General features: G+C 60.1%; 56 protein-coding genes (1 of these 56 cut by a window edge). 28 read left to right on the forward strand and 28 right to left on the reverse strand.

What is annotated here, in order from left to right; genetic code table 11:
- Positions 1-136: 136 nt before the first annotated feature.
- Entirely contained in the window at positions 137-730 is a 594-nt protein-coding gene (locus PspCFBP13508_RS26530; RefSeq protein ID WP_137216218.1) for a nitroreductase family protein, read from the reverse strand.
- A 164-nt stretch (positions 731-894) separates the two neighbouring features.
- Here PspCFBP13508_RS26530 and PspCFBP13508_RS26535 point away from each other — a divergent pair, with 164 nt between their 5' ends.
- Positions 895-1,344 (forward strand): YcgN family cysteine cluster protein, encoded by a 450-nt coding sequence (locus tag PspCFBP13508_RS26535; RefSeq protein WP_016771232.1) that lies wholly within the window; start codon positions 895-897, stop codon positions 1,342-1,344.
- Between the two features lie 121 nt (positions 1,345-1,465).
- Here PspCFBP13508_RS26535 and PspCFBP13508_RS26540 read toward each other — a convergent pair whose 3' ends face one another.
- The 4 genes from PspCFBP13508_RS26540 to PspCFBP13508_RS26555 all read right to left on the reverse strand — a co-directional run bounded on the left by PspCFBP13508_RS26540 (position 1,466) and on the right by PspCFBP13508_RS26555 (position 3,685).
- Positions 1,466-1,843, reverse strand: coding sequence for a DUF2892 domain-containing protein (locus PspCFBP13508_RS26540; RefSeq protein WP_110645006.1), 378 nt, complete (start codon positions 1,841-1,843; stop codon positions 1,466-1,468).
- Between the two features lie 81 nt (positions 1,844-1,924).
- Positions 1,925-2,395 (reverse strand): RNA methyltransferase, encoded by a 471-nt coding sequence (locus tag PspCFBP13508_RS26545; protein ID WP_007911337.1) that lies wholly within the window; start codon positions 2,393-2,395, stop codon positions 1,925-1,927.
- 182 nt (positions 2,396-2,577) lie between these two features.
- Positions 2,578-2,949 (reverse strand): YajD family HNH nuclease, encoded by a 372-nt coding sequence (locus tag PspCFBP13508_RS26550; protein ID WP_003222612.1) that lies wholly within the window; start codon positions 2,947-2,949, stop codon positions 2,578-2,580.
- Positions 2,950-2,998: 49 nt separating this feature from the next.
- A complete protein-coding gene (locus PspCFBP13508_RS26555; protein WP_016771229.1) occupies positions 2,999-3,685 on the reverse strand; it encodes an MnmC family methyltransferase in 687 nt (228 codons plus the stop codon).
- Between the two features lie 79 nt (positions 3,686-3,764).
- Here PspCFBP13508_RS26555 and PspCFBP13508_RS26560 point away from each other — a divergent pair, with 79 nt between their 5' ends.
- Positions 3,765-4,049, forward strand: a complete 285-nt coding sequence (locus tag PspCFBP13508_RS26560) for a hypothetical protein (RefSeq protein ID WP_137216219.1) — start codon at positions 3,765-3,767, stop codon at positions 4,047-4,049.
- Here the strand turns inward: PspCFBP13508_RS26560 and PspCFBP13508_RS26565 are convergent.
- On the reverse strand, positions 4,046-4,519 hold the full coding sequence (locus PspCFBP13508_RS26565; RefSeq protein WP_016771227.1) for a cyclic nucleotide-binding domain-containing protein: 474 nt from the start codon (positions 4,517-4,519) through the stop codon (positions 4,046-4,048). The two genes, PspCFBP13508_RS26560 and PspCFBP13508_RS26565, sit on opposite strands and share 4 nt — an antisense overlap.
- Before the next feature lie 195 nt (positions 4,520-4,714).
- On the reverse strand, positions 4,715-6,769 hold the full coding sequence (locus tag PspCFBP13508_RS26570; RefSeq protein WP_137216220.1) for a S9 family peptidase: 2,055 nt from the start codon (positions 6,767-6,769) through the stop codon (positions 4,715-4,717).
- A gap of 236 nt (positions 6,770-7,005) precedes the next feature.
- Here PspCFBP13508_RS26570 and PspCFBP13508_RS26575 point away from each other — a divergent pair, with 236 nt between their 5' ends.
- From PspCFBP13508_RS26575 to PspCFBP13508_RS26585, 3 genes are read left to right on the forward strand one after another with little or no spacing between them, the layout of a single operon-like run.
- On the forward strand, positions 7,006-7,503 hold the full coding sequence (locus PspCFBP13508_RS26575; protein ID WP_016771225.1) for a hypothetical protein: 498 nt from the start codon (positions 7,006-7,008) through the stop codon (positions 7,501-7,503).
- Positions 7,504-7,518: 15 nt separating this feature from the next.
- Positions 7,519-8,295, forward strand: coding sequence for a class II glutamine amidotransferase (locus PspCFBP13508_RS26580; RefSeq protein ID WP_024012022.1), 777 nt, complete (start codon positions 7,519-7,521; stop codon positions 8,293-8,295).
- 12 nt (positions 8,296-8,307) lie between these two features.
- Positions 8,308-8,850: a DUF2937 family protein gene (locus PspCFBP13508_RS26585; RefSeq protein WP_016771223.1), complete on the forward strand. Its 543-nt coding sequence runs from the start codon at positions 8,308-8,310 to the stop codon at positions 8,848-8,850.
- 90 nt (positions 8,851-8,940) lie between these two features.
- On the opposite strand, the gene PspCFBP13508_RS26590 is transcribed toward PspCFBP13508_RS26585, so the two are convergent.
- Complete coding sequence (locus tag PspCFBP13508_RS26590) at positions 8,941-9,855, reverse strand: LysR family transcriptional regulator (RefSeq protein ID WP_137216221.1); 915 nt, start codon at positions 9,853-9,855, stop codon at positions 8,941-8,943.
- A 159-nt stretch (positions 9,856-10,014) separates the two neighbouring features.
- Between PspCFBP13508_RS26590 and PspCFBP13508_RS26595 the strand changes: the two genes are divergently transcribed.
- The 4 genes from PspCFBP13508_RS26595 to PspCFBP13508_RS26610 all read left to right on the forward strand — a co-directional run bounded on the left by PspCFBP13508_RS26595 (position 10,015) and on the right by PspCFBP13508_RS26610 (position 13,737).
- Positions 10,015-11,301 carry an MFS transporter gene (locus PspCFBP13508_RS26595; RefSeq protein WP_137216222.1) on the forward strand — a complete coding sequence of 429 codons (1,287 nt, stop codon included), beginning with the start codon at positions 10,015-10,017 and terminating at the stop codon, positions 11,299-11,301.
- Positions 11,302-11,363: 62 nt separating this feature from the next.
- Positions 11,364-12,116 carry a 5-oxoprolinase subunit PxpA gene (locus PspCFBP13508_RS26600; RefSeq protein ID WP_137216223.1) on the forward strand — a complete coding sequence of 251 codons (753 nt, stop codon included), beginning with the start codon at positions 11,364-11,366 and terminating at the stop codon, positions 12,114-12,116.
- A complete protein-coding gene (pxpB, locus tag PspCFBP13508_RS26605; protein ID WP_137216224.1) occupies positions 12,113-12,817 on the forward strand; it encodes a 5-oxoprolinase subunit PxpB in 705 nt (234 codons plus the stop codon). Before PspCFBP13508_RS26600 ends, pxpB begins: the two co-directional genes overlap by 4 nt.
- Positions 12,814-13,737, forward strand: a complete 924-nt coding sequence (locus PspCFBP13508_RS26610; protein ID WP_137216225.1) for a biotin-dependent carboxyltransferase family protein — start codon at positions 12,814-12,816, stop codon at positions 13,735-13,737. The genes pxpB and PspCFBP13508_RS26610 overlap by 4 nt, the downstream gene beginning before the upstream one ends.
- An 88-nt stretch (positions 13,738-13,825) precedes the next feature.
- Here PspCFBP13508_RS26610 and PspCFBP13508_RS26615 read toward each other — a convergent pair whose 3' ends face one another.
- The 3 genes from PspCFBP13508_RS26615 to PspCFBP13508_RS26625 all read right to left on the reverse strand — a co-directional run bounded on the left by PspCFBP13508_RS26615 (position 13,826) and on the right by PspCFBP13508_RS26625 (position 17,122).
- Positions 13,826-15,004 carry a VWA domain-containing protein gene (locus PspCFBP13508_RS26615; RefSeq protein WP_137216226.1) on the reverse strand — a complete coding sequence of 393 codons (1,179 nt, stop codon included), beginning with the start codon at positions 15,002-15,004 and terminating at the stop codon, positions 13,826-13,828.
- A 12-nt stretch (positions 15,005-15,016) separates the two neighbouring features.
- Positions 15,017-15,862 (reverse strand): MoxR family ATPase, encoded by an 846-nt coding sequence (locus tag PspCFBP13508_RS26620; RefSeq protein WP_007911294.1) that lies wholly within the window; start codon positions 15,860-15,862, stop codon positions 15,017-15,019.
- A 183-nt stretch (positions 15,863-16,045) separates the two neighbouring features.
- On the reverse strand, positions 16,046-17,122 hold the full coding sequence (locus PspCFBP13508_RS26625; protein ID WP_056783605.1) for a DUF748 domain-containing protein: 1,077 nt from the start codon (positions 17,120-17,122) through the stop codon (positions 16,046-16,048).
- A gap of 141 nt (positions 17,123-17,263) precedes the next feature.
- Here PspCFBP13508_RS26625 and cysK point away from each other — a divergent pair, with 141 nt between their 5' ends.
- Together cysK and PspCFBP13508_RS26635 are read left to right on the forward strand one after the other, a co-directional pair.
- Positions 17,264-18,238, forward strand: a complete 975-nt coding sequence (cysK, locus tag PspCFBP13508_RS26630) for a cysteine synthase A (protein ID WP_122505872.1) — start codon at positions 17,264-17,266, stop codon at positions 18,236-18,238.
- 184 nt (positions 18,239-18,422) lie between these two features.
- Positions 18,423-19,361: an aspartyl/asparaginyl beta-hydroxylase domain-containing protein gene (locus PspCFBP13508_RS26635; RefSeq protein WP_110645014.1), complete on the forward strand. Its 939-nt coding sequence runs from the start codon at positions 18,423-18,425 to the stop codon at positions 19,359-19,361.
- A gap of 55 nt (positions 19,362-19,416) precedes the next feature.
- On the opposite strand, the gene PspCFBP13508_RS27490 is transcribed toward PspCFBP13508_RS26635, so the two are convergent.
- Positions 19,417-19,578 (reverse strand): hypothetical protein, encoded by a 162-nt coding sequence (locus PspCFBP13508_RS27490; protein ID WP_016771212.1) that lies wholly within the window; start codon positions 19,576-19,578, stop codon positions 19,417-19,419.
- Positions 19,579-19,613: 35 nt separating this feature from the next.
- Complete coding sequence (locus PspCFBP13508_RS26640; protein ID WP_319636907.1) at positions 19,614-20,036, reverse strand: hypothetical protein; 423 nt, start codon at positions 20,034-20,036, stop codon at positions 19,614-19,616.
- Positions 20,037-20,586: 550 nt separating this feature from the next.
- Here PspCFBP13508_RS26640 and PspCFBP13508_RS26645 point away from each other — a divergent pair.
- Positions 20,587-21,450 (forward strand): DMT family transporter, encoded by an 864-nt coding sequence (locus PspCFBP13508_RS26645; protein ID WP_137216227.1) that lies wholly within the window; start codon positions 20,587-20,589, stop codon positions 21,448-21,450.
- A 113-nt stretch (positions 21,451-21,563) separates the two neighbouring features.
- Here the strand turns inward: PspCFBP13508_RS26645 and PspCFBP13508_RS26650 are convergent, their stop codons facing one another.
- Positions 21,564-22,472: a DMT family transporter gene (locus PspCFBP13508_RS26650; protein WP_137216228.1), complete on the reverse strand. Its 909-nt coding sequence runs from the start codon at positions 22,470-22,472 to the stop codon at positions 21,564-21,566.
- 213 nt (positions 22,473-22,685) lie between these two features.
- Between PspCFBP13508_RS26650 and aceK the strand changes: the two genes are divergently transcribed.
- From aceK to PspCFBP13508_RS26675, 5 genes are all read left to right on the forward strand, one after another.
- The gene (gene aceK, locus PspCFBP13508_RS26655; protein ID WP_137216229.1) at positions 22,686-24,407 is read left to right on the forward strand and encodes a bifunctional isocitrate dehydrogenase kinase/phosphatase; all 1,722 of its coding nucleotides are present in this window, start codon (positions 22,686-22,688) and stop codon (positions 24,405-24,407) included.
- A 139-nt stretch (positions 24,408-24,546) separates the two neighbouring features.
- Positions 24,547-28,458, forward strand: coding sequence for an ATP-dependent RNA helicase HrpA (gene hrpA / locus PspCFBP13508_RS26660; RefSeq protein WP_137216230.1), 3,912 nt, complete (start codon positions 24,547-24,549; stop codon positions 28,456-28,458).
- A 400-nt stretch (positions 28,459-28,858) separates the two neighbouring features.
- Positions 28,859-29,980, forward strand: coding sequence for a beta-ketoacyl-ACP synthase III (locus PspCFBP13508_RS26665; protein WP_076566474.1), 1,122 nt, complete (start codon positions 28,859-28,861; stop codon positions 29,978-29,980).
- Between the two features lie 135 nt (positions 29,981-30,115).
- Positions 30,116-30,727, forward strand: a complete 612-nt coding sequence (locus PspCFBP13508_RS26670; protein ID WP_041478829.1) for a sigma-70 family RNA polymerase sigma factor — start codon at positions 30,116-30,118, stop codon at positions 30,725-30,727.
- Positions 30,721-30,960 carry a zf-HC2 domain-containing protein gene (locus PspCFBP13508_RS26675; protein ID WP_130909986.1) on the forward strand — a complete coding sequence of 80 codons (240 nt, stop codon included), beginning with the start codon at positions 30,721-30,723 and terminating at the stop codon, positions 30,958-30,960. The genes PspCFBP13508_RS26670 and PspCFBP13508_RS26675 overlap by 7 nt, the downstream gene beginning before the upstream one ends.
- Positions 30,961-31,137: 177 nt before the next feature.
- Here PspCFBP13508_RS26675 and PspCFBP13508_RS26680 read toward each other — a convergent pair whose 3' ends face one another.
- Positions 31,138-32,460, reverse strand: coding sequence for a putative porin (locus PspCFBP13508_RS26680; RefSeq protein ID WP_125917795.1), 1,323 nt, complete (start codon positions 32,458-32,460; stop codon positions 31,138-31,140).
- A 281-nt stretch (positions 32,461-32,741) separates the two neighbouring features.
- Here PspCFBP13508_RS26680 and PspCFBP13508_RS26685 point away from each other — a divergent pair, with 281 nt between their 5' ends.
- Complete coding sequence (locus tag PspCFBP13508_RS26685; RefSeq protein WP_137216231.1) at positions 32,742-33,866, forward strand: GNAT family N-acetyltransferase; 1,125 nt, start codon at positions 32,742-32,744, stop codon at positions 33,864-33,866.
- Positions 33,867-33,991: 125 nt separating this feature from the next.
- On the opposite strand, the gene PspCFBP13508_RS26690 is transcribed toward PspCFBP13508_RS26685, so the two are convergent.
- From PspCFBP13508_RS26690 to PspCFBP13508_RS26705, 4 genes are all read right to left on the reverse strand, one after another.
- Positions 33,992-35,824 (reverse strand): ABC transporter ATP-binding protein, encoded by a 1,833-nt coding sequence (locus PspCFBP13508_RS26690; protein ID WP_071174707.1) that lies wholly within the window; start codon positions 35,822-35,824, stop codon positions 33,992-33,994.
- Positions 35,825-35,912: 88 nt separating this feature from the next.
- Positions 35,913-36,476 (reverse strand): peptidylprolyl isomerase, encoded by a 564-nt coding sequence (locus PspCFBP13508_RS26695; RefSeq protein ID WP_016771201.1) that lies wholly within the window; start codon positions 36,474-36,476, stop codon positions 35,913-35,915.
- Positions 36,477-36,479: 3 nt separating this feature from the next.
- Positions 36,480-37,283 (reverse strand): alpha/beta hydrolase, encoded by an 804-nt coding sequence (locus PspCFBP13508_RS26700; RefSeq protein ID WP_137216232.1) that lies wholly within the window; start codon positions 37,281-37,283, stop codon positions 36,480-36,482.
- Positions 37,284-37,297: 14 nt separating this feature from the next.
- Positions 37,298-38,221, reverse strand: coding sequence for a LysR family transcriptional regulator (locus tag PspCFBP13508_RS26705; RefSeq protein ID WP_016771199.1), 924 nt, complete (start codon positions 38,219-38,221; stop codon positions 37,298-37,300).
- A gap of 49 nt (positions 38,222-38,270) precedes the next feature.
- Between PspCFBP13508_RS26705 and PspCFBP13508_RS26710 the strand changes: the two genes are divergently transcribed.
- From PspCFBP13508_RS26710 to PspCFBP13508_RS26720, 3 genes are all read left to right on the forward strand, one after another.
- Entirely contained in the window at positions 38,271-38,585 is a 315-nt protein-coding gene (locus PspCFBP13508_RS26710; protein WP_137216233.1) for a 3-phosphoglycerate kinase, read from the forward strand.
- A gap of 232 nt (positions 38,586-38,817) precedes the next feature.
- Entirely contained in the window at positions 38,818-39,417 is a 600-nt protein-coding gene (locus PspCFBP13508_RS26715) for an FMN-dependent NADH-azoreductase (protein ID WP_137216234.1), read from the forward strand.
- Positions 39,418-39,761: 344 nt separating this feature from the next.
- Positions 39,762-40,619 (forward strand): carboxylate/amino acid/amine transporter, encoded by an 858-nt coding sequence (locus PspCFBP13508_RS26720; RefSeq protein WP_137216235.1) that lies wholly within the window; start codon positions 39,762-39,764, stop codon positions 40,617-40,619.
- Positions 40,620-40,723: 104 nt separating this feature from the next.
- Here PspCFBP13508_RS26720 and PspCFBP13508_RS26725 read toward each other — a convergent pair whose 3' ends face one another.
- A complete protein-coding gene (locus tag PspCFBP13508_RS26725; protein ID WP_056783642.1) occupies positions 40,724-42,022 on the reverse strand; it encodes a mechanosensitive ion channel family protein in 1,299 nt (432 codons plus the stop codon).
- Positions 42,023-42,213: 191 nt separating this feature from the next.
- On the opposite strand from PspCFBP13508_RS26725, the gene PspCFBP13508_RS26730 reads away from it, so the two are divergent.
- On the forward strand, positions 42,214-43,554 hold the full coding sequence (locus PspCFBP13508_RS26730) for a DEAD/DEAH box helicase (RefSeq protein WP_024012040.1): 1,341 nt from the start codon (positions 42,214-42,216) through the stop codon (positions 43,552-43,554).
- 51 nt (positions 43,555-43,605) lie between these two features.
- Here PspCFBP13508_RS26730 and PspCFBP13508_RS26735 read toward each other — a convergent pair whose 3' ends face one another.
- Positions 43,606-43,881 (reverse strand): hypothetical protein, encoded by a 276-nt coding sequence (locus PspCFBP13508_RS26735; protein ID WP_130912745.1) that lies wholly within the window; start codon positions 43,879-43,881, stop codon positions 43,606-43,608.
- An 89-nt stretch (positions 43,882-43,970) separates the two neighbouring features.
- A complete protein-coding gene (locus tag PspCFBP13508_RS26740; RefSeq protein ID WP_137216236.1) occupies positions 43,971-44,705 on the reverse strand; it encodes a thioredoxin family protein in 735 nt (244 codons plus the stop codon).
- Positions 44,706-44,877: 172 nt separating this feature from the next.
- Between PspCFBP13508_RS26740 and PspCFBP13508_RS26745 the strand changes: the two genes are divergently transcribed.
- Complete coding sequence (locus PspCFBP13508_RS26745; protein ID WP_056783658.1) at positions 44,878-45,270, forward strand: hypothetical protein; 393 nt, start codon at positions 44,878-44,880, stop codon at positions 45,268-45,270.
- Positions 45,271-45,390: 120 nt separating this feature from the next.
- Here PspCFBP13508_RS26745 and PspCFBP13508_RS26750 read toward each other — a convergent pair whose 3' ends face one another.
- The 3 genes from PspCFBP13508_RS26750 to PspCFBP13508_RS26760 form a co-directional block, all read right to left on the reverse strand.
- Entirely contained in the window at positions 45,391-46,260 is an 870-nt protein-coding gene (locus tag PspCFBP13508_RS26750; protein ID WP_133335321.1) for a DUF6279 family lipoprotein, read from the reverse strand.
- Positions 46,261-46,337: 77 nt separating this feature from the next.
- A complete protein-coding gene (locus PspCFBP13508_RS26755; RefSeq protein WP_130912742.1) occupies positions 46,338-47,054 on the reverse strand; it encodes a TorF family putative porin in 717 nt (238 codons plus the stop codon).
- A 203-nt stretch (positions 47,055-47,257) separates the two neighbouring features.
- Complete coding sequence (locus tag PspCFBP13508_RS26760; protein ID WP_016985943.1) at positions 47,258-47,446, reverse strand: hypothetical protein; 189 nt, start codon at positions 47,444-47,446, stop codon at positions 47,258-47,260.
- A gap of 338 nt (positions 47,447-47,784) precedes the next feature.
- Here PspCFBP13508_RS26760 and PspCFBP13508_RS26765 point away from each other — a divergent pair, with 338 nt between their 5' ends.
- The 3 genes from PspCFBP13508_RS26765 (at position 47,785) to PspCFBP13508_RS26775 (ending at position 50,314) form a co-directional block, all read left to right on the forward strand.
- The gene (locus tag PspCFBP13508_RS26765) at positions 47,785-48,621 is read left to right on the forward strand and encodes a S1-like domain-containing RNA-binding protein (RefSeq protein WP_016771157.1); all 837 of its coding nucleotides are present in this window, start codon (positions 47,785-47,787) and stop codon (positions 48,619-48,621) included.
- Positions 48,622-48,738: 117 nt separating this feature from the next.
- Entirely contained in the window at positions 48,739-49,131 is a 393-nt protein-coding gene (locus PspCFBP13508_RS26770; protein ID WP_137216237.1) for a DUF2177 family protein, read from the forward strand.
- A 253-nt stretch (positions 49,132-49,384) separates the two neighbouring features.
- A complete protein-coding gene (locus PspCFBP13508_RS26775; RefSeq protein ID WP_130912059.1) occupies positions 49,385-50,314 on the forward strand; it encodes a DMT family transporter in 930 nt (309 codons plus the stop codon).
- On the opposite strand, the gene PspCFBP13508_RS26780 is transcribed toward PspCFBP13508_RS26775, so the two are convergent.
- Positions 50,262-51,443, reverse strand: a complete 1,182-nt coding sequence (locus PspCFBP13508_RS26780) for an MFS transporter (RefSeq protein WP_137216238.1) — start codon at positions 51,441-51,443, stop codon at positions 50,262-50,264. The two genes, PspCFBP13508_RS26775 and PspCFBP13508_RS26780, sit on opposite strands and share 53 nt — an antisense overlap.
- Before the next feature lie 103 nt (positions 51,444-51,546).
- Between PspCFBP13508_RS26780 and PspCFBP13508_RS26785 the strand changes: the two genes are divergently transcribed.
- Entirely contained in the window at positions 51,547-52,440 is an 894-nt protein-coding gene (locus tag PspCFBP13508_RS26785) for a LysR family transcriptional regulator (RefSeq protein WP_076566500.1), read from the forward strand.
- A 142-nt stretch (positions 52,441-52,582) separates the two neighbouring features.
- The gene (locus PspCFBP13508_RS27780; protein WP_003184145.1) at positions 52,583-52,711 is read left to right on the forward strand and encodes a PA1414 family protein; all 129 of its coding nucleotides are present in this window, start codon (positions 52,583-52,585) and stop codon (positions 52,709-52,711) included.
- A gap of 161 nt (positions 52,712-52,872) precedes the next feature.
- Here the strand turns inward: PspCFBP13508_RS27780 and PspCFBP13508_RS26790 are convergent, their stop codons facing one another.
- Both PspCFBP13508_RS26790 and PspCFBP13508_RS26795 read right to left on the reverse strand, forming a co-directional pair.
- Positions 52,873-54,252 carry a sodium:solute symporter gene (locus PspCFBP13508_RS26790; protein ID WP_137216239.1) on the reverse strand — a complete coding sequence of 460 codons (1,380 nt, stop codon included), beginning with the start codon at positions 54,250-54,252 and terminating at the stop codon, positions 52,873-52,875.
- Between the two features lie 163 nt (positions 54,253-54,415).
- Positions 54,416-54,826 carry the 3' end of a cytosine permease gene (locus tag PspCFBP13508_RS26795; protein WP_076566505.1) on the reverse strand. The gene runs 1,092 nt beyond the window's last position, so only the last 411 of its 1,503 coding nucleotides appear in the window; its start codon lies off the right edge, out of view — the gene reads right to left on this strand; the stop codon is at positions 54,416-54,418.

The raw sequence follows: 54,826 nt of genomic DNA on the forward strand, positions 1-54,826 counted from the left end.
ACTTCGTTTACGGAGTGCTCAAGTCAGGACTGCCATATGACCCGAAACTTGCGCTTGCCCGGTGAGGCTCAAGACGGTATCTACATTTGGAATGCAGTCCCATGTAGGAGCTGCCGAAGGCTGCGATCTTTTGCTTTCAAAGGGTGAAATCGCCCTCAGCCACCAGCTCGCTCAGCGGGCGACGCGGGCTCGGCGTTTCGCGGGCTTGCAGGTACTCGGCCAGGGTGGCCTTGTCACCGAGTTTGCCCACCGCCACTGCCGCGTGCAGGGCGTATTCCTCAGGAATGTTCAGTTCCTTGCGGGTCAACTCCTGATCGAAGCCGGCCATGCCGTGGGTGTGCCAGCCGCTGAGGCTCGCTTGCAGCGCCAGATGGCCCCACGCCGAACCGGTATCGAAGGTATGCCACAGGGCAGGGGATTCTTCCGTCGCACCCGGTGCAGTGAACGTGGTCTTGGAAATAACGATCACCAGCGCCGAAGCGTGCTGTGCCCAGCTGCGGTTGAATTCGTTGAGCAGGCCCAGATAACGCTCCCAGTTCGGTGTATCGCGACGTGCATAGAGGAAGCGCCACGGTTGCGAGTTGTACGCCGACGGCGCCCAGCGCGCGGCTTCGAAAAAGCTCAGCAGGGTTTCTTCAGCAATCGCTTCGCCGGTGAAGGCGCGGGGCGACCAGCGCTCGGTGAACTGCGGGTGAATGGCGTAATCGGCAACGCGAGGGTTGGCACTCATGCAGGATTCCTTGCAACGGAGGGGGAAGAAGTTCGCTGCAAAACCCTACTGGGCGGCGCTGGGGCTGACAAGCGGATTTACCGACAGTCGCCAGCGCTTGGCCCTTGCGCTCGCTGGCACTAGACTGGCGGCCTTTTCACCACCTTGATGTTGATGCTTGAGCCATGGCCGCGATAGTCGAACCGTTCTGGAAACGCAAAACCCTCGATCAACTCGATCATGAGGAATGGGAATCGCTGTGCGACGGCTGCGGTCTGTGCTGCCTGCAAAAGCTCGAGGACGAAGAAGACAACAGCGTCTATTACACGCGCATCGCCTGCAAACTGCTGGATCTGAAGACCTGCCAGTGCAGCGATTATCCGAACCGGATCAAGTTTGTCCCCGACTGCATTCAGCTAACGCCAGGGCAGGCGGAAGAATTCAAATGGCTGCCGCCAACCTGTGGTTATCGTCTGGTCAGCGAAGGCAAGGATCTGCCGTTATGGCATCACCTGGTGTGTGGCGACCGCGATGCGGTGCACCATGAGCGGATTTCCCAGTCCGGGCGCATGCTCGCCGAAGGCAGCGTGCCGGAGGATGACTGGGAAGATCATCTGATTTTTCGCGCGGGCTGATGAAGTGGTGGGTTCTTGAACCCGTAAAGATCAAAAGATCGCAGCCTTCGGCAGCTCCTACCATGGAAAACGTGATTCCGTGTAGGAGCTGCCGGAGGCTGCGATCTTTTGCTTTAAAACCTCAAACCCCAGCCTTCGGCGAGGTCAGCGAATCATTGCCGGTAACGGTCGCCGTTTCGGTGGCCACCTCGGCATTGGTTTTCAGCTTGCTCAGTTCTTCCCCGGCGCGTTCGATCTTCGCCCGCACGTTGCTCATGTCCTGACGGCCTTTTTCCAGCAGGCTTTTCGCCGAGCAGTGCCCGGTAATGCCACGGGCCACGGCCATGCCGCCGAGCGCCACTTGAATCAGGCCGAACACGCCGCCACGGCGCAGGCCCTTGCCGACCATCAGGACGCCGCCGGTCAACGAGCCGACGCGCTCCCAGCCGTGCACGTTTTTATGCGAAGGCGACTGGAACGGGGTGGATTCGATGCGTTCTACGCGTTTGAGCTCGCTCATGATCTATCTCCAGGCAGGGTGCGATTGATAGATAAGCTGACTGCCACGGCGGTCAGCTTGTTCCATCGAATGTGCGACGCTTCAGCGGAATTTCGGCCCGGAGCGGGTGTTCAAGCCTTTGGCCATACGATCGTAGAGCACGACGTTGACCGTGGCGGCGAGGTTCATGCAGCCGGTGGTCGGGATGTACACGACGTCTTCGCACCAGTCGCGAATCTCTTTATCCAGCGAACCGTCTTCCGGGCCGAAGATGTACAGGGCGCGGTCGGGGTGGGTGTATTCCGGCAATGGGCGGGCGCCTTCGACCAGTTCCACGGCGACGGGCACGCAGTTGAGCGGGAGGATTTTTTTCAGGTCGTCGATGCCGATCAGCGGGATGTCGTAGTGCACGCGTTTGGTGTCGGTGACGAAGTCGGCGGCGCGTTCATAACGCTTGCCGGTGTAGAACACCGACGCCACGCCATAACAGCCTGCGGCGCGCATCACCGAACCGACGTTCTCTGGTGATTTGGGGTTATACAAACCAATGCAGCTGTACCGTTTGTCTGCCACGAGCGGGGTGCCTTCGGGAAAAAGAGCGCGATTATACGGGGATTGGGGGAGGGCGGGCAGATTCGAGATTTGTGATGTCTGGTCGGCCGCCTTCGCGAGCAGGCTCGCTCCCACAGGGGAACGCATTCCAACTGTGGGAGCGAGCCTGCTCGCGAAAGGGCCAGCTCAGGCGATGAAAGTCTTCAGTCTTCTTTTTTCATCAGGCCAGCCAGGGCGGCAAACGGGTTATGCGTGGCCTTGGCGATCTTTGGTGTGCTCAGCGAGCCGTCGCCGAAATACTGCTGATCGGTATAACGCGAGTGTTCGTTGTCGTGGCAATACAGGCACAACAGCTCCCAGTTCGAGCCGTCCTGCGGGTTGTTGTCGTGGTTGTGGTCGCGGTGGTGCACGGTCAGTTCGCTCAGGCGCTTGCCGGAAAACTCACGGGCGCAGCGGCCGCAGACGTGCGGGTACATCTTCAGGGCCTTGTCGCGGTAGCCCATTTCCTTGTCGCGCTGGTTGTCGGCGAGGATGCGGTCCAGCTTCGACGTGTTGGTGGGGGTGGACGAACTCATGGGTTCACCTTTGCAGAAAGACTGATGACGGTTATGCGCAGAGTTTAGCTCAGCCCTTGAGCTTCTCGGCAATCCAGATCGTGTGGCGGGTGCCCTTGTTGCCGTGGGCGAAGACCTGGACTTCTTCGGCCTTGAAGCCGGCCTTCTTCAATTTGTCGGAAAACTGCCGGTCGGCGCTGGCCGACCACACCGCGAGCACGCCTTTGGGGCGCAGGGCCTTGGCGCAGGCATTCAGACCAGCAGCCGAATACAACCAACTGTTGGCCTTTTGAGTCAGGCCTTCAGGGCCGTTGTCGACGTCGAGCATGATCGCGTCGAAACCGTTCGGCTCGCTTTGCAGGACGTTGGCCACATCTTCCATGCGGATCACCGTTCGCGGATCGAGCAATGGGCGACCGGATTTTTCCCCGAGCGGGCCGCGATTCCACTCGACTACGCCGGGCACCAGCTCAGCGACCACCACTTCGGCGGACTTGCCCAGATGCTTGAGTGCCGAGGCGAGGGTGAAGCCCATGCCCAGGCCGCCGATCAACACCCGCGAATTCGGCCGGCCGGCGACCTTGCGGCAGGGAATCTCGGCCAGTGCGTCTTCTGAACCGTGCATGCGCGTGTTCATCAACTGCCCGCCGTCGCCACCCTGGATCTTGATGACGAAGTCCTCGCCATACTCGAACAGGCACAAGGCACCGCCGTTTTCAGGGATCGGGGTGGTGTCGAGCAGAACGAAACGTTTCATGGAAATCTCTACAGGGGGGAAGGCAAGCAGGCGCGTTGGGAGTAGCCTGAGCACAGACTAAGGCCAAACGGAGCCCTTGATGAAGCGCACCATTCTAACGGTCATTACCCTGGCCGCGCTCGCGATTACTGCAGTGCAGGCCCAGCAGAGCATTCCCGTCAGCCCGACGCCGCAGCCCGGTTCGCCCGGCACCGCGACGCCGACGCCGTATCCGCAGATCACCCCGATCACCCTGCCCAAGTCGGGCGCCGGCAGCGGCAGCCCGCCGCTGGTGCCGATCGAAATGCCCAGCCCGCCGAGCAAGGATCAACCGGTGCCGGGCATCGAGCCGAACGGCAACAAGGTCAAGTCCCCCGGCGGTTAAACCTGTTGCGCGGCGAGTTGGCCGTCGGCCATGCGCAGGCGTTTGGACAGCGAGACGGCGAGGGCGCGGATGATTTTTGCGGCGATTTTCGGTGCGTCGTTGAGCATTTTTTCCAGCGAGTCCTTGCCCAGGTTGAGCAACTGACAGTTGCTCGCCGCGATGCACGTGGCCGAGCGGCGTTCGCCGTCGAGCACGGCCATTTCACCGAAGGCGCGGCCGCTGCGCAGGGTGGCCATGGTGATGACCTGGCCGTCGGCGCCGGTTTTCTGCACGGCGACCTGGCCGGTGTGGATGATGCACATGAAACTGCCGGCATCGCCCTCGCGAAAAATCGCCTCGCCCTCAGCCACGGTGCTGATGCTGAAGTAACCGGAAGCGGCCGCAAAGTCGGCCAGCTGCAATTGATCGAACAGGCCACAGTCCATCAGCCAGTCGCGGATTTCGTTGTTCAGAAAGGTCGGTTCAGACATGTCGATGCGGTCTTTTTGTTATCACTGTTTCCAAGGAGCACACGGTCTCCATGTAGGAGCTGCCGAAGGCTGCGATCTTTTGATCTTGTTGTTCAAAACAAGGACCAAAAGATCGCAGCCTTCGGCAGCTCCTACACAGGGAATCGGTGGAGGCTTTGGGTCTGCTGTTAAGACCCAAGCCACCCTCAGAGTTCCTCAGGCAATCTGCAAAACCTTGAACACAAATGCATATTCGAGCGCTACGTCACGTAATCCCTGATAACGCCCGCTCATACCGCCATGCCCGGCGCCCAGTTCGGTCTTGAGCAGCAGCACGTTGTCGTCGGTCTTGGTTGCGCGCAATTTCGCCACCCACTTGGCCGCCTCCCAATACTGCACACGGCTGTCGTTGTAGCCGGCGATCACCAGCAGTGGCGGATAAGCCTGCGCGGTGACGTTTTCGTACGGCGCGTAAGCCTTGATCCGATCATAGACGTCCGGTTCTTCCGGGTTGCCCCATTCGTCGTATTCGGTGACGGTCAGCGGTAGCTCGGGATCGAGCATGGTGTTGAGCACGTCGACGAACGGCACTTCGGCAATCGCTACGCCGAACAGATCCGGGCGCTGATTGAGCACCGCGCCGATCAGCAAACCACCGGCGCTGCCGCCGCTGATCGCCAGTTTCTCCGCCGAGGTGATGCCGTTGAGAATCAGGAATTCGGCGCAGGCGATGAAGTCGCTGAAGGTGTTGTGTTTGTGTTCCTGCTTGCCGGAGCGATACCAGGCTTCGCCCAATTCACCACCACCGCGTACGTGGGCGATGGCGAAAGCCATGCCGCGATCGAGCAGACTCAGGCGCGCGTGAGAAAACCACGGATCGAGGCTGGAACCGTAGGCGCCGTAACCGTACAGATACAGCGGCACCGGTCTGCCGATCATCTCGCGCTTCATCACCAGACTGATCGGCACTTGCGTGCCGTCCGGGGCAGTCGCCCACAGGCGCTGGCTGACATAGGCATCGGCATCGAACGGGCCGAGTACCGGGGTTTCCTTGAGCACCGTTTGCTCGCCGCTGGCGAGGATCAACTGGCGCACCTGGGCCGGGCGGTTCAACGCTTCGTAGCGCAAGCGAATGCGATCGCTCTCGAATTCCAGGCTGTTTTGCACATGCAGGCTGTAGGCCGCATCGGGCAATTGCACGCGATACGACGCCTGGCCCTGCGGGTGAACCTCAATGATCGGCAGACCACCTTCGCGCAGGCTCAAGGTCATCGCCTCTGCGTTGAGGCTGACGCCGTCGAGCATCACATCATCGTTGTGCGGGATCAGGTTCTGCCAGTCGGCCTCGCTTGGCGGTACGCCAGTGTCCGGGGCCTGATACAGAGCGAAGTTGATGCCGTCGCGGTTGGTGCGGATAAACCAGGTCCAGACGCCATCGAGCAGGCCGTGGTCGACGTCGTATTCGTGATCTTCGACCCGTGGCGCCAGGCAGCTGAATGGCAGATGTGGCTGATTGGCGTCCAGCGCCCAGACTTCACTGGTGGTCTTGCTGCCCAGCGACAGCAGCAATTGCTGTTCGGAACTGGCGCGGTAGCAATGAAGGAAGAACCGCCCGTCCGGCTCGTGAAAAACCTCTTCGGCGGCAGTGCCGTCGAGGCGATAGCGGAACAGTTTATGCGGGCGATGGGTGTCGTCGAGCACACCGAAAAACAGGGTCAGGCTGTCGTTGGCCCAGGTCATGCTGCCGTCGCAGTCCTCGAATTCCAGTTCGCTGACCCTGTCGTTGGACAGCTCTTTGACGAACAGCGTGTAGACCTCGTCGCCCGAAGCGTCGACGCTGTAGGCCAGGCGCTGGTGATCAGGGCTGATGCTGAACGCACCGAGCGAGAAGAAGCCGCCGTTGGCCAGCGCATTCGGGTCGAGCAGCAGCTGCTCGCGGCTTTCATCTAGGGTCAGGCTGTCGTCGGCAGGACGCGGGCAGCGATAGTGCCGGGCGTATTCGTCACCGGCGGTGGTGCGCGTGTAATACAGGTAGGGTCCCCAAGGCGAGGGCAGTGACAGATCAGTCTCGAGAATCCGGCCCTTGATCTCATTGAACAGGCTTTCGCGCAGCTCGGCCTGATCGGCGGTTTGCGCTTCCTGATAAGCGTTTTCAGCCTTGAGGTAGTCGAGCACCGCGTCGGTGTCGCGCTCCTGCAGCCAGGCATACGGGTCGGCGCCGGGCGCCCGCTGGGCAATCGGGGCAGTCATGACATTGGCGGATTCGGGCATGGGAGGCTCTCGGACAATATTCGGAATTGGGTTGTTCGCAGGTCTTGAAAGCGCCGCAGCCCTTGTGGGAGCGAGCCTGCTCGCGAAAGCGGTGTGTCAGGCAACGCTGTTGCAACTGACAGTCCGTATTCGCGAGCAGGCTCACTCCCACAGGGGCGGCTGCTGGCCGTCTGGTATTGGGACAAGCCGCATGGGCGAAAAGTCGTTACTATAAGCGCCTATTTGCCTGCCTTGCCATGGACACCATGACCGAGAACGACTATCTGATCGCCTGGGGCCTTTACGCCTTTGCCGCCGTGGGCTGCCTGTTGGTATGGATGCGCCTGACCACCTGGATGTGGCGCTGGCTGCGCGAGCCGCTGCGTGTGCTGATGGCGGTGTTGCTGTTCAGCCCGACCATCGTCGATCCGGTGAAAGCCAAAGTTGCACCGGCCATCGCCATCACCGCCCTGGACATGCTGTTCAAGGTCGGCAACAACGCCTGGCGCGCGGTTTCCGATCTGTTCATGTACGGCATGATCGCCTTCGGGGTGTATCTGGTTTTCGTCTTGATCCGCCTGCCGATCGAGCGCGCCTCGACAGCGCGGCGTGAACGCGCCGAGGCCGCCAAGGCCGCCGCCCGTGCCGAAGAGCGCGACGATGATCAACCGTTCGGCGGCGCCGGTGATGACCGCTACGGTCGCCCGCCAGTGCCGAACAATCCGCAGCGCATGCGGGTCGAGCCGCGTCTGTAACCCGAGAGTCCGCACATGTGTGAATTACTGGGCATGAGTGCCAACGTGCCGACCGACATCGTGTTCAGCTTCACCGGCCTGATGCAGCGCGGCGGTCGTACCGGCCCGCACCGCGACGGCTGGGGCATTGCCTTCTACGAAGGGCGCGGCTTGCGTCTGTTTCAGGACCCGGCAGCGAGCAGCGAGTCGGAAGTGGCCAACCTGGTGCAGCGCTATCCGATCAAGAGCGAAGTGGTCATCGGCCACATCCGCCAGGCCAACGTCGGCAAGGTCTGCCTGTCCAACACCCACCCGTTCGTCCGCGAACTGTGGGGGCGCAATTGGTGTTTCGCGCACAACGGCCAGCTCGCTGACTTCACCCCGATCAAGAGTTTCTACCGCCCGGTCGGCGATACCGACAGCGAAGCGGCATTCTGCGACCTGCTCAACCGGGTACGCGCAGCCTTCCCCGAGCCGGTCGATATCGAAGTGCTGCTGCCGGATCTGGTCGCGGCTTGCGCTGAATATCGCAGTAAGGGCGTGTTCAATTGCCTGCTCAGCGACGGCGACTGGCTGTTCTGTTACTGCTCGACCAAACTGGCTCAGATCACCCGCCGCGCACCGTTCGGCCCGGCGCGGCTCAAGGATGTCGATGTGATTGTCGACTTCCAGGCCGAAACCACGCCCAACGACGTGGTCACGGTGATCGCCACCGAGCCTCTGACCGAAAACGAAACCTGGACCCGCTACGAACCGGGCCAATGGAGCCTGTGGCGACGCGGCGAATGCGTCAGCCAGGGCAAGACCGAATAAGGATTTGCATCCATGTTGCTCAGTTATCTACGGCTGGTGTTGTTTGCGGCGGGCCTGTTGATCGGTGTCCAGGTCCCGGGGTTCATCAACGATTATGCCCAGCGGGTCGAAGCGCACCTGATCGAAGCGCAGACCGGCCTGCGTGGTTTCCAAGGCACGGCCGACCAGTTTTTCAAAGGCGATATGCAGGCGCTGGTCGCGCATTACCGGGCCAGCGAAGACCCGATTTTCCGCAGCGATGCCGACAGCCTGAACACCTTGCTCACCCGCCAGGTCGCGCTGGACAAGCAATTCCAGGCGATGCAAGGCCCGTGGTATGTGCGCTTCCTGCAAGTGGTCCTGGCCGCCGATCCGGACATTCGCAAGGAAACCTGGAACGGCTACAGCTATCAGATCCTGCTGACGCCAGAGGCAATGATCTGGGGCATGAGCGGCGCGTTGCTACTGTCGTTCGGCATCGAATGCCTGTTCCGCCTGATCGACTGGGTAGTGCTCGGCGGCCGGCGTCTACGTCAGAGCCGGCCGATCGAAGATCGCGACGTACGCGGCCTCTAAGGGCTCCAGAGCAAAAGATCGCAGCCTGCGGCAGCTCCTACAGGGGAATGTGAACGCCTGGAGCTGCCGAAGGCTGCGATCTTTTGCTTTTCAAGTACACAACACGATGTAGGTTCCACCCACTCTGTGCGCATACCCCGCCAGCACCTGCTGACACAACGTCACAATCTCCTCGACCCACTCAACCCCGACCCGCCACGACACCACCACTGGCAGATTCGCCGGCCGCTGGTCAATGTCGAGCAAGATCAATTCGCCGCGCGCCAGTTCTTCGGCCACCAGCACCGGCGGCAGCGCGCCGATACCAAAGCCGTCACGCAACAAACGGGTAATCGCCGACACCGAATTCACGCAATTCAACCGGGGCGCCAGCACGCCGTTGGCCTGCATCAGGGCGACGATATCCTGATGCGGTCGCGAGTTTTTCGAGTAAGTGATGATCCGCTCCTGCGCCAGTTCGGCGAGGTCGGCGTAGTTGCGGTTGTAGATCGAATTGCTGGCGACGATCCAGCCCAGCGGATGGCTGGCCAACTCCAGGCTGCGCACGCTTTCGTGGCGGATCAGATCGGTTTGCAACACCAGATCGAGAAAACCTTTTTGCAGCTGATCGCAGAGGTTCAGCGCGGTATCCGCGACCAACTCGATCTCCACCCGTGGATACAGATCGGTCATCTGCGCCACCAGCGGGCTCAGCCACGTATGAATCACCGTGTCCATCACGCCGATACGCACCCGCCCGACCTTGCTCGAACGGGTCTCGATCGATTGTTTCAGCGCCGCCATGGTGTCGAGCATCTGTTCAGCGTAATCGAGCACCTTCAAGCCTTCCGGGGTCAGGCTGACGCCGCGTGAGTCGCGCAGAAACAGCTTCACGCCCAGTTCGCCTTCGAGCACCGCAATTCGGCTGGAAATCGACGCCTGGGTGGTGAACAGCTTGTCGGCGGTCAGGCGAAAACTCTTCAGGCGCGCGACCCAGACAAAGGTCTCGAGAAACTTCAGATTCATGGACAAGGCTCGGCTGACAAATTTTTCTTATGCCTAAGGCGGGTTTTTATTCGTTGGACGGCGCAGGGCAGGGCGACGAAAAATCGGCGCATCCGGTTCCCACGATAGGCGTCGTCGGAGCTTCGAACAAGACCAATAAAAGCCCTGCGGAGATTTGCCATGAGTGCTCCCGACACCCTCCCGTTATCCAAGCCTGTGACGCGCCCCGGGCCGTTCGACTGGTATCGCAACATCAACCAGCAGGAGCGCCGCACATTCTGGAGCTGCAAGATCGGTTACGGTCTGGACGGCATGGACACGCAGATGCTCAGCTTCGTTGTGCCGACGCTGATTGCGATGTGGGGCATCACCACTGGCGAAGCGGGGCTGATTCACACCAGCACCCTCATTGCCTCGGCCATCGGCGGTTGGGTCGCCGGGATCCTCTCCGACCGCATCGGCCGCGTGCGCACCCTGCAACTGACGGTGCTGTGGTTTGCCTTCTTCACCTTCCTCTGCGGTTTCGCGCAAAACTACGAACAATTGCTGATCGCTCGCACCCTGATGGGCTTCGGTTTCGGCGGTGAATGGACCGCTGGCGCGGTGTTGATCGGTGAAGTGATCCGCGCCAAGGATCGCGGCAAAGCGGTGGGCATGGTGCAATCCGGCTGGGCGCTGGGCTGGGGCCTGACGGCGATTCTGTACGCGTTGCTGTTCTCCGTGTTGCCAGCGGAAGATGCCTGGCGCGCGCTGTTCATCCTTGGCATCGTGCCGGCGATATTCGTGATTTTTGTCCGTCGCCTGGTGAAGGATCCTGAGATTTATCGCGAAGCCAAAGCCGCGCAAACCCCGGAAAACCCGGCGAGGTTCTACGAGATCTTTGCCCCTGGCATGCTCTTCACCACGTTTCGCGCGTCGTTGCTGACCACCGGTGCGCTGGGCGGTTATTACGCGATCACCTCCTGGCTGCCGACCTTCCTCAAGAATGAACGCGGGTTGAGCGTGCTCGGCACCGGTGGTTATCTTGCGATGGTAATCGTCGGTTCCTACGTCGGCTATGTGATCAGCGCTTATCTGACCGACCTGCTCGGACGGAAAAAGAATTTCATCTTGTTCGCGGTCGGCTCATTCACCATCGTTCTGCTCTACACGCAGATGCCGGTCAGTAACGGCGTGATGCTGTGGCTGGGCTTTCCGCTGGGCTTCTTCGCCTCGGGGATTTTCAGCGGCATGGGCGCGTTTCTCACCGAATTGTTCCCCACACGGATTCGCGGCTCGGGCCAGGGTTTCTGCTACAACATCGGCCGCGCACTGGCTGCGTTGTTTCCGCTGCTGATCGGCCTGCTCAGTCAGAAAGTGCCATTGAGCATGGGCATCGGCGCCTTCGCGGCGGTTTCTTACGGCGTGGTGATTCTCGCGGCGCTGAGCCTGCCGGAAACCCGTGGCAAGCAACTCGACGCGCAGTAACTGATACCCTGCGCAGAAGTCTCCTACAGATAAAAAGACCAGCAGCTACAGGAGTGTTCACCGTGAGCCGCCTGCTATTGAATTGCGACATTGGCGAGAGCTTCGGCAGCTGGACCATGGGTCTGGACGCCGAAGTCATGCCCTTCATCGATTGCGCCAACGTTGCCTGTGGTTTCCATGCCGGCGACCCGAGCATCATGCGCAAAACCGTGGCGCTGGCCCTCGAACACGGCGTGCAGATTGGCGCGCACCCGGCCTATCAGGATCTGGTCGGATTCGGCCGGCGCTCCATGGCGTATTCCGCGCAAGAGCTGCAGGACATCCTGCATTACCAGATCGGCGCCCTCGACGGCATCTGCAAGGCGCAGGGCGGGCGTGTGAGTTACGTCAAACCCCACGGCGCGATGTACAACGACATGATGGCCAACCCGGCGCAGTTGCGCGCAGTGGTGCAGGCCGTGGCCGCTTATGACCGCAGCTTGCCGCTGATGTTGATGGCGACCCGAGACAACGCTGCGGCGCAGCAGATCGGCGATGAATACGGCGTAACTCTTTGGTTTGAAGCGTTCGCCGACCGTGCCTACGACAGCGCTGGCCGGCTGGTCTCACGGCAACTGCCGGGCGCCGTGCATCACGATGCCGGAAAAATCATCGAGCAAGCGTTGACCATCGCCCGTGGCGGCGAACTCAGCGCCAGCGATGGTAGCGCCTTGATCCTGCGCGCCAATACCTTGTGCGTCCACGGCGACAACGCCAGTTCCGTGGCCGCCGTGCGGCATATTCGTCAGGCCTTGCAGCAGTCGAGTGCGTCATGAATCCACGGGTTGAAGTGGTGGCGCTCGATTGCCTGATGCTGCGTCTGTTCGATGAAATCGCCGAAGCCAACATGCCGTGGATGCTCGCCGCCAGCGAGCGCTTGCGCGCGGCATTCGGCGCGCAGCTGATCGATCTGGTGCCGTCCTATACGACGCTGATGGTGCATTACGATCTGACGCTGTTGAGTCCGGCGCAGGCGCGCGAATTGATCGCCGAGGCGTTGGTTGACCTGTCGCCAAATGCGCGAAGCGCTGGGCAGTGTCATGTCTTGCCGGTCTGGTATGACTTGAGTGTCGGCCCGGAACTGAGCCTGTTGGCCGAACGCAGCGGGCTGGCGGTGAAGGAGGTGATTCGTCGCCACAGCGCACGGGAATATCAGGTGTTCGCTCTTGGCTTTGCGCCGGGTTTTGCCTTCATGGGCCTGGTCGAAGAAATGCTCGCCGCGCCACGCTTGAGCACACCGCGCAAGAAAGTCGCCGCCGGCAGCGTCGGTATCGCCGAACGGCAGACCGCAGCGTATCCGGTGGTCTCGCCCGGTGGCTGGAACCTGATCGGGCGCACCCCGGCGAAACTGTTTGATCGCCATCGCGACGGCTACAGCCTGATGCAACCGGGCGACACGGTGCGCTTCGAAGCCGTCGATCACGCCGAATTCATACGCTTGGGCGGCGATGACACCCCACTGGAGGCGTTGGCATGAGTCGATTGACGATCGAAGCCAGCACACCGCTGTGCCTGTTGCAGGATGCCGGGCGGTTTGGCGTGCGACATCTGGGCGTGACCCAGGGCGGCGCGGCGGATTGGTGCTCGATGAGCTGGGCCAATTGGCTGTTGGGTAATGAACTGGATGCGGCGGTGGTTGAAATCACCCTCGGCGGGTTTGCCGTGGTGGCTGAGGAGGATTGCCTGTTGGCGCTGGCAGGAGCGGATCTCGGCGCGCAGATCGACGGCCAACCGCTGGCGCCGTGGCGCAGCTTCCGGTTGGCGAAAGGGCAGACATTGCGCTTCACCCAGCCGTTGCTCGGCGGCCGGGCTTATTTGGCCGCACCCGGTGGTTTCACTGCGCCGAAGGTATTGGGCAGCAGTGCCACGGTGCTGCGCGAAGAATTGGGCGGGCTTGATGGCATGGGCCTTCCGCTCGCCAAAGGGGCAGTGCTCGGTTACAGCGGCGAAGCGTTGGCAGTACGGGAAATGCCTTCGGCGCTGCGGCCGGATTTCAAAACGCATGCGCCTTTGGACTTGGTGCTCGGAGCTCAGATCGGCCAGTTCAGCGGGCAGAGCCTGTTCGATGTCTTCAACAGCGCCTGGACCATCGACAGTCGCGCCGACCGCATGGGCATACGCTTGCTCGGTGCGGCGTTGCAATATCAGGGCGCGCCGATGATTTCCGAAGGGATTCCGTTGGGCGCGGTTCAGGTGCCGCCGGACGGGCAGCCGATTGTGTTGCTCAATGATCGGCAGACCATTGGTGGCTATCCGCGCCTGGGCGCGTTGACACCGCTGGCACTGGCAAGATTGGCGCAATGCCTGCCGGGAGCGAAAGTGAGAATGAGGCCGGTGGTGCAGGACGTCGCGCACCGCGAGCATGTCGAATATTTGCAGCGCTTCAAAGATCGCTAAAAGCTTCGCGAGCAGGCTCGCTCCCACAGGTAAAAGCATTCCAATGTGGGAGCGAGCCTGCTCGCGAAGGCGTTCGTCGAGTTAACGATTATTTGGAAAGAAACCGCATCCCTTCCTCAAGCCCGCGCAGCGTTAGCGGATACATCTGATCCTCGATCAGATCGCGGACGATGTTGGTCGACGAGGTATAGCCCCACGTGTCCTTCGGATACGGGTTGATCCAGATGAGCTTCTTGTATTTCTCCATGAAGCGCTGCATCCACACGTAACCCGGCTCTTCGTTCCAGTGCTCGACGCTGCCGCCAGCCTGGGTGATTTCGTAGGGCGCCATGGCGGCGTCACCGATAAAGATCACTTTGTAGTCGGCGCCGTATTTGTGCAGCAGATCCTGGGTCGAGGTGCGTTCGGAAGTGCGGCGCATGTTGTTCTTCCACGCTGATTCATAAATGAAGTTGTGGAAGTAGAAGTACTCCAGGTGCTTGAACTCGGTCTTGCAGGCCGAGAACAATTCCTCGCAGATCTTTACGTGCGCGTCCATCGAGCCGCCGATGTCGAACAACAGCAACAGCTTCACCGTGTTGCGCCGTTCCGGGCGCATCTGGATATTCAGCAGGCCGGCGTCCTTGGCGGTGTGGTCGATGGTGCCGTCGATGTCGAGTTCTTCCGCCGCACCCTGGCGGGCGAACTTGCGCAGACGACGCAGGGCGACCTTGATGTTGCGCGTGCCCAGTTCCACTGAATCGTCGAGGTTCTTGTACTCGCGCTGGTCCCAGACCTTGACCGCTTTGCCCTGACGCTTGCCGGCATCGCCAACCCGGATGCCCTCCGGGTTGAAACCGCCGGAGCCGAACGGACTGGTGCCACCGGTGCCGATCCACTTGTTGCCGCCGGCATGGCGTTCCTTCTGTTCTTCCAGACGCTTCTTGAACTCTTCGATGAGTTTGTCCAGCCCGCCAAGGGACTGGATCTGCGCGCGTTCTTCGTCGCTCAGCGAGCGCTCGAATTCCTTGCGCAGCCAGTCTTCGGGAATCAGCGCCTGCAAGTGATCGTCGAGTTTTTCCAAGCCGTTGAAATAGGCGCCGAACGCGCGGTCGAACTTGTCGAAATGGCGTTCGTCCTTCACCAGAATCGCCCGCGACAAGAAATAGAACTCGTCCATGTCGGCGAAGGTCACGCGCTGTTTCAGCGCGTTGATCAGGTCCAGCAGCTCGCGCACCGAGACCGGTACCTTGGCTGCACGCATTTCGTTGAACAGGTTGAGCAACATGGCAGCAGCCTCTTAGCGGGTGCCGCGCCGGCTCATGAACGCCAGGCGCTCAAGCAGTTGCACGTCCTGTTCGTTCTTCACCAGCGCGCCTGCCAGTGGCGGGATGGCCTTGGTCGGATCGCGCTCGCGCAGCACCGCTTCGCCGATATTGTCGGCCATCAGCAGTTTCAGCCAGTCGACCAGCTCGGACGTCGAAGGTTTTTTCTTCAGGCCCGGTACCTTGCGCACGTCGAAGAACACGTCGAGCGCTTCGCTGACCAGATCCTTCTTGATGTCCGGGTAGTGCACGTCGACGATTTTCTGCAGGGTAGTGCGGTCGGGGAAGGCGATGTAGTGGAAGAAGCAGCGGCGCAGAAAGGCGTCCGGCAGTTCTTTTTCGTTGTTGGAAGTAATGATGATGATCGGGCGCTTCTTGGCCTTGATGGTCTCGTCGATCTCGTAAACGTAGAACTCCATCTTGTCGAGTTCTTGCAACAGGTCGTTGGGGAACTCGATGTCGGCCTTGTCGATTTCGTCGATCAGCAGGATCACCCGCTCCTCGGACTCGAAGGCTTCCCAGAGCTTGCCCTTCTTCAGATAGTTGCGCACGTCGTGGACTTTTTCATTGCCCAGTTGCGAGTCGCGCAAACGGCTGACCGCGTCGTACTCGTACAGACCCTGATGGGCCTTGGTGGTGGACTTGATGTGCCAGGTGATCAGCTTGGCACCGAACGATTCGGCCAGTTGCTCGGCGAGCATGGTCTTGCCGGTGCCCGGTTCACCCTTGACCAGCAGCGGCCGTTCCAGGGTGATGGCGGCGTTGACCGCCAGCTTCAGGTCATCGGTGGCGACATAGGCCTGGGTGCCTTCGAACTTCATCTGCAGATCCTCGAACGGTAACGCCGACCTGACGGGCAGGGCGGGGGCGAAATAATCGGATGCCCGACTATAACGCGCACGCCGGTCGACTGTGAACGCAGACGGCTTATTCAGTCTCTGAATGGAGCGTCACATGTTGACTCAGTCTCGGCGGATGGCCGAATATTTTGTCAACCGCAAAAATTAACCCTCATCCGGCTTCGGCCGTTCGTACCGCGCATTGAATGCCTGGATGAAGCCATTGCGCAAAATCTGCAAAAACGCTTCGAAGGCGTTGACGTTCTGCTGGTGAACATTGCCGCTGAGTTCGACGCGGGTGGCGAACTGGTTTTTGTTCTGGTTCTTCAGCACGGTCTCGGTGCCGCCGACCAGCGCTTCCCAGATTGAGCGGAACAGGCCTTTGTTCTTGTTTTCGACGTCTTGCTGCCAGTTGAATACGTCGACGTCGCGCAGCAGGGGTTTGATGTAGCCGGTGAGTCGGGCTTTCTCTGCCTTCGCTTCGATAACCACATCGCCGTGGCCGGCGTTGAAGTCGAATTTGCCGTAGGCGGCGGCGAAGTCGTTCATGCGTTTGAGCTCGATGTCACGGGCGCGCAGGCGGAATTCGAAGTCTTCGAAGTTGCTCAGTGGATCGAAGGTGGCGGTGGTTTCAAGTGGCGCGTGGCCTAGGAGCAACGCCTTGCCTTCAAAGCGCGCGTCGCGCTTGCCTTCCTTGTCGACCACATTGGTCAGGTTGTAGATGCTGGCGTTGACGTTGCTGGCGTTCATGTTCACCGGCGGCTTGGAGTTGAAGTTGCGGAAGGTGATACGGCCGTCGTTGATCTGCACTTCATCGAGGGTGATCGGCAGCAGCTTGCCCAACTGCTCACGCCAGTCGGTGCCCTGACCGGTCTGCGAGTTCTGTTTGTTGGGGCCGCCGTCGACGAAGTTGATTTCGGGGTTGAGAAATTGCACCTGCGCGACCACGGCATGGTCGTACCACAACGAATGCCAGCTCACCGACAGATCGATCAACGGCGCATCGACGAACGGCACCGGCACCTTGCCATCGACCTTGACGATTTTCAGGCCATTGATTTTGTAGGCGCCGCGCCACAGCGCGAGGTCGACATCGGTGATCTGGCCACGGTAATCGCCCATGTCCGCGAGCTTGTCATTGAGGTAGTCGCGTACCAGATAGGGCAGGGCGAAATGCAGGGCGACCAGCAGCACCACGACACCCGCCAGGGTCCAGAGCGGCCAGCTGTAACGACGTTTCATGCCATTGTTCCTTCAAGAGTGTGGCTTGACGATTCAAAGCGATTGACTCCGCGCGTTTGCAGACGTTCGACCCGACTGGACTGTGATCGGCAACGGGCTTACCTTGGAAGGCTGAATTCAACGCTGCATAAGGACCCAGCCATGAGCCGTATTTACGCTGACAACGCCCATTCCATCGGTAATACGCCGCTGGTCCAGATCAACCGCATCGCGCCGCGCGGGGTCACCATCCTCGCCAAGATCGAGGGGCGCAATCCCGGTTACTCGGTCAAATGCCGGATCGGCGCCAACATGATCTGGGACGCCGAAAGCAGCGGCAAACTCAAGCCAGGCATGACCATTGTCGAGCCGACTTCAGGTAATACCGGTATCGGTCTGGCCTTCGTTGCCGCTGCGCGTGGCTATAAATTGATGCTGACCATGCCGGCGTCGATGAGCATCGAGCGCCGCAAGGTTCTGAAAGCCTTGGGCGCGGAACTGGTATTGACCGAGCCGGCCAAGGGCATGAAGGGCGCCATCGAGAAAGCTGCGGAAATCGTCGCCAGCGATGCCGATAAATACTTCATGCCGGCGCAGTTCGATAACCCGGCCAACCCGGCGATTCATGAGAAGACCACCGGCCCGGAAATCTGGAACGACACCGACGGCGCCGTGGATGTGCTGGTGGCTGGGGTAGGCACCGGCGGAACCATTACTGGGGTCTCGCGGTATATCAAGAACACCGCCGGGAAACCGATTCTGTCGGTGGCCGTCGAGCCAGCGTCTTCGCCCGTCATCACCCAGGCTCTGGCCGGTGCCGAAATCAAGCCGAGCCCGCACAAGATTCAGGGCATCGGTGCCGGTTTTGTGCCGAAGAACCTTGATCTGTCGATGGTCGATCGCGTCGAGCAGGTGACCGATGAAGAATCCAAGGCCATGGCTTTGCGCCTGATGCAGGAAGAGGGGATTTTGTGCGGCATTTCCTGTGGTGCTGCCATGGCGGTGGCGGTGCGTCTGGCGGAGAAACCAGAGATGCAGGGCAAAACCATCGTCGTGGTGCTGCCGGATTCGGGTGAGCGTTACCTGTCGAGCATGCTGTTCAGTGACCTGTTTACCGAGCAGGAGAACCAGCAGTAAGCCTGTTGATTCATGTCAGCCAGGGTTCAGGCGCCGCATGTTAATAAAGGCTTTGTTGCGTAATGCTTAACACTGAATCTTGTGTCAGGCGGGTTTTTCCCGGAGCCGGTAGTGTTTATCATGGCCGGCTGCCATGCCGGGAAAAGGGCATTGCGCAGCGTTGTCTTTATTCAAGGAGTCGTTGATGACCGTTTCGTTTGCCGCCAAGGCGTTTGTGCTGTTGCTGTTTCTGGGCAGCACGCTCTATGTGCATTTGCGCGGCAAGGCGCGTTTGCCGGTATTGCGCCAGTTCGTCAACCACTCCGCACTGTTCGCTCCGTACAACGCGTTGATGTACCTGTTTTCCGCAGTGCCATCCAGACCGTATCTGGATCGCAGCAAGTTTCCGGAGCTGGATGTACTGCGCGACAACTGGGAAACCATTCGCGACGAAGCCATGCACTTGTTCGACGAAGGCTACATTCGCGCCGCCGAGAAGAACAACGATGCTGGTTTCGGTTCGTTTTTCAAGAAGGGCTGGAAGCGTTTCTATCTGAAGTGGTACGACAAACCGCTGCCATCGGCCGAAGCCCTGTGCCCGAAAACCGTGGCGCTGGTCAGTGCCATACCCAACGTCAAGGGCGCGATGTTCGCGCTGCTGCCGGGCGGCAGTCACCTCAATCCGCACCGTGACCCGTTCGCCGGCTCCCTGCGTTATCACCTCGGCCTGTCGACACCCAACTCCGACGATTGCCGGATCTTCGTCGACGGTCAGGTCTATGCCTGGCGCGACGGCGATGACGTGATGTTCGACGAGACTTACGTGCACTGGGTCAAGAATGAAACCGCTCAGACTCGAGTGATTCTGTTCTGTGACATCGAACGCCCGCTGAGCAACCGCCTGATGACCGGGATCAACCGCTTCATCAGCGGCTGGCTCGGCCGCGCCACCGCGCCGCAGAATCTGGACGACGAACGCGTTGGCGGCATCAACCAGGCCTATGCCTGGAGCAAGAACTTCAGCGACCGTTTCAGCGGCGTGGTCAAGCAGTGGAAGCGCCGCCATCCCAAGGCCTACAGGGTAATGCGCCCGGTGCTGGCGGTGCTGGTGCTGACGTTGCTGGGGTATTGGTTGTTTGGTTGAGGCTGGAACAGACAATAGAAAACCGCTCTTCGGGAGCGGTTTTTTATTGATAGGTTCAAGGACGGCCGGCGAGCAGGTTGGGCTCGGTCACGTCGGTTCCGTTTTCAAGGACCTGCAGAAAACGGCGCTGATTCGCGGATAACTCCAGTCGATCAAGCTTTTCCACCGGCTCGCGCAATTCCTTCTTGCTTGGGGATTTTCTTACGACTTTGCGCATACTCCCTCCCTCGCTGGTCAATAAATGAACAGATGTCACGATACTTTACTCTCCACTGGTAGAACAAGGCGACCTTGCACATCAAATGTGAAGCCGAGTTGTTGATAAACCGGAATGGCTCCCGGCATAGGTTCCTGAACTTCGATGACTTGGCTGCCAATAATTCGGGCGAATTCGTCGATGGCGAGCAATGCCAAAGCGGCTATTCGGTTTTTCAGCGGGTGAGCCTTTCCGGGTTTGCCCTCCAGTCGCACGATGCGAATCCGCTGGCGGCTATTGTTGGGATTTGCGAAGCATAGCCCGCAGAGCTCTTGTTCAAACCAGATTGCGATATCCAGAGACAGAGGTTCTCGAGCTTTCCAGACGACGACGTCTTCCCACGAGAAAATCGGGTCGTCCCAAGACTGATAAACTGCGAGTGCTTCAGCATCAATAGGCTCAAAGCGGACTTCAGACATGTCGGCTCCCGAAATGCATCGCATCTGCGCAGTCGCAACACCCGCCCGCTTCCTCGCCTCCGACCGATAAATTTGATACCGCAAATACGTCCGTTCCCTTGGCATATGATCTCTTGCATTCCATGTCTCCTGACAATCCGTTGCCGCGCCAATCACCCTAACCACCCGGCGCCAGACTGTCGCTACCGGCCCTTCGCCCAAGTCATTGCAATCTGTGTCTCGGGCTAGTTATAGTCAGCCCGCGAGCCGCCTGGCTCGCGCGTTCATTTCCTCAATAAAGATCAGCATTCATGCCTGCATCCTTCATCAACGCGGTAGTCGATTCAGCGGTCAACGCTGGCGTCGTGCCGTGCGGGAATCAGCAGCCTGTGCAGATCAGTCATTACCCTCCACCTGTCAGTAGCACGCCGGTGTGCGCAGTCGTTTCGCCGCCGGGCGTTGGTGTGCGGGGTTGATCGGCAGTTGCTGCTGACCCCTGCGCCCGCCAGAACAACCTACTGAATTTCAGCTTCGGCTGAGTTGGCTTCTTGCCTGACTACAGGTGGTATTCATGTTTGTCCTTTCGAAACAATCCGCGCTCGCGGCGGCGTCCACGAGCCTGTTCGTTCTGCTGTGGAGCAGCGGGGCGATTTTCTCCAAATGGGGCCTCGCCCATGCTTCGCCCTTTGCCTTTCTGCTGATTCGCTTCGCCATCGCCCTGTGCGGGCTGGTCTTGCTGGCGCCGCTGCTGAGATTGAAGTTGCCCAAGGGTGGCAAGCCGATGCTGTTCGCGATCGCCACGGGACTGGTGTTGCTCGGGGCCTATCAGATCTTTTATCTGCTGGCGCTGGACTGCAAAGTCACGCCGGGGGTGATGGCGACGATCATGGGCGTTCAGCCGATCCTTACCGTGGTCTTGATGGAACGGCAGCGTTCGGCGAGCCGCCTGTTCGGCTTGGCGCTGGGCCTGGCCGGGCTGATCATGGTGGTTTACCAGGGCATCGGTCTGGCCGGAATGTCCTGGGCCGGCATGCTGTTCGGTTTGCTGGCGCTGGCGAGCATGACGCTCGGCTCGATCATGCAAAAACGCATCACCGAAAATCCATTGGGTACGCTACCAGTGCAGTACCTGGCCGGGCTGTTGCTGTGCGCGGTGTTCGTACCGTTCCAGCCGTTCCACTTCGAACACAGCACAGGCTTCATTGTCCCGGTGTTATGGATGGGCCTGGTGGTTTCAGTGCTGGCGACGCTGTTGCTGTATCGACTGATCGCGCGGGGCAATCTCGTGAATGTCACCAGCCTGTTCTATCTGGTGCCAGCGGTGACGGCGGTGATGGATTACCTGATTTTCGGTAATCGTCTGGCGGCGTTGAGTGTGCTGGGGATGCTGCTGATCATTGTTGGATTGGTATTTGTGTTCCGTAAAACCGGATAGCCGATAGGCAGGTGGCGCTTGTTGCGCCGCCTTTCGCGAGCAGGCTCGCTCCCACATTGGAATGTATTTTTCTGTGGGAGCGAGCCTGCTCGCGAATATCTGCGGCAGAAAATCTAACGGACTGACGCGTTTGCAGGCTTAACCACCGCCGGCTTCAACACCAGCCACAACGCCGCCGCAATCAACACTCCGCCATAAATGTGCGCCATCGACAATGGCTCATCCAGCAACAACGCCCCCCACAACACGCCGAACGGCGGGATCATGAAGGTCACGGTCATCGATTTCACCGGGCCGATCGAGCTGAGCAGGCGGAAATAGATGATGTAGGCGAACGCCGTGCAACCCAGGCCCAGGCCGAGCAGCGACAGCCAGACCTGCCAGCCGCCCCAGCTGACCGGCGGCGCAGTAATTGTGCTGTAGGCGAACAGCGGCAGCAAAAACAACGTCGCCCCGAGCATGCTGCCCAATGCCGACAAACGGCTGTCCAGCCCACCGGCCTGATCCAGCCAGCGCCGCGCGAGGAAACCGGCAAAGCCGTAGCAAGTGGTCGCCAGTAGGCAGGCCACCGCGCCCATCAGCAGCTGCAGATCGAAGGCCACCGGACCTGCGCGTGTCAGCACGCCGACGCCGAACAGGCCGAGGAACACGCCGCTGAGCTTGGCCGCTGTGAGTTTTTCGCTGAAAAACAGGCCGCCAATCAACACGCCCATCAGCGGCGTGGTCGCATTGAAGATCGCCGAATAGCCGGCCGGCAAAACCTGGGCGGCAACCGAATACAGCGTCGCCGGAATCCCCGAGTTGATCACGCCCAGCAGCATCACGGTTTGCAGCTTGCCCTTGAAGTCCCAACTGATGCGCATCAGCCCAAGGATCACCAGCAGACCGGCCGCCGCGATCGACACGCGAAAGAAACCGGTCGGGATCGTGCCGATCACCGGGGCGATGATGCGCATGAACAGAAAACTCGCGCCCCAGATAGCGGCCAGCGACAACATGCGGAAAATATCGACAGGGCTCACGGCGGGCTCCTTGCTTGATCGGGACGAGAGTGTTGCCGAGCGTCCGGATCATGGCAACCGCTATTCGGGCTTTTAATTCTGCTTGCCGATGCATCGGCACGAGAAACCTTGTCAGCGGTCGCCCCGGTATCGGTTTTGGCAGAAATTGCGCTTTTCCTGCGGACGGTTCCGTGACTAAGCTCAAACGAATCGATTTCCCGCCGAGGTTCATTTATGTCGCAGCAATGGCCAGCCACCGAGATCGCCCGGATGATCCTCGCCGGCTTCGACGATTACCGCGAGCATTTCCGCCGCATCACCGACGGCGCGCGTGAGCGTTTCGAACAGGCGCGCTGGCAGGAGGCACAGGCCGCCTCGGCGGCGCGGATCAATCTGTACGAAGAAAAGGTCGGCGAAACCGTTGCTCGGCTGCGCGAGTATTTCGACGAAGAAACGCTGATGAACGTCAGCTGCTGGCCGCTGGTGAAAAGCGCCTACATCAGTGTGATCGACCTGCGCTTCGACGATGAGCTGTCCGAAACCTGGTACAACTCGATTTTCTGCGGGCTGTTCAGCCACGACCTGATCAGCGACGGCTGCATGTTCATCCACACCACGCGCCCAAGCCTGCGCCGTGCCCGCGCCGCGCAAACCCGTACGTACAAGCCGCAGGGCCAGTTGTCCGGAATGCTCGCCAGCATCTTCTCCGATTACCGCTTCAGCGAGGATTACGCTGATTTGCCCGGCGACTTGCTGCGGCTCGAAGCGCAATTGCGCGAGAACCTGCCGGACTGGGTGTGCAAGGACCCGGAGCTGAGCGTCGAGCTGTTTTCCTCGGTGCTTTACCGCAACAAGGGCGCGTATCTGGTCGGACGCATCTACACCCGCGACGAGCAATGGCCGCTGGTGATTCCGCTGTTGCACCGCGAAGGACGGGGCATTCAAATCGATGCGTTGATCACCGACGAAGCCGATGTGTCGATCATCTTCTCTTTCACCCGTTCGTATTTCATGGTCGATGTCCCGGTGCCGGCGGAGTTCATCGGCTTTCTGCGGCGCATCCTGCCGGGCAAGCACATCGCCGAGTTGTACACCTCGATCGGCTTCTACAAGCACGGCAAATCGGAGTTTTACCGCGCGCTGATCAATCACCTGGCCAACACTGACGATCAGTTCATCATGGCCCCAGGCGTGCGCGGCATGGTCATGAGCGTGTTCACCCTGCCGGGTTTCAACACCGTATTCAAAATCATCAAGGACCGTTTCTCACCGTCGAAGAACGTCGACCGGGCAACGGTGATCGAAAAGTATCGACTGGTGAAAAGCGTCGATCGGGTCGGGCGTATGGCCGATACCCAGGAATTTGCCGATTTTCGTTTTCCGCTGAGCAAGTTCGATCCGGCGTGCCTCGAAGAACTGCTTGAGGTGGCGCCATCCACGGTTTCGGTCGAAGGCGAGACCGTGCTGATCCGCCACTGCTGGACCGAACGCCGGATGACTCCGCTCAATCTTTATCTGGAAAATGCCAACGACGCACAGGTACGTGAAGCGCTGGAGGATTACGGCCTGGCGATCAAGCAACTGGCGGCGGCGAATATTTTTCCCGGCGACATGCTGCTGAAAAACTTCGGCGTCACCCGTCACGGGCGCGTGGTGTTTTACGACTATGACGAAATTTGCTTCCTGACCGAAGCCAACTTCCGCCACATCCCGCAACCGCGCACGCCGGAGGACGAAATGGCCTCCGAGCCGTGGTACTCGATCGGACCGCTGGACGTGTTTCCCGAGGAGTTTCCGCCGTTCCTGTTTGCCGATTCGGGCCAGCGGAAATTGTTCGATCAATTGCATGGCGAGTTGTACAACGCCGATTACTGGAAGGGCTTGCAGGAGGCGATTCGGGCGGGGAAGGTCATCGACGTCTTCCCATACCGGCGCAAGGGCCGCGATAACGAATAACAAGACGCAGCTGCAAGTGGCAAGCTTCAAGCTGCAAGTTGAAAGCCGCAGTGACTTGCGACTTGTAGCTTGGCGCTTGCAGCTGCTTTTCTGCGACAATCCGCCCCCTGCATAAATAGACGACCGAATTGCCTACCCGATGACCGACGAATCGCCCTCCATCGACAAACTGCTGAAAAACCTCGATCACGCCATGCTCGCCGACCGTCACCGGCTGCGGCGGCAGTTGCTTGAGCTGCGCAAGAAACCCGACGAGGCCAAACTGGCCCAGTGGGTGACGCGCATGCAGGCGTCCTGTGATCAGGTGCTGGCGCGCCGTGCCAGCCTGCCGGTGATTCGATATGACGACAGTTTGCCGATCGCGGCCAAGCGCGACGAGATCAAAAAGGCCCTGGAGCAACATCAGGTGCTGATCATCGCCGGCGAAACCGGCTCGGGCAAAACCACCCAGTTGCCGAAAATCTGTCTGGAAATCGGGCGCGGCCAGCACGGTCTGATCGGCCACACCCAGCCGCGTCGGATCGCTGCGCGCAGCGTCGCCAGCCGTGTCGCCGAAGAACTCGGCACGCCGCTCGGTGCGCTGGTCGGCTATCAGGTGCGCTTTGAAGATCAGAGCGATGCCAACACCCTGATCAAGCTGATGACCGACGGCATTCTGCTGGCGGAAACCCAGAACGACCGCTACCTCGAGCGCTACGACACGATCATCGTCGACGAAGCCCACGAACGCAGCCTCAACATCGATTTCCTCCTCGGCTATCTGAAAACCCTGCTGCCACGCCGTCCCGACCTGAAGGTCATCATCACGTCGGCGACCATCGATCTGGAGCGCTTCTCCAAGCATTTCGACGACGCACCAATTGTCGAAGTGTCGGGCCGTACCTTCCCGGTGGAAACCTGGTATCGGCCGCTGACGCTGGAGCAGGACGAAGAGGGCAACCGGGTCGAGGATGACCTGACCGTAGATCAGGCGATTCTCGCCACCCTCGACGAAATCGCCGCCTACGAGCGCAGCGAACGACGCAGCCCCGGCGATGTGCTGGTGTTCCTGCCCGGTGAGCGCGAGATTCGCGACGCCGCCGACATGTTGCGCAAGGCCCAGCTCAAGCACACCGAAATCCTGCCGCTGTACGCGCGCCTGTCGCCGGCTGAACAGCAGCGGATTTTCCAATCGCACCCGGGCCGCCGCGTGGTGCTGGCGACCAACGTCGCCGAAACCTCGCTGACCGTACCGGGCATTCGCTATGTGATTGACAGCGGCACCGCGCGCATCAGCCGCTACAGCTATCGGGCCAAGGTCCAGCGTTTGCCGATCGAAGCGATTTCCCAGGCCAGCGCCAATCAGCGCAAGGGTCGTTGCGGCCGGGTCGAGCCGGGTATCTGCGTGCGTTTGTACAGCGAAGAGGACTTCCTTGGGCGCCCGGAATTTACCGATCCGGAAATTCTGCGCACCAACCTCGCCGCCGTTATTTTGCAGATGCTCCATCTGCGCCTCGGTGAAATCACCGCGTTCCCGTTTATCGAGCCGCCGGACGGCAAGGCGATCAGCGACGGTTTCAACCTGCTGCAAGAACTGTCGGCGGTGGATCGAAATAGTCAGCTGACCCCACTCGGTCGCCAATTGGCGCGCTTGCCGGTCGACCCGCGCATGGGCCGCATGCTGCTGGAAGCGGCCAAGCTCGGCAGCTTGCAGGAAGTGCTGATCGTTGCCAGTGCGATGTCGATTCAGGACCCGCGCGAGCGTCCACCGGAGCGTCAGCAAGCGGCGGATCAGGCCCATGCGCAATGGAAGGATCCGGATTCCGACTTCGCCGGGCTCGTCAATCTGTGGCGCGGTTTCGAAGAGCAGCGCCAGGCGCTCACTGCCAACCCGCTGCGCAATTGGTGCCGGAAGAATTTCCTCAATTACCTGCGCCTGCGCGAGTGGCGTGATTCCCATCGTCAGTTGAGCCTGATCTGCCGCGACATGCAGCTGAGCCTGAACAAAGAGCCGGCGGATTATCCGAAGCTGCACAAAGCGGTACTGGTCGGATTGCTCAGCCAGATCGGCCAGAAAACCGAAGACGGCGATTACCTCGGCGCCCGCCAACGGCGCTTCTGGATTCATCCGTCGTCGGGCATCGGCAAGAAGCGCCCGCAGTGGCTGATGACCGCTGAGCTGGTGGAAACCACCAAACTCTACGCGCGCATGGTCGCCAAGATCGACGCCGACTGGATCGAACCGCTGGCCGGGCACCTGATCAAGAAAAACCACTTCGAACCGCATTGGGAAAAGAAGCGCGGCCAGGTCGTCGCCTACGAGCAGATCACCCTGTTCGGCCTGATCGTCGTCGGTCGCCGACCGGTGCATTACGGCCCGGTCGATCCGGTGGTATCCCGTGAGCTGTTTATCCGCGAAGGCCTGGTGCGCGGCGAGATTCAGTCCCGGGCCAAATGCCTGAGCGCCAATCAGAAACTGCTCGAGCAGCTCGACGAACTCGAGGCCAAGGCGCGCCGGCGCGACATTCTCGCCGACGAAGAAACCCTCTACGCCTTCTATGATGCGCGGTTGCCGGCGGAGATCCACCAGACCGCGACCTTCGACAGTTGGTACAAGGTCAACAGCCAGAAAGACCCGCAGCTGCTGATCATGCGCGAAGAAGACGTACTGGCTCGCGAGGCCAGTGAAGTCACCGCCCGTGATTACCCGGACACCCTGCACATCGGCGATCTGGAACTGGCGCTGACTTATCATTTCGAGCCCAATCACCCGCGCGACGGCGTGACCTTGCGCGTGCCAGCGCCATTGCTGCCGATGTTGCCGCCGGAGCGTCTGGAGTGGCTGGTGCCGGGCCTGATCGAGGCCAAGTGCATTGCGCTGGTACGTAATCTGCCCAAGGCCCTGCGCAAGAACTTCGTGCCAGTGCCGGACTTCATCAAGGCCGCGTTGCAGCGCATGACTTTCGCCGAAGGTTCGCTGCCGCAAGCGCTCGGTCGCGAACTGCTGCGCATGACGGGCGCGCGGGTCAGCGATGAAGCGTGGGCGGAAGCCGCGCAGCAGGTTGAAAGCCATCTGCGCATGAACCTGGAAATCGTCGACGGCGAGGGCAAGTTCCTTGGCGAAGGCCGCGATCTGGCTGATTTGACCGCACGCTTTGCCGAGGCCAGCCAGGCCGCGCTGGCGGTGCCGCAGAGTGCGAAAAGTCAGCAACCGGTCGAGGCGAAAGTATTTGCGCCGGTGGCGGAAAAGACCCAGCAGAAGATCGCCGGGCTGTCGATGACGGTGTATCCGGCGCTGGTGGAAGAGGGCGGCACGGTCAAGGAGGGACGCTTCTCTACCCCCGCCGAGGCCGAGTTCCAGCATCGTCGCGCCTTGCAGCGCTTGTTGATGCAGCAACTGGCCGAACCGGCCAAGTTCCTCCGGGGCAAGTTGCCAGGGCAGACTGAGCTGGGCCTGTTGTATCGCGAACTGGGCCGGGTCGATGCGCTGGTCGAAGACATTCTGCTGGCCAGCCTCGACAGCTGCATTCTCGAAGGCGAAGACCCATTGCCCCGTGATGGCGCCGGGTTGGCGGCATTGGCCGAGCGCAAACGCGGCAACTGGACCGAGCACGCCGAGCGGGTTGCGCGGCTGACGCTGGAAATCCTGAAGATGTGGCACGGTCTGCAAAAACGCTTCAAGGGCAAGATCGATCTTGCCCAGGCGGTGGCGTTGAACGACATCAAGCAGCAGATCGGCAATCTGGTCTATCCGGGTTTCGTCCGGGAAACGCCGATGCAGTGGCTCAAGGAGTTGCCGCGTTATCTGAAAGCGGTCGAGCAGCGTTTCGAGAAACTCGGTGCGCAGGTGCAGAAGGATCGGGTCTGGAGCGGCGAACTCGCTGGCCTGTGGGCGCAATATCAGGCTCGTGCGGCCAAGCATGCCCAAGAAGGCAAACGCGATCCGCAGTTGGAGCTGTACCGCTGGTGGCTGGAGGAATACCGCGTGTCGCTGTTCGCTCAACAGTTGGGCACCAAAGTGCCGATCTCCGACAAGCGCCTGAGCAAACAGTGGAGTCAGGTCGAGCCCTGACCTGCAGCCATACACAATCCCCCTGTGGAATTGGTCTTTGTGGCGAGGGGATTTATCCCCGCTGGGTGGCGAAGCCGCCCCAAAACCTACGCCTCGGTTCATCAGATACCGAGCGTAGTGGGTTGGCGACTGCTTCGCAGTCGAACGGGGATAAATCCCCTCGCCACAGAGTTGAGTTCATGGAGTGAATGGCAGTTGTGCTTGAGAACGGCGCCAAAACCTCGGGTTTATGGCAAACTTCGCCACCATAACCCGCCGTTTCGCGACCCAGAGCCTTCGGCCGTGTCGCGCTGCGGAATAAAACGATGCCAGGTTTGCGTCCCCCGGATGGGAATAGACCCTTTGCGTGTTGGTACGACGGTTCCAGCACTTTCTGCCTGAACAGATTAGAGAAACGACCATGCATAACGTCGTCATCAGCGGCACCGGCCTGTACACACCGGCCAACAGCATCTCCAACGAAGAGCTGGTGCAGTCTTTCAATACCTACGTCGCCCAGTTCAACGCCGATAACGCCGAGGCCATTGCCAGCGGCGAAGTCCAGGCCCTGACCGAATCCAGCGCCGCGTTCATCGAAAAGGCCTCGGGCATCAAGAGCCGCTTTGTCATGGACAAGGACGGCATCCTCGATCCGCAACGCATGGCCCCGCGCCTGCCCGAGCGTTCCAACGATGAATGGTCGGTGCTCTGCCAGATGGCCGTTGGCGCTGCCGAACAAGCCCTGCAACGAGCCGGCAAAACCGCAGCCGACATCGACGGCGTGATCGTCGCCTGTTCGAACCTGCAACGTGCCTACCCGGCCATCGCCATCGAAGTCCAGGAAGCGCTGGGGATCGAAGGTTTCGGTTTCGACATGAATGTGGCGTGTTCTTCCGCCACCTTCGGCATCCAGGCCGCCGCCAACAGCGTACAGCTTGGCCAGGCGCGGGCGATCCTGATGGTCAACCCGGAGGTCTGCACCGGGCACCTGAACTTCCGTGATCGCGACAGCCACTTCATCTTCGGTGATGCCGCGACTGCGGTGATCATCGAACGCGCGGATCTGGCGACCTCCGAGTACCAGTTCGACGTGGTCAGCACCAAATTGCTGACCAAGTTCTCCAACAACATCCGCAACAACTTCGGCTTCCTCAACCGAGCGGCGGAAGAGGGCATCGGTGCCCGCGACAAGCTGTTCGTGCAGGAAGGCCGCAAGGTGTTCAAGGATGTCTGCCCGATGGTCGCCGAACTGATTGGCGAGCACCTGGAAGAGAACCAGCTCAACGTCGGCGACGTGAAACGCTTCTGGCTGCACCAGGCCAACCTGAGCATGAACCACCTGATCGTGCGCAAGCTGCTCGGCCGCGAAGCTACCGAAGAAGAAGCCCCGGTGATTCTCGACAGTTACGCCAACACCAGCTCGGCCGGTTCGGTCATTGCCTTCCACAAATACCAGGATGATCTGGCCTCGGGTTCGCTGGCGGTGCTCAGTTCGTTTGGTGCCGGTTATTCGATCGGTAGCGTGTTGCTGCGCAAGCGCTGAAACAGGTTAATTTCCCCTTAATCGCGTCGATCTTTCCTACATTCGAAGCGGCTGAAACGCTGTAATTTTTCGGACGTCGCGGCAGGTGCACACCTGCCGCGTTCATTTTCGAAGTCCGGACAAGGGGATTGATGGATGGCGGCTGACGACACCCAACTGCTCACGCGCCTGCTGGCGGGGGAGCAAAAGGCTTTCAAGGAACTGGTCACCACATATCAGAGCGCCATGCGTGCGGTGGCTTACGCGATTGTCGGCCAGCGTCATGTCGAGGAAGTGGTGCAGGATGCCTGGCTGTCGGTGGTGCGCCATCTGGCCAGCTTCGAAGGCCGTTCCAGCCTCAAGACCTGGTTGCTGACCATTACCGCCAATTCGGCCAAGAGTCGCTACAAGCTCAATCGCCGCGAAGTCCTGCTCGACGACCTGCCATCGCCCCACGGCACCATCGGTGACGATCGCTTCTCTTCCAGCGATGGCCACTGGCTGGTCGCGCCATTTGCCTGGCACCAGGACACCCCCGAAGCGCTGCTGACTGAAAACGAACTGCGCGAATGCCTCGAACACACGTTGCTGAGTCTGTCCGAGTTGCAGAGCAGTGTCCTGCTGTTGCGCGAACGCCAGGGCCTGGAGCTGGAAGAGATCTGTAATCTTCTGGAGATCTCGCTCTCCAATGTCCGCGTGCTGCTGCACCGGGCACGCTTGAAGGTCTTTGCGACCGTGGAACATTTTGAGGAGACAGGAGAATGTTGACCTGCAAGGAGCAAGTGGCACGATCCAGCGATTATCTCGACGGCCAACTGAGCTTTCGCGAGACGCTGATGGTGCGTCATCACCTGTTGTTCTGCCCCAACTGCCGGCGCTTCATGCGGCAGATGCGCGTGATGCAGGCGACGCTAAAGGCGTTGCCGGAACAAGCGGACGAGAATGTCGATGCGCTGGCCAAGCGCTTGGCCGAGCAACGACGAAAAGACAACCCCCTGTAGGGGCTGACGAGTGAAACGAGGCTGCGATCTTTTGATCTTGTTTTCAGGATCAAGATCAAAAGATCGCAGCCTTCGGCAGCTCCTACAGGGGCAGCTTCAAGCTTCAAGCCTCAAGCTGCAAGTAAAGGCATTCACTCGCAACTCTTGGCTTGCAGCTTGCAGCTTGCAGCTGTTTTCCTAGAACTTCGCTTCAGCATCCAGCTGCAGGGTGTTGGCATCTGCATCGCGCTGGCTGCGGCTGGCGAAGTCGGCCTTGGTCAGGAAGTACGTGGCGCCGACGGCGAAGTTCTTGTCGATGTCGTAACCGACCTTGAACTTGTGCCCGCGCGAACCGGTGGTGCCGTTGGCGAAGTCGGAGTCGGTGAAAGCGCCGACCACGGCGTTGCGCTGCACGTCGCGGTAGTTGTAGTCGAGGTTGAAGCCGAACACTTTCGACTTGGCGCCGAGCAGCCATGCGGTGTCCTGATCGGTCACGGCATCGTTGTTCTTCACGTACTGGCCGTAGAACGACAGTGGCATTGGCAGGCCGCCGATGTCGATCTGGCTGAACCCTTCATACAGACGGAATTCGTTGTCGGCCGAGTTGCCGTTGACCGCCAGGGCGCACGGCGTCGAGGTGCCGGTGCAGCGGCTGTCTTCGTCGTTCTGGTAGGCGTAGACACTGCCGCCGACGGTCATTTTCAGGTTGTCGGTGATGTTGAAGCGGCTGCCCAACTGGCCAGCGGTCAGGCGCAGGTCGTGGCGGAATTGCACGCCGTCGCCGTCAACGTTGTCCTTGAGGTTGTAGTTACCCAGGCTGCCGAACAGTTCGGCGCTGCCGCCCAGTGGGTATTTGTAGGTAACGGCCAGACCTTCCGGGTTGATGTCGCTGTCCCAGATCACATCGCCCATGCTCACCCACGGTTGCAGCATCTTGCCGCCAATAACGTGCAGGTTCTTGATCTGATCCGGGTGGTAGTCGATGTAGCCGAGGTCGAGCCAGATCTGCTTCTTGTCGAAGTAGTTGTCCTGATCCTGGTTGGTCGAGCGCGCGTCATCACCGCCGCCAGTGGCGATACGGATACCGGTGTCGACTTGCGGATTGATCTCGGTATAGGCGCCCAGACGCGCACGGATGCGCTGGCGGTCCTTGTCGCGGCCGCCGTTGTTCGGCTCGCCGTCGATCTTGATGGTTTCCTGACGGATACGTACGTCGCCCTTGAACTGGGTCTTGGCCGCCCAGGCCAGTTTCTGATCGAACAGGCTCTGTTCGTTGGTCTTCTTCGCGACCGCCGCCACTTGTTCGTTGGTTTCCTGCTGCGCCTGTTGGGCGATTTGCTGAGCCTTCTGATCCTTGGCCAGTTCTGTTTGCAGCTCGATGTACTGCGCCTGGGAAATCGACCCGTTGGCCTTGAGCATGTCGAGCAGTTTGGCGTCGACTGCAGCACTGGCCGGAACGCTCATGGCCAGCAACAAGCCGCCGCACAGGGCCGCTGCAGTTTTCGTGGAAGCAAGACGCATAGCAATCTCCGAAGATGAAGGGGATGGCTGAACCATCCTGGGCACAACCGGCCTGGAGGCCGGAAAACTGTGTCCGGGTTAGAACCCGGCGCTCTAAAAACAGGCGCCAGTATCGCGATGGTTTATGACAGAGCGGTGGCACAGTGATGGCAGGTTGATGACGATACATATCAGGCGTGAACTATCGACCTAGAGCGCTGTCGGCCGATTGAGCGTGTGCAACCGGGTCGCGATCAGCGATACTCGCCGGGCTTTGTCGCCAAGCTGTGGAGTGCCAGTGAATGCCGTTGCAACGCCTGCAAGACCTGTCAGAAATCGCCCCGGCCACCTGGGATGCGCTGGTCCCGGACAACCAGCCGTTCCTGCGTCACGCCTTCCTCAGCGCGCTGGAAGACAGCGGCAGTGTCGGCCCGCATTCAGGCTGGCAGCCCGAGCATTTGCTGCACATCGAAGATGATCGACTGATCGCCGCACTGCCCAGTTATCGCAAGTGGCATTCCTACGGCGAGTACGTTTTCGATCACGGCTGGGCCGACGCCTGCGCCCGCGCCGGCATCGATTACTACCCCAAACTCCTGACTGCCGTGCCCTTCAGCCCGGTCAGCGGCCCGCGCTTGCTGGCGGCGCGGGTCGAGGACGGTTTCGAACTGCTGAAAAGTCTGCCCGGCTATTTGCAGATCGAAGAGCTCTCCAGCGCGCACATCAATTTCACTGATCCGTTTACCGATGCGGCGATGGCCGAGCAACCGGGCTGGCTGCAGCGCATCGGCTGTCAATATCACTGGCAGAACCGTGAATACCGCGACTTTCAGGACTTCCTCGACGCCCTCAGCTCACGCAAGCGCAAGCAGATGCGCAAGGAACGCGAGCAGGTGGCGGGGCAGGGCTTTGAGTTCGAGTGGTTGGAGGGGCGTGAGCTGGGCGAGGCGCAGTGGGATTTCGTGTACGCTTGCTATGCCAACACCTACGCGGTGCGGCGTCAGGCGCCATATCTGACGCGCGAGTTCTTCAGCCTGCTGGCCGAACGCATGCCTGAAGCGATTCGGGTGGTTCTTGCCAAACAGGGCTCACGGCCGGTGGCGATGGCGTTCAGCCTGGTCGGTGGCGACAGTTTCTACGGGCGTTATTGGGGCTGCCTGGCCGAGTTTGATCGGCTGCATTTCGAGACGTGTTTCTATCAGGGCATGGATTACGCGATCGCCCATGGCATCCAGCGTTTCGATGCCGGGGCGCAGGGCGAGCACAAGTTGATTCGCGGCTTTGAACCGGTGATCACCCATTCATGGCATTACCTGCGCCATCCGGGGTTGAAAGCGGCGGTGAAGGATTTTCTCCAGCAGGAGCGCGCGGGGGTTCTGGCCTATGCCGAAGAGGCCCGCACCGCGTTGCCTTATCGCCAAACCTAGTTCCAGATCCCCTGTGGGAGCGAGCCTGCTCGCGAAAGCGTCGGGTCAGTTGACGAATTTGTCGCTGATCCATCGCATTCGCGAGCAGGCTCGCTCCCACAGTTTTTTCACCGCACCGCCAGGCATCAATCGATGCCGACAAACCCTCCGGTCTGGTGCGCCCACAACCGTGCATACAAACCACGATGCGCAAGCAGTTCGGCGTGGGTGCCGCTCTCGGCGATCTTGCCGTTTTCCAGCACCACCAGACGGTCCATGCGCGCGATGGTCGAGAGACGGTGGGCGATGGCGATCACGGTTTTGCCCTGCATCAAGGTCTCGAGGCTTTCCTGAATCGCTGCTTCGACTTCCGAATCCAGTGCCGAGGTCGCTTCGTCCATGATCAGGATCGGCGCGTCCTTGAGCAGCACCCGCGCAATCGCGATGCGCTGGCGCTGACCGCCCGACAATTTCACCCCGCGCTCGCCGACATGCGCATCGAAACCGCTGCGGCCTTCAGCGTCGGACAGCAGTGGAATGAACTCGTCAGCGCGAGCCTTGTGCACCGCCTCCCACAGCTCGGCATCGGTCGCATCCGGTTTGCCGTAAAGCAAGTTGTCGCGGATCGAGCGGTGCAGCAGCGAGGTGTCCTGAGTGATCATGCCGATCCGCGCGCGCAGGCTTTCCTGGCCGACTTCGGCGATGTTCTGCCCGTCGATCAGGATGCGCCCGCCCTCGACGTCGTACAGGCGCAGCAACAGGTTGACCAAGGTTGATTTGCCGGCGCCGGATGGGCCGATCAAGCCGATTTTCTCCCCCGGTTTTATCGTCAGATTGAGGTCGCCGATGATGCCTCTCTTCTTGCCGTAGTGAAAATCCACGTGCTCGAAGCGCACCTCGCCCGAGGCCACGGCCAGCGGTTTGGCCTGCTCGCGGTCGGTGACGCTGACCGGTTGAGAGATGGTGCGCAGACCGTCCTGGACCATGCCGATGTTTTCGAAAATGCCGGTGACTACCCACATGATCCAGCCGGACATGTTGACGATACGAATCACCAGGCCGGTGGCCAGGGCAATCGCGCCGACGGTGATCAGCGACTGCGTCCACAGCCACAACGCCAGCGCCGTGGTGCCGACGATCAGCAGGCCGTTCATGGTAGTGATCGCCACGTCCATGCTGGTCACCACGCGACCGGCCATTTGCGCTTTGACGGTCTGTTCTTCGATGGCTTCCTTGGCGTAGTGCTGTTCGAAGTTGGTGTGAGCGAACAGTTTCAGCGTGGCGATGTTGGTGTAGCCATCGACGATGCGCCCCATCAGTTTCGAGCGCGCGTCAGAGGCTTCCACGGAGCGCTCCTTCACCCGTGGCACGAAGTAATACAGCGCGCCGATGTAAGCGACGATCCAGGTCAGCAAAGGGATCATCAGGCGCCAGTCGGCCTCGGCGAACAGCACCAGCGAGCTGATCGCATAGATCACCACGTGCCACAGCGCGTCGACCGCTTGCACGGCAGAATCGCGCAGCGAGTTGCCGGTCTGCATGATGCGCTGGGCGATGCGCCCGGCGAAGTCGTTCTGGAAGAAATTCAGGCTCTGCTTGAGCACGTAACTGTGGTTCTGCCAGCGGATCATGCTGGTCATGCCGGGGCTCAGGGTCTGATGCACCAGCAGGTCGTGCAGGGCAAAGAAGATCGGTCGCAGCACCAGAGCGACCACCAGCATCCAGGTCAATTCGAGGGCGTGGTCGCTGAAGAAATTCGGGTTGGGCGTGCCTTGCGCCAGATCGATGATGCGGCTCAGGTAGCTGAACAACGCTACTTCGATCAACGAGGCAAACAGGCCGATGACGAGCAGGGCAGCGAAACTTGGCCAGACCTGCTTCAGGTAATAGACGTAGAAGGGCCAGACGCGGTCCGGCGGGGACGCCGTCGGGGCGTCGCGGAAGATATCGATCAGTTGTTCGAAACGGCGATAGAGCATCAGATAACCGCCCGGAATCCGGGCTCTCCTTTTATCAGTGCGAGCGGCGCAGGCTCAGCCCCACGCCGCTCGATATGCCCGGCGAAACTCAGTCGATGCGCTTGGCTGACTTGATGATCACAGGGTCGACAGGCACGTTCTGCATGCCTTGTTTGGTGGTGGTCTGAGAGTTGACGATGATGTCCACGACATCCATGCCCTTGACCACTTTGGCGAACACCGCGTAACCGGCGTCACGGCCCGGATCGAGGAATGCGTTGTCGGCAACGTTGATGAAGAACTGGCTGGTCGCCGAATCAGGGTTGGAAGTACGCGCCATCGACAGGGTGCCACGAACGTTGTGCAGGCCATTGCTGGCCTCGTTCTTGATCGGCGCCTTGGTTTCTTTCTGTTGCATCTGCTGGGTGAAGCCGCCGCCCTGAGCCATGAAGCCCGGGATCACACGGTGGAAAATGGTGTTGTTGTAGAAGCCGCTGTCGACGTATTCAAGGAAGTTCTTCGTGCTGATCGGCGCCTTGACCGGGTCCAGTTCGATTTCGATCTGGCCGTTGGTGGTGTCCAGCAGCACGTGGGGCGCCTTGGCCGGGGTAGCAGCCATCAGGTTGGCGGCAAACAGTACGGAGCCGGCGGCGAGGGCGAGTTTTTTCAGCATGGGTCAGTGATCCTGAGAGTGAAGGTCGGCTGTGGCGAGAAAATCCAGCAGCGTGTGATTGAAGCGTTCGGGTTGATCGAGCGGGGTGGCATGGCGCGAATCGGCGATGACCACCAGCCGCGCATCCGGCAGCAGTTTTACATAGGTTTCTTTCAGCGCAACCGGTGTGTAGTCACGGTCGGCAGTGACGATGAGCGTTGGACAGGACACCCGGGAAAGTCGTTCCTGAACGCCCCAGCCAACAATCGCATCGAAGCTGGCGAGATAAGCACGTTTGTCGTTTTTTGCCCAGCGTTCGGCCATTTTCCGTCGCAGATCGGCCTGTTCCGGCTTGGGGAAAAGTTTGCTGCCGAGGGCTTTGCCGATGGTTTCGAGACTGAGCAGGCGCATCAGGCTCCAGCGTTTGAACCACTGCCAGTAGTCGTCGCGCGTGCGCAATTTGACCTGCGGCGCGCTGTTGACGATGGTCAGGCTCTTGAGCGCTTGCGGCTGATCGACGGCGAGTTGAAAGCCGATCATCCCGCCCATCGACAGCCCGACGTAATGTACCGGGCCGAGGCGCAGGTGTTCGATCAACGCGAGCAGATCCGCGCTGAACCCGGCGATGCTGTAGCGCTCGCGGGGTTTGTCCGAGCGCCCGTGGCCGCGAATGTCCGGGACGATTACCCGGTAGTGCGCAGCCAGCGCCGGGATCTGCATTTCCCAGTCCAGGGTGCTCGAGCCGAGCCCGTGAACCAGTAGCAACGGCGCGCCGTGGCCATATTCCTCGTAGTGCAGGTTGCAACCTTCGTGCTCGAAATACGCCATCGGTGAACTCCGTGTCAGGCTTGTTCAGGTGCGGCAAACGGTGCGTCCAGCGGCAAGGTGTCGAAGGTGCGCAACAATTCAATAAGGATTTGCGTGGCCGGGCCCAGGGGTTTGTCCTTGTTCGAATACAGATAGAAACTCGAATTGCGGCTGCCGCCTCGGTCCAACGGTAGCAGCTTGAGCGAACCATCCTTGAGTTCGCGGTCGATCATGTGCCGCGGTAGCCAGGCAAAGCCCAGGCCGCTGCTGACAAAGGTCGCGGCGGTGGCGAGGCTGCCGACGGTCCAGCGCTGTTCGGCGCCGAGCCAGCCGACATCGCGCGGCTGCTGGCGGCCGGAGTCGCGGATCACCACTTGCATCTGGGTTTCCAGATCCTGAAAGCTCAACTCGCGGTTGAGCCGATGCAGCGGGTGATCAGGGTGGGCAACGGCGACGAACTCGACATCGCTCAATTCCGCACCCAAGTAGCCGGGAATGCTCAGTCCGGTGATTGCCAAGTCCGCCACGCCTTCGAGCAGCACTTCCTCGACGCCCGACAACACTTCCTCACGCAAACGCACGCGGCAGCCGCGACTCTGCGGCATGAACGCGGTCAGGGCGCGGACGATCCGCGCGCTCGGGTAGGCCGCATCCACCACCAGCCGCACTTCCGCTTCCCAGCCTTGCTCCATGTGATGGGCAAGGTCTTCGAGTTGGCTGGCCTGTTTGACCAATTGCCGCGAACGCCGCAGCAACACGCCGCCGGCCTCGGTGAGCACGGCTTTGCGCCCGTCGATGCGCAGCAACGGCACACCGAGCTGATCCTGCATGCGGGCGACGGTGTAGCTCACCGACGATTGCGAACGGTGCAGGGCCTCGGCGGCCTGGGCGAATCCGCCGTGGTCGACCACGGCCTGCAACGTTCGCCATTGATCAAGGGTCACGCGGGGCGCTTTCATCAATAGCTCCTCTTGTCCTAAGCTGGCCGTCCCTCATGGAGACTGCCGAATGAAAAAATTCTGTTGTGTGGTGCTGGCGCTGCTGCCGTTGACCGCGTTTGCCTATCCGATCGACATGCAAAAGGATCTCAACGGCATGAAGATCGATTACGAGACTTACGACACGGACAACGACATCGGCTCGATCCGCGTGGCCAACTACGGTGACGTCGATGCGACCTGCCGTGCGGTATTCAGCAACGGCCCGGAAGCACCACGCACCCGCAGCATCGATGTCCCGGCGGGCAAGCATAAAAACGCCACGGCCAAGTTCACCCGCGAGATCATCAAGCTGCGCATCAAACTGACCTGCACTCCGAAATAACGCTATTTCCCTGTGGGAGCGAGCCTGCTCGCGAAGACGGAATGTCATCCAGAGATGCTGTGACTGACATTCCGCTTTCGCGAGCAGGCTCGCTCCCACAAGGGATATGGGTTTAGCTTATAAACGAATTTATCGATGGATTACAGCGGATATTTGCGCTTTTTCATCGATTCAGCTCTGTTTAACCTTCACTCCATCGACTTACAACATTCTCGGATGGAGGCTACACACCATGTCCCGCGTTCTGATCATCGAAAGCAGTGCCCGCCAGCAAGACTCGGTTTCCCGTCAATTGACCCAGACCTTCATCGCTCAGTGGAAAGCCGCGCACCCTGCCGATCAGATCACCGTGCGTGACCTCGCCGCGAACCCGGTGCCGCATCTGGACACCAATTTGCTGGGTGGCTGGATGAAACCCGCCGAGCAGCGCAACGACAGCGAACAGGCGTCGCTGGACCGCTCCAACCTATTGACTGATGAGCTGCTTGCCGCCGACGTGCTGGTGCTGGCGGCACCGATGTACAACTTTGCGATCCCGAGCACGCTCAAGGCCTGGCTGGATCATGTGCTGCGCGCCGGGGTGACCTTCAAGTACACCGAAACCGGTCCGCAGGGGCTGCTCGGCGGCAAGCGCGCCTTTGTCCTGACCGCTCGCGGTGGTGTGTATGCCGGTGGCCCGGCGGATCATCAGGAACCGTACTTGCGCCAGGTGATGGGTTTCATCGGCATCAACGACGTGACCTTTATCCATGCAGAGGGCATGAACCTGGGCGGTGACTTCCAGGAGAAGGGCCTGAATCAGGCCAACGCCAAATTGTCTCAGGTCGCTTGATCGGTTAATCGCCAGATAATCGCTGGATGGTCTAGTGACCTGGCGCAACCCCTTCAAGGCTTTACGCGCATCGAACCTCCCTTTGCACTTTTGCTCCTGAGTGCTGTAGCCCGATTGAACGCTTTAGCGAGATCGGGCTTTTTTTTGTCTGCGATTTGACGAACAACACATGACTCCTTGTGGGAGCGAGCCTGCTCGCGAAAGCGGTGTATCAGAAAAGTATCAGCCGTCTGACACGCTGCCTTCGCGAGCAGGCTCGCTCCCACCGGTTATTTGTGTTTCCGGCTATTCGCAGTGAGCGGCAAAACCCGCTATCGTCGCCGCCATTCGATTTCGAGGCGAACATGGGCTATCTACTTTTTGTGACGCTGATCCAGGCGTTTTCTTTCAGTCTGATCGGCGAATACCTGGCCGGGCATGTCGACAGCTACTTCGCGGTGCTGGTGCGTGTGGTGCTGGCCGGGCTGGTGTTTATTCCGTTGACGCGCTGGCGTTCGGTGGAGCCGGCGTTCATGCGTGGCATGTTGCTGATCGGCGCGTTGCAGTTCGGGGTGACTTACGTCTGCCTGTACCTGAGCTTCCGCGTGCTGACGGTGCCGGAGGTTTTGCTGTTCACCATTCTTACACCGCTGCATGTGACGTTGATCGAAGACGCGCTGAACCGTCGCTTTAATCCGTGGGCATTGGTTGCTGCGCTGGTGGCGGTCGGCGGTGCGGCGGTGATTCGCTTCGACAGCATCAGTCCCGACTTCTTCATGGGCTTCCTGCTGCTGCAACTGGCCAACTTCACCTACGCCGCCGGGCAGGTCCTGTACAAGCATCTGGTGGCCAAGCATCCGAGCGATCTGCCGCATTACCGCCGCTTCGGTTATTTCTACCTTGGCGCATTGATGGTGGTGCTGCCGGCGTTTCTGCTGTTTGGCAAATCGAACTTTCTGCCTGAAGCGCCACTGCAATGGGCGGTGTTGCTGTTCCTCGGGCTGGTTTCGACGGCGCTGGGCCTGTACTGGTGGAACAAGGGCGCGTGCATGGTCAATGGCGGCACGCTGGCAGTGATGAATAACCTGCACGTGCCGGTGGGGTTGCTGTTGAATTTGCTGATCTGGAATCAACATGAGGAACTGGGGAGATTGTTCCTCGGCGGCAGTGTGATCTTGATGGCGGTGTGGATCAGCCGGTTGGGTATCAGGCGCACCGCATAACCCGTGCAGGAGCTGCCGAAGGCTGCGATCTTTTGATATTAAAAGTCAAAAGATCATCCGAACGCGGCCCGAGCCTTCGGCAGCTCCTACATGTGATTTGTGGGTTACATCAGGTGTTTCTCAGGCTCCGGAATACTCGCCGAGCCCAACACCGCCGGCAGCAACCCGGCGCGCAAATCCCCACCACTCGGCTGCTGATACAGGCTCAGCCCGAACTCCGGCAACACCGCCAGCAGGTAATCGAAAATATCCCCCTGAATCCGCTCGTAATCGGCCCACACCGTGGTGCGGGTGAAGCAGTAGATTTCCAGCGGAATGCCCTGCGCGGTGGTCTGCATCTGCCGGACCATGCAGGTCATGTTCGGCTGAATCTCCGGATGACTCTTCAGATACGCCAGCGCATAGGCGCGAAAGGTGCCGATGTTGGTCATGCGGCGGCGGTTGGCCGACATTGCCGCGACATTGCCTTGCGCTTCGTTCCAGGCCTTGAGCTCGGCTTTCTTGCGGCCCATGTAGTCGGTCAGCAGGTGCACCTGCGAGAGCTTTTCTTCCTCGTCGTCGCGGATGAAGCGCACGCCGCTGGCATCGATGAACAGGCTGCGTTTGATCCGCCGACCGCCGGACTGCTGCATGCCGCGCCAGTTCTTGAACGACTCGGACATCAGCCGCCAGGTCGGGATCGAGACGATCGTCTTGTCGAAGTTCTGCACCTTGACCGTGTGCAGCGTGATGTCGACCACGTCGCCATCGGCACCGACTTGCGGCATCTCGATCCAGTCGCCGACGCGCAACATGTCGTTGCTGGTCAGTTGCACGCTGGCGACGAACGACAGCAGGGTGTCCTTGTAGACCAACAGAATCACCGCCGACATCGCACCCAGACCCGACAGCAGCAACAGCGGCGAGCGGTCGATCAGGGTGGCGACGATGATGATCGCGCCGAACACGTACAAAACCATTTTCGCCAGTTGCACGTAGCCTTTGATCGAGCGTGTACGCGCATGCTCGGTGCGCGCGTAGATGTCGAGCAGGGCGTTGAGCAGGGCGCTGACCGCCAGCAGCAGGAACAGGATGGTGAACGCCAGCGCGACGTTGCCGAGAAAATTCATCGCGGTTTTGCTCAGCTCCGGCACCAGGTGCAGGCCGAACTGGATCACCAGCGACGGCGTCATCTGCGCCAGTCGTTGAAACACCTTGTTGTGGCGAAAATCGTTGATCCAGTGCAGCGCCGGTTGGCGGCCGAGCATGCGGCTGGCGTGCAGGATCAGGTAACGCGCCACCCGTCCGAGCACCAGCGCAATGACCAGCAGCACCAGCAGCGCCAGTCCCGATTGCAGAAGTGGGTGCTCTTCGAGCGTGCCCCAGAGGCCTTGGGCTTTGAGCCAGAGCTGTTTGATATCCATAAGCGGAACATTTCTTCTGTAAGACGCGAGGGCCGATTAGAGCATTTAAGACGCTGTGTATTGCAGCGAGTGACAAATCGGGCAACAAAAAAACCACTGATTGTCGCCGTTTGCACAAAGAAACTCGGCCTGAGCGCTCGAAACCGGTAACCTATGCAGCTGTTTTTTTGCATATCTTCGAGGTAGCACCCGTGTTTTCCCAATTCGCCCTGCACGAACGCCTGCTCAAAGCCGTGGCCGAGCTGAAATTTGTCGAGCCAACGCCAGTGCAAGCCGCGGCCATCCCGCTGGCGCTCCAGGGGCGTGATCTGCGGGTGACGGCGCAAACCGGTAGCGGCAAAACCGCCGCTTTCGTCCTGCCGATCCTCAATCGCCTGATCGGCCCGGCGAAGATCCGCGTCAGCATCAAGACGCTGATCCTGCTGCCGACCCGTGAACTGGCCCAGCAGACCTTGAAGGAAGTCGAACGCTTCTCGCAGTTCACCTTCATCAAGTCCGGCCTGATCACTGGCGGCGAAGACTTCAAGGTGCAGGCGGCAATGCTGCGCAAAGTGCCGGACATCCTCATCGGCACCCCGGGGCGGATGATCGAGCAGCTCAATGCCGGCAACCTCGACCTGAAAGAAGTCGAAGTGCTGGTGCTCGACGAAGCCGACCGCATGCTCGACATGGGTTTCGCCGAAGACGTGCAGCGTCTGGTCGATGAATGCCCGAACCGTCAGCAGACCATGCTGTTCTCCGCCACCACCGGCGGTTCCGGCCTGCGCGAGATGATCGCCAAGGTCCTGAACAACCCGGAGCACCTGCAGCTCAACGCCGTCAGCCAGCTCAACTCGACGACTCGTCAGCAAATCATCACCGCCGACCACAATCAGCACAAAGAGCAGATTGTGAACTGGCTGCTGGCCAACGAGACCTACCAGAAGGCCATTGTCTTCACCAATACCCGCGCCATGGCCGACCGCATTTACGGCCGCCTCGTGGCGCAGGAATACAAGGCGTTCGTGCTGCACGGTGAGAAAGACCAGAAGGATCGCAAACTGGCGATCGATCGTCTGAAGCAGGGCGGTGTGAAAATCCTCGTCGCGACCGACGTTGCGGCACGTGGTCTGGATGTAGATGGTCTGGATCTGGTGATCAACTTCGATATGCCACGCAGCGGCGACGAATACGTACACCGCATCGGTCGTACCGGCCGCGCCGGCAACGACGGTCTGGCGATCTCGCTGATCTGCCACGGCGACTGGAACCTGATGTCGAGCATCGAGCGCTACCTGAAGCAGAGCTTCGAGCGCCGCACCATCAAGGAAGTCAAAGGCACCTACGGCGGACCGAAAAAGGTCAAGGCCTCGGGCAAAGCCGTCGGCGTGAAAAAGAAAAAGACTGACGCCAAGGGCGACAAAAAGAAAACCGCCGCCAAGACGCCGACCAAGCGCAAGAGCGTCAACCGTCCAAAGCCGGATTCTCTGGTGAGCAGCGACGGCATGGCCCCGCTCAAGCGTCGCAAGCCAGCCGAGCCTGCGGCTGAGTAAGCTGTAGAACGCGCATAAAAAAACCGGACATTGTCCGGTTTTTTTTCGTCCTCAACTGTCGGCTTTTTTCTCCGCCGACCCCAGTTCCTTCAAACGCTGATCGATCAACTGGCACTTGTCCGGCAGATCGGCGCTGGCCGTGCCCAGATCCATGTTCTGCAACTCGGCGTTGATCTCCTTGGCCTTTTCCGGATTCTGCTCGGTGAGCTTGGAGACTTCCTTGGCCAGTTGTTCGCGTTTAATCGTCGCCTCTTCAGGCGTGCAGGCCCAGACGGGCAGGGCGCAGGCAAGGGTGGCGGCGAGGGACAGCTTGATCAGGGTTTTCATGGGCAGGCCTCAGTTCCGGTTAAGGCGGGTTAACCGGTTGAGGGCTGAAGCCTGGTAAAAGTTCAGAAACTGTGGGGCCAGGATTGTCCTCAATCGGCGTGGCAGCAACCCGACTTCGGCGCACCGTCATACCGATCATGATGCCGCACCCATTCCATGATCTCGTCTTCATTCCTGCCCTTGGGCGTCAGATCCAGATAGTGGTAAGCGCCAACCAGCATGTCCAGACCGCGCGCGTATGTGGAATAGGTGTGGAAAATCTCGCCTTCGTCATTGCGATAAAACACGCTCAGCCCCGGCATTTCTTCCTCGGCGCTGTCGTTTTTTTCGTAGTTGTAGGTAGCCTTTCCCGCCGCGACGTCCTCAGCCCGGGCGCAAACGCCGAAGTCGTAATTGAAATCGCAACCTTCTGACGAAACCCAGTCGAACTTCCAGCCCATGCGTTGTTTGAATGCCTGAAACTCGTCGAACGGCGCGTGGGAAACTGCGACAACTGCAACGTCGTGATGGGCCAGGTGCTGGTTGGCGCCGTCAATGTGGTCGCTGAGGAACGAGCAGCCCTGGCAGCCTTGCTCCCAGCCTTTGGCGAACATGAAATGGTAGATGATCAACTGGCTGTTGTTGCCAAACAGGTCGTTGAGCTTGAGCTCGCCGTTCGGCCCTTGAAAATGATAGTCCTTGTCGACTTTTACCCACGGCAGGGCGCGGCGCTCGGCGCTGAGGCGATCGCGTTCCCGGGTGAAGGCTTTTTCGCGGGCCAGATGCTGCTGACGGGCGGCGAGCCATTCTTCGCGTGATACCACCGGATGGTTTGTAACGTTCATGACGATGTCTCCTGCGGGTTGAACCGGCTGTTTCAGCCTAGTCGTTCGACGTGCGAGGGAATCGACAGCCGCCGGTCGGTCGGGTCCGGAAATACTGCTGAACGGCTGCGCAGCGCTTCGGTCACAACCTTGAAAGCGGCACAAAATCACCCGCACCGGAGGTTGGATCAGGATGACGACTTATAACTGGGATTTGATTGAACGTTTGCTGCATGAAGTGCAGAACAGCGCTGGCCACAGCTTCGCCCCCCGCGCTTATGCCGAAGACCATGCGGCCGAGAAAGCCAGCGCCGGCGAGCCGATCGACAATCTCGATCACTTGAAAACCCTGGCCTGTGATTATGAAAAGCTCTTGCTGGAGCGCGGATTCATCGAGCCGCGGCCGGATCACGAGGGCAGTACTGGCAACAACTTCATTCTGACCCCGCGCGGCTCCAGCCTGCTGAGCCTGATCGACAGCAGCATCCCCGGCAACGACCATCCGCGTCAGGTGCTGGATGAGCAGGAGGATGCGCTGGATGAGGTGACGTTTGATGAAGTCGCCTCAAAGGCTCAAATCGCCTGAGCCAGCGAAATCCCCCTGTGGGAGCGAGCCTGCTCGCGAATACGGTCTGTCGGTGACATTGAACTGTCTGATACACCGCTTTCGCGAGCAGGCTCGCTCCCACATTGGATTCCAGTGATTTCAAGGTTTCTGCGCGGCCTTCAGGCACTTCAGGTCATTGAAGTCCTTGCGCACGCCCTCGATTTTCTTCAGCAAGCGCTCACGCTGCTGCGGCGTGCTCTCGGCCATCAAGTCGACAAACAGCGATCGTGCCTGCGCTTCAGTATTGGCGTAGGCCTTGCGGTAATCCGCTGTCCATAAGCGCTCGCGGTTGACCAGAAGTGTCTCGATGCGTTGTGGGAATTCGGGGCTTTGGCGTTGCGCAACGGCGGCGCTGAACTGTTGCTGCCAGTGCGCGCGGTTGGCGATCCATTGGGTGTTCTGGTCGCCCAAGGCATTGGTCCAGGCCACGACGCGTTGTTTCTGTGTATCACTGAGTGGGCCTAGCCAATCGTTCAGGCGTTTTTCCATGCGCTCGCCGCGTTCCTTGATCTGCTGAGCCAGCGGCGGTTTCACGTATTCCTGCTGACGTTTGCGCAAATCCTTGGCGAACGCTTCGTTCATTTCTGCCACCTGTTTATCGTCCAGTCCTTGCAGCAGCTCGATGGCCGAAGGGGTGATTTCCCGGGCGGTTTCGGCGATGGCCTGTTTGGCTTCGGCGGTGCGCTCCTGCAGAGCGGCGTCGCTGACCTGATTGCTCTGGACCATGGCCTGCAAACGGTCCAGCCAGTCAAGGTAACCGGGTAACTGCGTGGTGCAGTGCCAGCTCAGGTGTTCCTTGAGCCGTTCGCTGAACCAGTCTTTCTGCTCGCCGTTCATGTCCACGTAATCGCTGAGCGACCACGGGATAATCACGTCGAGGTTGCGGTAGGCCAGGCCCACGCGGCTGCAAGCGCCGAGGGCGAGAGTGAAGATCAACAGGGCGGCAATCTGTTTGAACCAGCGAGACATGGGCAAATCCTTGCGAGAGCCTGGCGTCGGAAATCTGATTCTTATGTGATGCAGGATGCGCGCGGCAGTTCAGCCGATCAATAGAACGTGCGTACGGCCTTGAGGGTGACGAGGCCGTCGCACTCGCTGTTGTGGCCGGAATAGGCCGAGCAATCGTTGCCGCTGAGGCTGGAATTGCTGTAGATCAGATCGAGATCGACACCCATGAACGGCCGCGACAGTTTCACCGACCAATCGGTGAAACTGCTGACATAACCACCGTCGACCGCCACCGGCGTGTTCAGTTGGTGAGTGGTGTACTTCATGCTCACGCCAATGCCGAACGGTTGATTGCCAGTGAGGTCGGCAAACAAGGTGTTGTTCTGTTTATCCGGGTCGTTGCTCAGGGCAATGCCGAAGCGACTGCCGAGCAGAGTCAGGCCACCAAACAGCTCCTGGCTGTCGAGGGTGTCCACGCGTGGGTAGCTGTAATGGATCATTCCGACTTCATAGCCGAGCACCTGATCGAACGGTTGCTTGAAGCCGACGTAGGAGTCGATCTCGAGGTTCTTGCCCGGGCTGATGCCCATGCTCGGCGCGTACTGGCCGAAATACACGCCGCTGTCGTGACTCAGATCGAGGCCGCCGTGGAACGAACCGACCGCCGCCGGTTTGACCAGACCCTGGGCCATGCTGCGGCTAGGCGTGGTGCCAAGCTTGAGATCGAAGTCACCCAGTTCACCCTGAAAAACCTGCGCGTGCGCGGTCGCGCCTGACAGCAGGCTGACAAACAATAAACAGGGAAATGGGCGCATGCGTCACTCCATGAACCGCGAGCGCAGGGCGAGGGCCTGCTGAAACGCTTGATCTAGACGCGTGCAAGGATACCGGCGAATACCCGGCATTGATGGCCGTTCGTCGATTTTCAGGGATTTTTGTTTAAAACGAAGAGGGATTGCGCGGTGCCTGTCCAGGCGCTTCGAAGCTCAAAGCGCCTATGGACGGGGTGAAACCGGTATTACTTCTTGCCCAGGCTGATCTGCTTGGACGGGCCGAATGTCTGGCCACTGACGCCTTTGGCAATTTGCTGGATCTCGCCGCCGGACTTGAGGAATGCTGCGATCTGATCGTTGATCGATTCGCTGGTTTCAACGGCTGGAGCTGGCTTTGCTTTGCTGGTGGATGCTTTTACACGCATGGCGGCCATTAACCTTTAGAAAAGTAACTCGGCCAGGCATCGTACAGGAATAACTTGACAATAGCTTGGTAAATATCCCCCGGATTAACCAACCGCAACGCTGCATTATTGCCGCCCCGTCACTTGTATTCAGCAGCTAACCTGCTGTTTTAAATAAGAACATTTAATGGATGTGAGGCAAATGAACGCAGCCATGAAGCGCTTGTCCGGACTGACGAGCGGCACCCCACCGAGCCATGACCAAGAAAATCAACACGTTGAAGCACATTTCCCGGTGCGAGGATCTGTCGCCCGACGTTGGCGGCAAAAACGGGTAGAATGCCGCCCACGTATTGAGGGTTTCGGAAATGGCTTTAGTCGGGCGTTACAACAGTTTGCAAGTGGTTAAACACACTAACTTCGGTTTATATCTGGACGGCGGTGCCGACGGCGAAATTCTTTTGCCCAACCGTTATATCCCTAAAGATATTCCCAGCGAAGATGAAGACTGGCTCAACGTATTCATCTATCTGGACAGCGAAGACAAACTTCTCGCCACCACGGAAAAACCGAAAGTTCAGGTCGGCGAATTTGCCAGCCTGAAAGTGGTTGAAGTCAACAGCATCGGCGTGTTCCTCGACTGGGGTCTGCCGAAAGATCTGTTGCTGCCGTACTCGGAAGAAAAGCGCCAGATGACCGCTGGCGAATACTGCGTGGTGCACGTCTACCTCGACAAACACACGCGCCGCATCACCGCCACCGCGCGCCTCGATCGTTACCTGGACAAGACCCCGGCTACTTACAGCCCGGGCCAGGAAGTCGATCTGCTGGTAGCCGAAGCCACCGACATGGGCTTCAAAGCGATCATCAACAACAAGCACTGGGGCCTGATCCACAAGAACGAGATCTTCAAGTTCATGCGTTCGGGCATGCGCGAGAAAGGCTTCATCAAGGAAGTGCGCGCCGACGGCAAGATCAGCCTGAGCCTGCAACCGGTTGGCCAGGAAGCGGCCAGCAGCCTGAGTTCGAAGATCCTCGGCAAGTTGCGCGAAAACGACGGCACCCTGGCGGTCAGTGACAAGAGTGATCCGGCACTGATCAGCAGCCTGTTCGGCGTCAGCAAGGGCAACTTCAAGAAAGCCATCGGCTCACTGTACAAGGAAGGCAAGATCGTCATTCACGCCGATCGCATTGAACTAACCTGACTCCCCGCAGGCCCATGGTAGGAGCTGCCGAAGGCTGCGATCTGTTGATCTTGATCTTGAAAAAACAGATCAAAAGATCGCAGCCTCCGGCAGCTCCTACATTAGAAGGAAGGGCAAATGAAAAAGGCGCTGATCGCTTACGTCGCTACGTTGCTGACGTTTCTGCTGCTCGACGGCATCTGGCTCGGGCTGCTGATGGCGCCGACCTATCGCGAACTGCTCGGTTCGCTGATGCTGGATAAACCGCTGCTGTTGCCCGCAGCGGTTTTTTATTGCCTGTACGTTATTGGCTGCGTGGTGTTTGTCGTGTTGCCGGCGCTGAGCTGGCAGAGGGCGGCGAAGTTGGGTGCGCTGTTGGGACTGGTGGCCTACGGCACCTATGACCTGACCAATTGGGCGACCTTGCGCGATTGGTCGATGCAGGTGAGTTTGATGGATTGGGCGTGGGGGACAGTGGCGACAGCGGTTGCCTGCACGGTGGGTTATTTGATGGCGAAGCGATTCACGTGAGCTGATTCGGCAGTTGTGTTGGCAATGCTGGCCTCTTCGCGAGCAGGCTCGCTCCCACGTGTTCACCGAACCCTCTGTGGGAGCGAGCCTGCTCGCGAATGACGGCGCAGCCGTCAACCATTCAGCGCTGACGCCACTGACCAACTTAATGTCTTTTCCAGACGGCTTTTTTCGCGCGACTGATTGATAATCCCCGACACTGTTTTCTGACCATTGGATGGCCTGCCATGTTGTGTGTGTTCGAGGTGTTGCGGTGAGTGCCGAGCGGCGCAATGCCGACGGTTTTGCCCTGCAAGTGATGATCGGCCTGTGCCTGATCTGGGGTGTGCAGCAAGTCCTGATCAAGTGGGCGGCAACGGACATCGCGCCGGTGATGCAAGCGGCGGGGCGCTCGGGGATTTCTGCGTTGCTGGTCGGTTTGCTGATCTGCTGGAAGGGCGGTTGGGATCAGGTCGGCAGCACCTGGCGCGGCGGCTTGTTGGCCGGTGCGCTGTTTGGTCTGGAGTTCCTGTTCATCGCCGAAGGCCTGCAACTGACCACCGCCGCGCATATGTCGGTGTTCTTGTATACCGCGCCGATCTTCACCGCACTCGGCGTGCATTTCCTGCTCGCCAGCGAGCGTTTGCGCCCGTTGCAATGGCTGGGGATTCTGCTGGCGTTCATCGGCATCGCGATTGCCTTCGCCGGCGGTGTGTCGTGGGACAACCTCGACCGCCGCATGCTGCTGGGCGATGCCCTCGGCGTATTGGCCGGCGCCTGTTGGGGCGCGACCACCGTGGTGGTGCGCGCCTCGCGACTGTCGGAAGCGCCGGTGACATTGACCCTGTTTTATCAGCTGATGGTCGGTTTCATCGGTCTGCTGTTGATCGCGTTGTTCAGCGGCCAGATCACCCACGTCAGCCTGACTACCGTGGCGGTGGCCAGTGTGCTGTTCCAAGGGCTGGTGGTGTCGTTCTTCAGCTACCTGGTTTGGTTCTGGCTGCTGCGCCGTTATCTGGCGGCCAACCTTGCGGTGTTCTCGTTCATGACGCCGTTGTTCGGCGTGACCTTCGGCGTGCTGCTGCTCGGCGAACAGTTGAGCCTGAACTTCGTCATCGGCGCCGTGCTGGTGCTGCTCGGCATCACTTTCGTCAGCGCCGAACAGTGGCTGCGTCGGCGTTTGCGCAAGGCGCTGGGCCAGTAGCCCAGGCCTGCATCGCCAGCGCGCCGGCCAGCAGCAGGCCGGCACCGGCGATCAGCAGCGCTGGCTGCAAACCGCCGCTGAAATGGCTGCTCAGCGCCGCCAGCAGCGGGCCGCTCAGTTGGCCGACAGCGAAGCACGCCGTGAGCATCCCGGCGTTGCGCTGAGTGTCGTGGGGCGCCAGCTCTCGCGAACGCTGCATGACCAGTTGCATGCAGGCCAGAAACGGCGTGCCGCAGAGGATCACCCCCAACGCCAGGCCGACGCCGCTGCCCAGCAGACAGGCGAGCACTCCGGCCGCTTGCAGCCACAACGTCGCCATCAGCCAGTGCCGCGTGGTCTCGGGATCATGTCGGCGCAGACTCACCAACCACACACCGATTGCCGCGCCGAGGCCAAAGCACGGCCAGAACAGATCCGCCTGCCACTGGCCGTGAAACTGCGCGTTGGCCATCTGCGACAGGAACGTTGCCGGAATGATGTAGCCGATGCCGTACAGCGCATATACCAGCGCCAGCCGGGCAATGCCGCGATTCGCTGGGTTCACATGGGTTGTTGCTGGCCCCGCTAACACCGTGGGCTGCGGCAACAACCGCCAGACGCCGAGCATCATCAGCAACGCGGCGGCTGCGTAAATCAGCCACAGGGTTGCCGATGTCTGCTGCAAGCGATGTGAGACCAGCGCCAGCAAGCCTGTGAGAAAAATCCCCAGACCCGGTCCGGCAAAAACCAGAGCACCCCAGCGCGGTCGATTCGCCGCCGCCGCCAGCGGCTGACTAAGCGAAGTAATCATCACCAGCACCCAGGCACTCGCCACGCCGGTACCAAAGCGCAACAGCAAGTGCGACCAGAAACCGTTGGCCCAGAACGACGCCAGGGTCAGCAGCACGCACAGCCATAGCCCGCCATGCAGGCGATGCTGCACCTGCTGCGGCCGCTGGGCGAACATCGCATCCACGGCACCGAGCAGATAGCCGAAGTAGTTGGCGGCTGCAATCAGACCGGCGGCGGTGAGGTCGATCTGCCCTTCGCTGAGCAGGTGCGGCATCTGAGGTGTCAGGGCGAAACGGCCAATGCCCATGGCCATCATCAGGGCAACGAAACAGGCGGATAAACGGATCAGTGGCGACATGGTCGGGCTTCCTTCAAAGGAGCAATGACCGTCAGGCTAGGATCGATTGACTTTCTTTAAAATTGAATAATAGTGAGTAACTTGTTCTGTTCAGGAGAAGGTAGTGGAATTCAGCCAACTGCGGATATTTCAGGCGGTCGCCGAAGAAGGCTCGATCACCCGCGCTGCCGAGCGCCTGCATCGCGTGCCGTCGAATCTGTCGACGCGCCTGAAACAGCTTGAGGAGCAACTGGGCGTTGAGCTGTTCGTACGCGAACGGCAGCGCTTGCAGCTGTCGCCGGCGGGCAAGGTTTTGCTCGATTACACCGGCAAACTTTTCGCTCTGCGCGATCAGGCCAGTGCGGCGGTGATGGGCGGGCAACCGGCCGGCGACTTCGTGCTGGGCACCATGTACAGCACGGCGGCGATCCATCTGCCGGCGTTGCTGGCGCGTTATCACAAGCAATACCCGATGGTGAATTTGCAGGTGCAATCGGCGCCGACCGGCGAACTGCTCGAAGGGTTGCTCACCGGCCGCCTCGACGCGGCGTTGGTCGACGGACCGCTGGAGTTGGCCGGGCTCGATGGCGTGCCGCTGTGCGAAGAACGCCTGGTGCTGATCACCGAAATCGACCATCCACCGGTGCACAGCGCGCGGGATGTCGAGGGGCGCTCGGTATTCACCTTCCGTCAGGGCTGTTCCTATCGCATGCGTCTGGAAGCGTGGTTCTCTCACTACCACGCGGCGATGGGCCGGCCGATGGAGATCGAGTCGTATCAGGGCATGCTCGCCTGTGTGATTGCCGGCAGTGGTGTGGCGTTGATGGCCGAGTCGATGCTGGCCAGCCTGCCGGGTCGTGAAAGCGTCGCCGTGCATCCGTTGGCCGAGCCGTTCGCGGGTGCGACAACATGGCTCATGTGGCGCAAGGGCATGGCCGGGGCCAACCTGAATGCCTGGATCGACGTGCAGCAAGCGGTCTATCCCGTGGCTTTGCATGAAGTGCGTGAAACAGCGTGAACCAATCGCAACAGATTCTGTTCAATTCAGTAACAGATCATTGCGGATTTGACCGAGCATTGCGTAGGACTTCGGACTATTATCAGTGCGAAGCGGCCTCAGAATTCCGGCCGCTCAGCACCACCCTGAAGGGGGCATGACGATGAAAGAGAAAATCCAGAACTGGCTGCACGATTTGGGAGTTGCCCTCGGTTTGATCGAACCGCCTCTGCAACCGGTACCGATTCGCACGGACGACGAACAGCGCCGACGCCAGCCACGTCGCCGTTAATACCTGCGATCAGAGATTTCAAGATCGCAGCCGTCGGCAGTTTCTACAAAGTGTAGGAGCTGCCGAAGGCTGCGATCTTTTGCTTTTCGCCAAGCGAAAAAGACGGGTGTGGCCACCGACGCCACACCCGCTGAAGAAAACGTCAAGTCGTTACAGCCGATTCACACCGCCGTTGCCACGGTCGCCGGGCGCGGCGAGAACAGGCTGACCAGTATAAAGCTCACCAGACTGACACCCAGGCTGTAATAGATCGGCGAGTTCGCGTCCATGCCGTCCTTGACCATGAACACCAGCGCCGTGATAAAGCCCAGCGTCATCGCGCTGATCGCCCCGGCGGTAGTCGCACGCTTCCAGAAAATCGCGCCCATCAGCGGAATCAGCATGCCGCCGACCAAGAGGTTGTAAGCCAGGGTCAGCGCGCTGATCACGTCATTGACGACCAGAGCAATGCCCAACACCGCGATCCCCGTCAGCAGCGTAAACAGACGGCTGACCGCGACGTTGGATTGTTTGCCGCCGCGCAGTTTCGGCAGCAGGTCTTCGGTCAGGGTGGTGGACGCGGCGAGCAGGCCGGCGCTGGCGGTGGACATCATAGCCGCCAGTGCGGCAGCGATCACCAGGCCACGGATGCCGTCAGGCAGCGAGACTTTGACGATGGCGGCAAAAGCGTTGTTGACGTTATCCAGATCCGGAATCAGCACATGCGCAGCCATGCCGATCAAGGCGCAGACCAGGCCGTAGATGATGCAGTAGATCCCGGCCGAGGTGCCGGCGTACTTGGCGACTTTTTCGCTTTTGGCGGTGAACACCCGCTGCCAGATGTCCTGGCCGATCAGGATGCCGAAGAAGTAGATCATGAAGTAGGTGATGATCGTGTCCCAGCCGATGCTGGTGAAGTTGAAGCTGGCCGCCGGCAGTTGCGCGACCAGTTGATCCCAGCCGCCTACGCGGTACAGGCAGATCGGCAGCAGCAGGAACATCAGGCCCACCGTCTGGATGCCGAACTGGACGATGTCCGTCAGGGTCAGCGACCACATGCCGCCGATCGTTGAGTAAATCACCACGATACCGCCGCCGAGCAGTACGGAAATCCAGAAGGGCAGACCGAACAACACTTGCAGCACGGTGCCGATCGCCAGGATCGAGGTCACGCCGATCATCAGCGCGTAAGCGAGCATGATCGTCGCACTGGCGGTGCGCGCCATCGGGTTGTAGCGCTTCTCCAGGACCTGGGTAACGGTGAACACCTTGAGTTTCAGCAAGGGCTTGGCGAGGAACAGGTTCAGCGCGACGATGCCGCAGCCCAGTGCCGCGCACAGCCAGAACCCGGAGATGCCATGCACGTAACCCAGACGGACCGTGCCGACGGTGGACGCGCCGCCGAGGACGGTCGCTGCCATGGTGCCCATGTACAGCGACGGCCCCAGGTTACGCCCGGCAACCAGATAGTCTTCGTGGGTCTTGGCCTTGCGCATGCCGTAGTAGCCGAGAATCAGCATCGCAGCGGCATAAATGAGTACGACGAATAAATCCAAAGCCATGATGGCGTGTCTCCGATTGTCTTTTTTATGGTCAAGCAAATGGGGTCTGCAAGGCTTCCTGTGGGAGCGAGCCTGCTCGCGAAGGCGGTCTGTCAGTCACATCAACGTTGGATGTGCTGAAGTCTTCGCGAGCAGGCTCGCTCCCACAGGGTTTTGCGTTTATTCAGGCGGCCTGACGTAGTTCGGGTTTTATGGCGGCTTCGCTGCGCACATCCGTTGGCCCAAACACTTCCCTAGGTTCGGGGAACAGGCGCAGCAGCGTCAGATACACCACCGACGCCAGGCCCAACGTCACCGGCAAGCTGATGTCGATGCCGCCGGCCAGTTCGCCCAGCGGGCCGACGAACTGCCCCGGCAGGTTGACGAAGCACAGGCCGACCAGTGCGCTGGGAATCCACGCCCCCAGACCGCGCCAGTTCCAGCCATGGTTGAACCAGTAGCGTCCGCCCTGTTCGCCGCGGGTGAACACTTGCAGGTCATCCGGGCAGTAGAAGCCGCGCCGCACCAGCAGGCCGATGATCATGATCACCATCCACGGGGTGGTGCAGGTGATGATCAGCACGGCGAAGGTCGA

The sequence above is a fragment of the Pseudomonas sp. CFBP13508 genome, assembly GCF_005233515.1.
In the GTDB taxonomy this organism is placed as follows: Bacteria; Pseudomonadota; Gammaproteobacteria; order Pseudomonadales; family Pseudomonadaceae; genus Aquipseudomonas; species Aquipseudomonas mercuritolerans.

Excerpts from the sequence above, each read along its gene's own strand:
- PspCFBP13508_RS26590 (WP_137216221.1), bottom strand. The coding sequence starts at position 9,855 with ATGAATCTGAAGTTTCTCGAGACCTTTGTCTGGGTCGCGCGCCTGAAG.
- PspCFBP13508_RS26745 (WP_056783658.1), top strand. The coding sequence starts at position 44,878 with ATGACGACTTATAACTGGGATTTGATTGAACGTTTGCTGCATGAAGTG.
- PspCFBP13508_RS26765 (WP_016771157.1), top strand. The coding sequence starts at position 47,785 with ATGGCTTTAGTCGGGCGTTACAACAGTTTGCAAGTGGTTAAACACACT.
- PspCFBP13508_RS26780 (WP_137216238.1), bottom strand. The coding sequence starts at position 51,443 with ATGTCGCCACTGATCCGTTTATCCGCCTGTTTCGTTGCCCTGATGATG.
- PspCFBP13508_RS26610 (WP_137216225.1), top strand. The coding sequence starts at position 12,814 with ATGAGTCGATTGACGATCGAAGCCAGCACACCGCTGTGCCTGTTGCAG.
- PspCFBP13508_RS26690 (WP_071174707.1), bottom strand. The coding sequence starts at position 35,824 with ATGCTCTATCGCCGTTTCGAACAACTGATCGATATCTTCCGCGACGCC.
- PspCFBP13508_RS26540 (WP_110645006.1), bottom strand. The coding sequence starts at position 1,843 with ATGAGCGAGCTCAAACGCGTAGAACGCATCGAATCCACCCCGTTCCAG.
- PspCFBP13508_RS26740 (WP_137216236.1), bottom strand. The coding sequence starts at position 44,705 with ATGAACGTTACAAACCATCCGGTGGTATCACGCGAAGAATGGCTCGCC.
- PspCFBP13508_RS26595 (WP_137216222.1), top strand. The coding sequence starts at position 10,015 with ATGAGTGCTCCCGACACCCTCCCGTTATCCAAGCCTGTGACGCGCCCC.
- PspCFBP13508_RS26535 (WP_016771232.1), top strand. The coding sequence starts at position 895 with ATGGCCGCGATAGTCGAACCGTTCTGGAAACGCAAAACCCTCGATCAA.
- PspCFBP13508_RS26760 (WP_016985943.1), bottom strand. The coding sequence starts at position 47,446 with ATGGCCGCCATGCGTGTAAAAGCATCCACCAGCAAAGCAAAGCCAGCT.
- PspCFBP13508_RS26735 (WP_130912745.1), bottom strand. The coding sequence starts at position 43,881 with ATGAAAACCCTGATCAAGCTGTCCCTCGCCGCCACCCTTGCCTGCGCC.
- PspCFBP13508_RS26705 (WP_016771199.1), bottom strand. The coding sequence starts at position 38,221 with ATGAAAGCGCCCCGCGTGACCCTTGATCAATGGCGAACGTTGCAGGCC.
- PspCFBP13508_RS26635 (WP_110645014.1), top strand. The coding sequence starts at position 18,423 with ATGACCGTTTCGTTTGCCGCCAAGGCGTTTGTGCTGTTGCTGTTTCTG.
- PspCFBP13508_RS26715 (WP_137216234.1), top strand. The coding sequence starts at position 38,818 with ATGTCCCGCGTTCTGATCATCGAAAGCAGTGCCCGCCAGCAAGACTCG.
- PspCFBP13508_RS26675 (WP_130909986.1), top strand. The coding sequence starts at position 30,721 with ATGTTGACCTGCAAGGAGCAAGTGGCACGATCCAGCGATTATCTCGAC.
- PspCFBP13508_RS26680 (WP_125917795.1), bottom strand. The coding sequence starts at position 32,460 with ATGCGTCTTGCTTCCACGAAAACTGCAGCGGCCCTGTGCGGCGGCTTG.
- PspCFBP13508_RS26585 (WP_016771223.1), top strand. The coding sequence starts at position 8,308 with ATGTTGCTCAGTTATCTACGGCTGGTGTTGTTTGCGGCGGGCCTGTTG.
- PspCFBP13508_RS26530 (WP_137216218.1), bottom strand. The coding sequence starts at position 730 with ATGAGTGCCAACCCTCGCGTTGCCGATTACGCCATTCACCCGCAGTTC.
- pxpB (WP_137216224.1), top strand. The coding sequence starts at position 12,113 with ATGAATCCACGGGTTGAAGTGGTGGCGCTCGATTGCCTGATGCTGCGT.
- PspCFBP13508_RS26790 (WP_137216239.1), bottom strand. The coding sequence starts at position 54,252 with ATGGCTTTGGATTTATTCGTCGTACTCATTTATGCCGCTGCGATGCTG.
- PspCFBP13508_RS26750 (WP_133335321.1), bottom strand. The coding sequence starts at position 46,260 with ATGTCTCGCTGGTTCAAACAGATTGCCGCCCTGTTGATCTTCACTCTC.
- PspCFBP13508_RS26560 (WP_137216219.1), top strand. The coding sequence starts at position 3,765 with ATGAAGCGCACCATTCTAACGGTCATTACCCTGGCCGCGCTCGCGATT.
- PspCFBP13508_RS26685 (WP_137216231.1), top strand. The coding sequence starts at position 32,742 with ATGCCGTTGCAACGCCTGCAAGACCTGTCAGAAATCGCCCCGGCCACC.
- PspCFBP13508_RS26700 (WP_137216232.1), bottom strand. The coding sequence starts at position 37,283 with ATGGCGTATTTCGAGCACGAAGGTTGCAACCTGCACTACGAGGAATAT.
- PspCFBP13508_RS26550 (WP_003222612.1), bottom strand. The coding sequence starts at position 2,949 with ATGAGTTCGTCCACCCCCACCAACACGTCGAAGCTGGACCGCATCCTC.
- PspCFBP13508_RS26720 (WP_137216235.1), top strand. The coding sequence starts at position 39,762 with ATGGGCTATCTACTTTTTGTGACGCTGATCCAGGCGTTTTCTTTCAGT.
- PspCFBP13508_RS27780 (WP_003184145.1), top strand. The coding sequence starts at position 52,583 with ATGAAAGAGAAAATCCAGAACTGGCTGCACGATTTGGGAGTTGCCCTC.
- PspCFBP13508_RS26565 (WP_016771227.1), bottom strand. The coding sequence starts at position 4,519 with ATGTCTGAACCGACCTTTCTGAACAACGAAATCCGCGACTGGCTGATG.
- PspCFBP13508_RS26725 (WP_056783642.1), bottom strand. The coding sequence starts at position 42,022 with ATGGATATCAAACAGCTCTGGCTCAAAGCCCAAGGCCTCTGGGGCACG.
- PspCFBP13508_RS26640 (WP_319636907.1), bottom strand. The coding sequence starts at position 20,036 with ATGTCTGAAGTCCGCTTTGAGCCTATTGATGCTGAAGCACTCGCAGTT.
- PspCFBP13508_RS26570 (WP_137216220.1), bottom strand. The coding sequence starts at position 6,769 with ATGCCCGAATCCGCCAATGTCATGACTGCCCCGATTGCCCAGCGGGCG.
- PspCFBP13508_RS26555 (WP_016771229.1), bottom strand. The coding sequence starts at position 3,685 with ATGAAACGTTTCGTTCTGCTCGACACCACCCCGATCCCTGAAAACGGC.
- PspCFBP13508_RS26770 (WP_137216237.1), top strand. The coding sequence starts at position 48,739 with ATGAAAAAGGCGCTGATCGCTTACGTCGCTACGTTGCTGACGTTTCTG.
- PspCFBP13508_RS27490 (WP_016771212.1), bottom strand. The coding sequence starts at position 19,578 with ATGCGCAAAGTCGTAAGAAAATCCCCAAGCAAGAAGGAATTGCGCGAG.
- cysK (WP_122505872.1), top strand. The coding sequence starts at position 17,264 with ATGAGCCGTATTTACGCTGACAACGCCCATTCCATCGGTAATACGCCG.
- PspCFBP13508_RS26695 (WP_016771201.1), bottom strand. The coding sequence starts at position 36,476 with ATGCTGAAAAAACTCGCCCTCGCCGCCGGCTCCGTACTGTTTGCCGCC.
- PspCFBP13508_RS26755 (WP_130912742.1), bottom strand. The coding sequence starts at position 47,054 with ATGCGCCCATTTCCCTGTTTATTGTTTGTCAGCCTGCTGTCAGGCGCG.
- PspCFBP13508_RS26575 (WP_016771225.1), top strand. The coding sequence starts at position 7,006 with ATGGACACCATGACCGAGAACGACTATCTGATCGCCTGGGGCCTTTAC.
- PspCFBP13508_RS26710 (WP_137216233.1), top strand. The coding sequence starts at position 38,271 with ATGAAAAAATTCTGTTGTGTGGTGCTGGCGCTGCTGCCGTTGACCGCG.
- PspCFBP13508_RS26670 (WP_041478829.1), top strand. The coding sequence starts at position 30,116 with ATGGCGGCTGACGACACCCAACTGCTCACGCGCCTGCTGGCGGGGGAG.
- PspCFBP13508_RS26625 (WP_056783605.1), bottom strand. The coding sequence starts at position 17,122 with ATGAAACGTCGTTACAGCTGGCCGCTCTGGACCCTGGCGGGTGTCGTG.
- PspCFBP13508_RS26620 (WP_007911294.1), bottom strand. The coding sequence starts at position 15,862 with ATGAAGTTCGAAGGCACCCAGGCCTATGTCGCCACCGATGACCTGAAG.
- aceK (WP_137216229.1), top strand. The coding sequence starts at position 22,686 with ATGTCGCAGCAATGGCCAGCCACCGAGATCGCCCGGATGATCCTCGCC.
- PspCFBP13508_RS26645 (WP_137216227.1), top strand. The coding sequence starts at position 20,587 with ATGTTTGTCCTTTCGAAACAATCCGCGCTCGCGGCGGCGTCCACGAGC.
- hrpA (WP_137216230.1), top strand. The coding sequence starts at position 24,547 with ATGACCGACGAATCGCCCTCCATCGACAAACTGCTGAAAAACCTCGAT.
- PspCFBP13508_RS26665 (WP_076566474.1), top strand. The coding sequence starts at position 28,859 with ATGCATAACGTCGTCATCAGCGGCACCGGCCTGTACACACCGGCCAAC.
- PspCFBP13508_RS26580 (WP_024012022.1), top strand. The coding sequence starts at position 7,519 with ATGTGTGAATTACTGGGCATGAGTGCCAACGTGCCGACCGACATCGTG.
- PspCFBP13508_RS26615 (WP_137216226.1), bottom strand. The coding sequence starts at position 15,004 with ATGTTGCTCAACCTGTTCAACGAAATGCGTGCAGCCAAGGTACCGGTC.